The organism is Curtobacterium sp. MCPF17_051 (assembly GCF_003234595.1).
Classification (GTDB): Bacteria; Actinomycetota; Actinomycetes; order Actinomycetales; family Microbacteriaceae; genus Curtobacterium; species Curtobacterium flaccumfaciens.
On record NZ_QKSE01000006.1, the window covers coordinates 1 to 56,507 of the forward strand.

Sequence of the window (56,507 nt, forward strand, 5' to 3'; positions counted from 1 at the left end):
CAAAAGGAATTGCTTCATGACCCGATCGGCAAACCGACCAGGCACGAGGTCAATCAATAAATTGGCATTGACAATGTGCACGCTGTTGAGTTCTCAAGGACCAGACGCACTTGCTCCTCGGCTCGAGTTCGAGCTTCAGCCACAAGGCTTGTGTTCTTGGCTTGCCACCGGTTGTTCGTCGGACCCGGAGGTCCAGTGGCTCATCCCGAGGGGAGAGAACCGGTGGGCTTGTCATCCTAGGCGTCGAAGCGATCCGGCGCAAGGCCCGATCTGAACTTCAGTGGAGGATGGTCCCGCTTGAGGGCCGACGTGCTCTGGGCTTTCGCTCCAGCCGCTCCGCCGCACCTTTGGGGTGACGAGTAAGAACTATACGCAGCCCTGAGCGAGTGCGCCAAGCCAGCTCCCATCCCGGGCGTGTCGCTTTGTACAACACACGTCGCCCGGACGCAGCGATGCCCGGTTCCACAGGGGAACCGGGCATCGCAGGGGGTCAGGCAACGGGGTCAGGCGAGCGTCACGCCGGCGAGGGTCTTCTTGCCACGACGCAGCACGAGCACTCCCCCGGGCAGGGCGAGGTCGGACAGCGGGGCGGCCGGGTCTTCGGCCCGGACGTTGTTCACGTAGACACCGCCCTGGTCGATCGCGCGGCGGGCTTCACCGAGGGACTTCACGAGCTCGGTCTCCACCAGTGCACGCGCGACGTCCGCTCCGCGCTCGAGTGTCACGGATCCGGGCAGCTCGGCGATCGCCGATCGCAGGGTCTCCGCGTCCAGGGCACCGAGGTCACCGTTGCCGAACAGCGCCGCTGCGGCGTCGATCGCTGCCCGTGTCGCCGCCACCCCGTGCACGAGCGAGGTGACCTCGAACGCCAGGGTCCGCTGGGCCTCTCGCCGGAAGGGTTCGTCGGCGACGGCCTGCGCGAGCCGCTCGATCTCGGCCCGCGTCAGGAACGTGAACTCCCGCAGTCGGGCGATCACGTCGGCGTCCGCCGTGTTGAGCCAGAACTGGTACAGCGCGTAGGGCGAGGTCATCTCGGCATCGAGCCAGATCGCGTTGCCCTCGCTCTTGCCGAACTTCGTGCCGTCGGAGTTCGTGATGAGCGGGGTCCCGAGGGCGTGCACCGTGGCACCTTCGGCACGACGGATGAGCTCCGTACCGGAGGTCAGGTTGCCCCACTGGTCCGAGCCGCCGGTCTGCAGCGTGCACCCGTACTGCCGCCAGAGTTCGCGGTAGTCGAGCCCCTGCAGGATCTGGTAGCTGAACTCGGTGTAGCTGATCCCCGCATCGGAGTTCAGCCGCGCGGCCACAGCGTCCTTCTTGAGCATCGAGTTGACCCGGAAGTACTTGCCGACGTCTCGCAGGAAGTCGATCGCGGACAACGGGGCGGTCCAGTCGAGGTTGTTCACCAGGCGGACGCCGTTGTCGCCGTCCGGACTGAGGAACCGGGACACCTGTGCCTGCAGCCGGGACACCCACTCCGCCACGGTCTCCGGCGTGTTCAGTGTTCGCTCGGCCGTGGGACGGGGATCGCCGATCAGACCGGTCGACCCACCCACCAACGCGAGCGGCTTGTGCCCGGCGAGCTGCAGCCGCCGCATGGTCAGGAGCTGCAGGAGGTTGCCGCAGTGCAGCGACGGCGCCGTCGGGTCGAAGCCGCAGTAGTACGTGATCGGCTCACCGTCGAGGGCCTCTTTCAGCGCGGTCTCGTCGGTCGAGACCTGCACCAGACCGCGCCACTGCAGTTCGTCCCACACCGAGTCGAAGGCCGGGTCGTTCTGCTGGCGCGTCAGGACGTCTTGAGCGGTATCACTGGACACCCCGCCATCGTAGCGGCGACGGACGTCCGGCAGGCGCGGCAGCCGGGAGGCCCGTGGCCGGGTTCACGAGTCCAGCGCGCCCTTGTGCCGTCGGTACGTCGAGACCGTGGGGTCGCCCGTCAGCCAGAAGCGCCAGGGGTACCGCACCCCGCCGGCGATGCCGCCGACGCCGGTGCGCGGGCCTCGGGAGATCCGTGGGACCGCAGCGCCCGCGGGCGGACCGGCCAGGGTCTCGGACAGGAGCTCGTCGATCACGTGGGCCGGTCCGGCGGAGGCGAGCCGGGCCTCCAGGCCGGCGGCCAGGGTGAGCACGAACGGACCGGACCCGTCGAGGAGTGACGTGCCGTCGTCCTGCCCGAGGACCGCTCCGAGCGCACCACCGAGGTTGCCGGGCCCGCGTGCCAACGCGACGTCCGCGACCTTCGAACCGCGACGCGCTCGCGCGACGTCCAGGCCCTCGACGACCTGCGCACCGCGCAGCAGGGAGCCCGACGAGGTGCCGGTCGGCCCGCTCACCACGTTGACGCAGGTGTGGATGCCGTACGAGCGGTAGGCGTACAGCGTGCCGGGCGGACCGAAGAGGTGGCGGTTGCGCTCCGTCATCCCCCGGTGACCGTGGGATCCGGGGTCGGTGGGGCCGGAGTAGGCCTCGACCTCGGTGATGCGGAGCGCCACGCCACGCCCTGCGATCGTCGCACCGAGCAGGGCCGGCGCGATGATCGGGGCGGGCTCGGCGAGCAGCGCGGCGATCCCACGGCTCATCGCGAGAAGGGCGCGCCCTCGGCCAGGTCGCGGACGCGGCGGGTGACGGACGCGAGCTGCTCGGCGACCCGGTCGGGTGCGGTGCCACCGACTCCGGACCGCGATGCGACGCTGCCCTCGATGGTCAGGACGGAACGGACGTCGGGCGTGAGGTGCTCGGACACCGACCGGTACTCGTCGTCGGTCGGCTCGTCGAGTTCGATGCCGCGCTCCTCGCAGTACCGGACGAGCGCGCCGGAGACCTCGTGCGCATCCCGGAACGGGACGCCCTGACGAACCAGCCACTCGGCGACGTCCGTCGCGAGCGAGAAGCCCTGCGGCGCGAGCTCGGCCATCCGGTCGGTGTCGAAGGTCAGGGTCGCGATCATGCCGGTGAACGCGGGCAACAGGACCTCGAGCGTGGCGACGGAGTCGAAGACCGGCTCCTTGTCCTCCTGCAGGTCGCGGTTGTACGCCAGCGGCAGTCCCTTGAGGGTCGCGAGGAGCCCGGTCAGGTTGCCGATCAGGCGCCCCGACTTGCCTCGTGCGAGCTCGGCGATGTCCGGGTTCTTCTTCTGCGGCATGATGCTCGAGCCGGTCGAGAACGCGTCGTGGAGCCGGACGAAGCCGAACTCCTTCGTGTTCCAGAGGATGATCTCCTCGGACAGGCGCGAGACGTCGATGCCGATCTGCGCGAGGACGAACGCGAACTCGGCGACGACGTCACGAGCTGCCGTGGCGTCGATCGAGTTGTCCGCCGGACGGTCGAAGCCGAGCTCCGCGGCGATCGCGGCGGGGTCGAGGCCGAGGGAACTGCCCGCCAGCGCACCGGCACCGTACGGGCTGACGCTCGCGCGGCCGGCCCAGTCGCGGAGGCGCTCGAGGTCGCGGACGAGCGGCCAGGCGTGCGCGAGCAGGTGGTGGGCCAGGAGCACGGGCTGTGCGTGCTGCAGGTGCGTGCGCCCCGGCATGATCGCGGCCGGGTGCTCGGTGGCCTGCTGGGTGATCGCGTCGACGAGGTCGATCACGAGCCGGCCGATGCGCCGCCCGTGGTCGAGCATGTGCATGCGACCGAGGGTGGCGATCTGGTCGTTGCGGCTGCGACCCGCGCGGAGCTTGCCGCCGAGCTCGGGACCGAGGTCGGCGATGAGCAGGCGTTCGAGAGCGCCGTGCACGTCCTCGTCGGAGTCGTCGGGCTGCAGTGCGCCGTCGGCGTGCGCCGCTTCGAGCCGGTCGAGGCCGGCGAGCATGCGTTCGAGCTCGTCGGCGGTCAGGTAGCCCGCGGTGTGCAGCGCTCGGGCATGAGCACGTGACCCCGCGATGTCGTAGGGCGCGAGCTGCCAGTCGAAGTGCGTCGACTTCGAGAGCGCGGCGAGGGCCGCACTCGGGCCGTCGGCGAAGCGGCCGCCCCAGAGGGCGCCGGTGTTGGTGGCGTCGGTCTTCTCGTCGGTCATGTCGTCCTGCGTCGTTTCGTCGGTACTGGGCGGGCCGGGGGCTGGGGCCGCGGGCCGTTGGTCGGTGCGCTGCGGCTGTCGGTCAGTTCGCCGCGTCGCGGCGGGCGGAGATCTTGCTGGGCAGTGACCAGAGCTCGATGAACCCCCTGGACACGGACTGGTCGAACGCGTCACCGGTGTCCGACGTCGCCAGGTCGAAGTCGTAGAGGCTCTGCTCCGACCGGCGGCCCGTCACGGTGGCACGCCCGCCCTGCAGCCGCAACCGGACGTCGCCGGAGACGTGCTGCTGGGTGTGCTCGACGAAGGCGTCGAGGCTGCGCTTGAGTCCGCCGAACCACAGTCCGTCGTAGACCAGGTCGGCCCACTCGGACTCGACGCCACGTTTGAACCGGGCGACGTCGCGCTCGAGGGTGAGGCTCTCGAGCTCCTCGTGCGCGGCGATGAGCGCGATCGCTGCCGGCGCCTCGTAGACCTCGCGCGACTTGATGCCGACGACCCGGTCCTCGACGACGTCGATGCGCCCGACCCCGTGCTTGCCGGCGACGGCGTTGAGCTCCTGCACCATGCGCAGCACGCTGAACCGCTGCCCGTCGAGGGCGACCGGGACACCGCGGTCGAAGGTGATCGTGACCTCGTCGGCCTGCTGCGGGAGCGCCGGGTCCTGCGTGGCCGCGTAGAGGTCGGCGGCGGGGGCGTTCCACGGGTCCTCGAGGAGCCCGGTCTCGACGGCTCGGCCCCAGACGTTCTGGTCGACCGACCACGGCTCCCGTTCCGATTGCTGGATCGGCAGCCGGTGCTCCTGCGCGTACGCGATGGCGCGGTCGCGGGTCAGCGCGAGGTCCCGCACCGGGGCGACGGTCCGCAGGTCCGGTGCGATCGCCGCGACTGCTGCCTCGAAGCGGACCTGGTCGTTGCCCTTGCCGGTGGAGCCGTGCGCAACACTGTCGGCACCGAGTTGCTTCGCCGTCAGCGCGAGGTGCTTCGCGATGAGCGGGCGGCTCAGTGCCGAGACGAGCGGGTACCGCTTCTGGTAGAGCGCGTTGGCCCGGAGCGCCGGCACGATGTACTCGTCGGCGAACTCGTCCTTGGCGTCGACGACGAGTGACTCGACGGCGCCGCAGTCGAGCGCACGCTGCCGGACCGCCTCGAGGTCCTCTCCGCCCTGGCCGACGTCGACCACGAGTGCGACGACGTCCTTGCCGGTGGCGTCGCGCAGCCAGCCGATCCCGACGGAGGTGTCGAGACCGCCGGAGTACGCGAGGACGACGCGGTCAGCCACTGGTGTTTGGTCCGTCGGCTAGTCGTTGGCGAGCAGCCAGGCCAGCAGCGCCTTCTGGGCGTGCAGACGGTTCTCCGCCTCGTCCCAGATGATGCTGCGCGGGCCGTCGATGACGTCAGCGGTCACTTCGAACCCACGGTCGGCCGGCAGGCAGTGCATGAAGACGGCGTCGTCGGCGGCGTGCGCCATGAGCGCGTCGTCGACGCGGTACCCCGCGAAGGTGTCGAGACGCGACTGCTTCTCGGACTCCTTGCCCATCGACACCCAGGTGTCGGTGACGACCACGTCGGCACCCGCGACCGCGGCCACCGGGTCGGTCACCACGAGGACGGATCCGCCCGTCACGGCGGCGCGTTCCTCGGCGTCGGTGACGACCTGCGCCGAAGGGGAGAACTCGGCAGGGGCGGCGACGCGGACGTGCATGCCCGCCGTCGCCCCCGCGAGCAGGTACGACTGCGCCATGTTGCTCGCGCCGTCGCCGATGAACGCCACGGTCTGCCCGGCGAGGGCACCGCGGTGCTCACGGATGGTGAGCAGGTCGGCGAGGAGCTGGCAGGGGTGGAAGTCGTCGGACAGCGCGTTGACGACGGGGACCGTCGTGCCGGCGGCCATCTCCTCGAGCCCGGCCTGACCGTAGGTGCGCCACACGATCGCCGACACCATGCGCTCGAGCACACGGGCGGTGTCCGACGGGGTCTCCTTGCCGCCGAGCTGGCTGTTGGCCGTCGAGATGATCAGCGGGCTACCGCCGAGGTCGGAGATGCCGACGTGGAAGGACACCCGGGTACGGGTCGACGACTTGTCGAAGATCACCGCGACGCTCTGCGGACCGGCCAGCGGCTTCTCCGCCCAGCGGTCGGCCTTCATGCGGTCGGCGATGTCGAGGATCGCGGACTGCTCGACCTGGCTCAGGTCGTCGTCGCGGAGGAAGTGGCGGGTCATGCGGTGGGCTCCTGCGCTGCGGCGACGGCCGCGAGGCTCTGGGCGAGGATCGACAGGAACTCGTCGATCTCGGCGTCGGACACGATGAGCGGCGGCGCGATGCGCAGGCTCGACTCGTTGGGGGCGTTGATGATGAGGCCACGCTCGAGGGCGGCTGCGTTGACGGCCGGACCGATCGGACCGGTCAGACCGACGCCGATGAGCAGGCCGGTGCCACGGACCTCTTCCACCAGCGGGGAACCGATGGCGCGGATGCCGTCACGGATCCGCTCGCCCTTGACCACTGCGCCGGCGACGAGGTCGGCGCGCTCGATCTCCTCGAGCACCGCGTTGGCGACGCGGGTGCCGAGCGGGTTGCCGCCGAAGGTCGAACCGTGCTGCCCGGCCGAGAACAGGTCGGACGCCCAGCCGAACGTGACGAGGGCGCCGATGGGGAAACCACCGGCGATGCCCTTGGCGACGGTGATGGCGTCCGGCGTCACACCGTGGCCCTGGAACGCGAACCAGTTGCCCGTCCGGCCGACACCCGTCTGGATCTCGTCGAGGATCAGCAGTGCGCCGTGCTCCGCGGTCAGTCGGCGTGCCGCCAGCAGGAAGCCCTCTGGCAGGTCGACCACGCCGGCCTCGCCCTTGATGGGTTCGAGGATCAGGGCGGCGACGGAGTCGTCGATCGACGCTTCGAGCGCCTCGATCGAGGTGTCGATGTGCTCGACACCCGGGATCATCGGCAGGAAGTCCTGCTGCAGCGCGGGTTTGCCGGTGAGCGCGAGCGCGCCCATGGTGCGGCCGTGGAAGCCCTGCTTGAGCGCGAGGATCCGGGTCTTGGTGCCGTCTGCACCCTTGTTGAGGCGGGCCAGCTTGAACGCGGCCTCGTTCGCTTCGGCGCCGGAGTTGCCGAAGTACACGCGGCCCGCGTCGCCCGCGCCGGTGATGCGCTTGAGGCGCTCGGCGAGTTCGAGCTGCGGCGGGGTGGCGAAGTAGTTCGACACGTGCACGAGCTTCGCGGCCTGGTCGGCGATGGCCTCGACGAGGGCGGGGTGCGCGTGGCCGAGCGAGTTCACCGCGATGCCGGCGAGGAAGTCGAGGTACTCGTTGCCCTCGACGTCCCAGACGCGGCATCCCTGGCCACGCTCGAGCATGATCTTCGGCGGGGTCAGGGATCGCATGAGCGACGCCCCGAACCGGTCGTTCCAGGTCTCGGTCTGCGTCTCGGTGCTCACTGCTGGTGTCCCTTCTCGTCCGTACCCGCCACGTGCTGGCCGGTACTGCTGTCGATCGACGGCGACGCCACGCGACGGCCGATCTCGGCGTGGGTCATCTGGTTCTCGGTTCGTCGGCTCGGGTCCGGGATCACCTCGGTGCCCGCACCCCGCAGGGTGAAGACCTCGAGCAGGATCGAGTGCGGGATCCGGCCGTCGATGATCGTCGCACCGCCGACCCCGCCGACCACGGCGTCGAGGCACGCGGTCATCTTGGGGATCATCCCCGACTCGAGGCTCGGCAGGAGCTCGCGGAGCTCGTCGACCGCGATGAGGTCGACGATCGAGTCACGGTCGGGCCAGTTGCGGTACAGCCCGGGGACGTCGGTGAGCATCATGAGCTTCGAGGCCCGGAGCGCGATCGCCAGGGCACCCGCCGCAGCGTCCGCGTTCACGTTGAGTGCCTGGTCGGGGTGCGCGTCGTCGATCGCGATGCTCGAGACGACCGGGATCCGGCCGGCCTCGATCGCGGCGAGCACGCCGGACGGGTCGACGTGGGTGATGTCCCCGACGTGGCCGAGGTCGTACTCCTGCCCGTCGACGACGACGCCCTTCTTCTCGCCGGTGAACAACGAGCCGCCGTCGCCGAACACGCCGACGGCCAGGCCCTCGCCGTGTTCGTTCACCAGGTCGACGATCTCGCGGTTGACCTCGCCGGCCAGGACGTCGCGGACGACCGTGATCGCCTCGGTCGTCGTGACGCGGTAGCCGCCGCGGAACTCGGACTCGATGCCCTGTTCCTTGAGGGCGGCGGAGATCTGCGGACCCCCGCCGTGCACGACGACCGGGTGCAGGCCGGCGTAGCGCAGGTAGACCATGTCCTCGGCGAAGGCGCGCTTCAGGTCCTCGTTCACCATGGCGTTGCCGCCGAACTTGACCACGACGACCTTGCCCGAGAAGCGCTTGAGCCAGGGCAGCGACTCGATGAGCGTCGCGGCCTTCACCGCGGCGAACTCGTGTTCTTCTTCCTTCGTGAGGGGCGTGCCGGCCCCGTTCGTGTCGGCCGCCATCAGCTGGAGTACGCGCTGTTCTCGTGCACGTAGTCGTGCGTGAGGTCGTTGGTCAGGATCGTGGCCGAGTGCGCGCCGACACCGAGGTCGATGCGCACGTGGGTGTCACGCGGGGTCAGGTCGACGGAGTCGCTCGGCTCGTCGGGTGCGCCCGCATGGCAGACCCGGACGCCGTTCATGCTGACGTCCACCGCGTACGGGTCGAACTCGGCGTCGGTGGTGCCGATCGCTGCGAGCACCCGTCCCCAGTTCGGGTCGTTGCCGAAGACGGCCGCCTTGAACAGGTTGTTCCTGGCGACGCTCCGACCGACGGTCACGGCGTCCTCCTCGGTCGCGGCGTGCACGACCTCGATCGCGATGTCGTGGCTCGCGCCCTCGGCGTCCTGCTGCAGCTGGCGGGCCAGGTCGGCACAGACCGCGGTCAGGGCCTCCTGGAAGTCACCGACCTCGGGCGTCACGCCGCTCGCACCCGACGACAGCAGGACGACGGTGTCGTTCGTGGACATGCACCCGTCGGAGTCGACCCGGTCGAACGTGATGCGGGTGGCGGCGCGGAGCGCCTGGTCGAGCTGGTCCGGCGTCTGCACGGCGTCGGTCGTGATGACGACGAGCATCGTCGCGAGACCCGGGGCGAGCATCCCAGCGCCCTTGGCCATGCCGCCGACGGTCCAACCGTCCTCGGTCACGACGGACTGCTTGGCCTTCGTGTCCGTCGTCATGATCGCGGTCGCCGCATCGGGACCGCCGTCGTCGCTGAGTGCCGCACTCGCCAGGTCGACGCCACGGAGCACGTTGTCGCGGAAGCTCTGGTCGCCCACACCGATGAGCCCGGTGGAGCAGACGACGACGTCGCCGGCTCCGATCCCGAGGGCGTCGCCCACGGCTTCGGCCGTCAGGTGCGTCGTCTGGAAGCCGAACGGGCCGGTGAAGCAGTTCGCGCCGCCGGAGTTCAGGACGACGGCACGGGCGACGCCGTCACCGACGACCTGGCGGGACCAGATGACGGGGTGGGCCTGGGCTCGGTTGCTGGTGAAGACGGCGGCCACGGCCGCGTCGGGGCCGTCGTTGACGACGAGGGCCACGTCCGGCTTGCCGCTCGTCTTCAGGCCGGCGGTGACACCGGCGGCGCGGAAGCCCGCTGCCGCGGTGACGCCCTGGAGGCCCGGCTCGGTCTGGGTGGTCGTGCCTGCGTCGGTCACGGTGCGACTCCGTCCACGCTGAGGCCCGTGGTCTCGGGGAGACCGAGGGCGATGTTCGCCGACTGGACGGCGGCGCCCGCCGTGCCCTTGGCGAGGTTGTCGAGCGCGGTCACCGCGACGACGCGGCCGGCGGCCTCGTCGACGGCGATGCCGACGAGCGCGGTGTTCGCACCGATCGTGTCCGCGACCCGGGGGAACTCGCCCTCGGGCAGCAGGTGGACGAAGGGCTCGTCGGCGTACGCCTGTTCCCAGGCGAGCCGGACGTCGCGTGCGCTGACGCCTGGCGAGAGCTTCGCGGTGGTGGTCGCCAGGATCCCCCGCGACATCGGGACCAGGACCGGCGTGAACGAGATCGTCACGTCGGAGGCTCCCGCGACCTGCAGGTTCTGCTGGATCTCGGGGACGTGCCGGTGCGAACCGCCGACGGCGTACGCGCTGGCGGACCCCATGATCTCGGAGGCCAGGTAGGTGGTGCTGAGCTTCTTGCCTGCACCGCTCGGGCCGACGCTGAGCACCGCGACGAGGTCGTCGGACTCGACGAGGCCGGCCTGGATGCCCGGCTGGATGCCGAGCGTCACCGCGGTGACGTTGCAGCCGGGTACCGCGATGCGCTTCGTGCCGACCAGGGCGGAACGCTGCTTGCCCTGCGACGCGATGTCGTCGACCTCGCGCCATTCATCGGCCGAACCCGGGGCGGGTGCCGCGAGCAGGAGCTCGGGCAGACCGTAGGTCCACGCGCCGAAGTAGTCACCGCCGTAGAACCGCTCCCACGCCGCCGGGTCCGTCAGACGGTGGTCCGCGCCGCAGTCGATGACGAGCGCGTCGTCGCCGAGTTCCGCGGTGATCGCACCCGACTGCCCGTGCGGCAGCGCCAGGAACACCACGTCGTGCCCGCGCAGCGTCTCGGCCGTCGTCTCCGCCAGGGTCAGGTGCGACAGCGAACGGAGGTGCGGCTGGGTCGCGATCAGGGGCTGTCCGGCGTTCGAGAACGCCGTCACCGTCCTGACCTCGAACTCGGGGTGGGCGGAGAGCACGCGCAGGAGCTCACCACCCGCGTAGCCGGAGGCTCCCGCCACGGCGACGGATACGGACATGGGATTCCACCTTTGGTCGGACTGGTCGTCGAGAGAGTCGGAGGCGGCGACCCCGGGCGGTGCTGATCCCGTGTGGGTCAGTCGCGCAGGGTCGCCCCGAATCGCTCGCCGGCACGTCGGACAGCGCCGTCACGGGCCTCGGTGGCCTCGGCAGCGGTCAGCGTGCGGTCCGTGGCACGGAAGCGCAGGGCGAACGTCAGGGACTTCTGTCCCTCGTCCACGCCGGAGCCCCGGTAGTCATCCACGAGCCGAGCATACTCCAACAGGTCCCCGGCGCCAGAGCGCACCGCATCCAGCACGTCACCGGCCGGCACGCCGACGTCGACGACGAGCGAGAGGTCCTGCGTGGCTGCCGGGTACGAGACGATCGGCGCGACCGCGACGAGTTCCGGGGCCGCGGCGACCAGCGCGTCGAGGTCGAGCTCGACGACCGCCACCACGCGGGGCAGGACGGCGGCCTCGGCCAGTTCGGGCAGGAGCTCTCCGGCGACGCCCACGACCGTGCCGTCGACGAGCAGCGACGCGGCACGGCCCGGGTGCAGTGACGGGTGGGTCGTCTGCGCGACGGTGAGTTCGACACCGACGGCCCAGGCGACCTGGCGGGCCGCGTCGATCGCGTCGGCGATGCCGAACGGTTCTGCCGTGGCGCCGGGCTGCTTGACGACCCGGTGGCCGGTGAGCAGTGCGGCGACGTGGAAGGGCTGGGCGGGCAGCGAGGCGTCCAACGCCTCGAGCGTTGCACGGCCGGGCCGGGCGGCGCCCGCCGGGACCTCGTCGGTGCCGAGCGTCACGCCCGTCACCGGCAGGAACACCCGGGACGTCTCGTAGAGCGCGACGTCGACGAGCCCACGCGACACGTTGCGACGGGCGGCGTCGACCAGGGCCGGCACGCCACTGCGGCGCAGGAGGTTCTGCTCGCTGTCCAGGGCGTTGGCGAGCACGACGCTCGGTCCGCCCTGCGGGTCGATCCCCGGGTAGGCGTCCTGCGTGGCCGCCGACACGAACGGTGCCGTGACGACCTCGGTCAGGCCCGCCGCGGCCAGCGCCGAGGCGACCCGGCGACGAGCCTGCTGGTGCCGGGTCAGGCCCCGACCGGGCGGAGCGACCGGCAGCACGCTCGGGATCCGGTCGTAGCCGACGATGCGCGCGACCTCTTCGACGAGGGTGGTGTCGTCGGTCAGGTCGGGACGCCAGGTGGGCGGGGTGACCGCGAGCTGCTCGCCGTCGGCCTCGACCGTGGCGCCGACCGCACGGAGCGTGTCGATGACCTCGGCGTCGGTGTACTCGACACCGACGAGCTCGGCCGGACGCGAGAGCCGCATCGTCACGGTCGCCCGCGGCTCGCTGTCGACGAGCGTCGACCCGAGGGCGTCCGCGGTGCCGCCGGCGAGCTCGACGAGGAGCTCGACGGCACGGTTCGCCGCAGCCTCGGCCACCTGCGGGTCGACCCCACGCTCGAAACGCCGGGATGCCTCGCTGGGGAGCTTGTGGCGACGAGCGGTGCGGGCGATGGAGACCTGGTCGAACCCGGCGGCCTCGATCAGGACGTCGGTCGTGCTCGCCGAGATCTCGGTGCGGGCTCCGCCCATGACGCCGGCGAGGCCGACGGGACCGTCATCGTCGGTGATGACGAGGTCTTCGGGGTCGAGCTTCCGGACGGTGCCGTCGAGGGTCTCGAGCGTCTCGCCGGCGGTCGCGCGGCGTACGCCGAGGCCGCCCGCGATGGTCTGCAGGTCGTAGCCGTGCAGCGGCTGACCGAGCTCGAACATGACGTAGTTCGTGATGTCGACGGGGAGTGAGATGGAGCGCACGCCAGCCAGGGAGAGGCGCGACACCATCCAGGACGGTGTCTTCGCGGCGAGGTCGATCCCGCGGACGACACGGGTGACGAACGTCGACGCTCCGACACGACCCCGGATCGGGCCCTGGTCGTCGATCGTGACCCGGAAACCCTCGGCCGAACGCGGTGCGACGCGGTCGACGGGGTCGTGGAAGCTGGCTCCGGTGGCGTGCGCGTACTCACGGGCGACCCCGCGCATGCTGAGCACGTAGCCGCGGTCCGGCGTGACGTTGATCTCGACCGCGGCGTCGTCGAGGCCGAGGAGCGCGATGGCGTCGGCGCCGACGGTGGGATCCATGCCGAGGTCGGCGAAGCGCAGGATGCCGTCGTGCTCGTCGCCCAGCCCGAGCTCGCGGGCCGAGGCGATCATGCCGTCGGACACGTGCCCGTAGGTCTTGCGGGCGGCGATCGGGAACGGCCCGGGCAGGACTGCGCCGGGCAGCGTGACCACGACGAGGTCGCCGACGTCGAAGTTGTGGGCGCCGCAGACGATGCCTCGGGGCTCGGCCTCGCCGACGTCCACCTGGCACCAGTTGATGGTCTTGCCGTTCTTCTGCGGCTCGGGGACGCGCTCGAGGACCCGACCGACCACGATGGGTCCGGTCAGGTCGAAGGTGTGGACGTCCTCTTCCTCGAAGCCGACCGACACGAGCGCCGCGTGGACGTGCTCGAGGGTGACGTCCTCGGGGAGGTCGACGGACTCACCGAGCCAACGGAGTGGGACGCGCATCAGACCACCGTTCCGAACTGCTGCGAGAAGCGGATGTCGCCCTCGAGGAAGTCACGCATGTCGTTCAGGCCGTTGCGGAACTGCAGTGTCCGCTCGATGCCCATGCCGAACGCGAAGCCCTGGTACTCGTCCGGGTCGATGCCGGCGGCACGCAGGACGTTGGGGTTCACCATGCCGCAGCCACCCCACTCGACCCACCGCGCGCCACCCTTGGCGTTCGGCTGCCAGACGTCCATCTCGGCGCTGGGCTCGGTGAACGGGAAGTAGTTCGGGCGGAGCCGGATCTGCGCCTCGGCGCCGAACATCTGCCGGGCGAAGTGCTCGAGCGTGCCGCGCAGGTGCGCCATCGTCAGGCCCTTGTCGATCGCGATGCCCTCGACCTGGGTGAAGACCGGCAGGTGCGTGGCGTCGAGCTCGTCGGCCCGGTAGACGCGACCCGGCGCGATGACGTACAGCGGGAGGTCACGCGACAGCAGCGACCGCACCTGCACCGGCGAGGTGTGGGTGCGCATGACCAGGTGCCGGTCGACCGGCTCGACGAAGATCGTGTCCGCCATGGCCCGGGCCGGGTGGTCCTGGTCGAAGTTCAGCGCGTCGAAGTTGAACCACTCGTGCTCGAGCTCGGGGCCTTCTGCCACCTCCCACCCCATGCCGACGAAGATGTCGGCGACGGCTTCGTTCAGCAGCGAGAGCGGGTGGCGGGAGCCGGTGGCTCGGTGGACCGGCAACGCGGTGACGTCGACGCGCTCGGCTTCGAGCCGTGCGCGCTCCTCGGCCACCGCGAGGACGGATTCCTGCTCGGCGATCGCCGCGTTCACCCGCCCGCGGGCCTGCCCGACGAGCTTGCCCGCCGCGGCCTTCTGCTCCGGCGGCACACTGCGCATCGATGCGTTCATCCGCGCCAACGGTGACTGCTCACCGATGTGCTCGGCCCTGGCCTGCTTCAGTTCGGCGACCGTCGTCGTGGCACGGACGGCAGCGAGGGCCGCGTCCACCGCGTCGGCGACGGCCGATTCGCTGATCTCGAGAGGTTCTGACACGAGACCCAAGCCTACCGGCCGTCGGGATACCACCCGCCTGCACCGAGCGGACGGTGGATGGCCGACGCCGGCTACCGGCCTGTGGAGGGAGGAGCGTCAGCTCCGGAGCGCGAAGGCCGACTCGTACAGGCACACCGACGCGGCCGTGGCGAGGTTCATCGACTCCGCCTGCCCGTAGATCGGCACCTTGACGGCCCGGTCGACGAGGGCCAGGTCATCGGCGGTGAGTCCGCGGGCCTCGTTGCCGAAGACCCACGCGGTCGGACCGTCGAGCATCCCCTCGGCGCGGACCACCGGCAGGTCGTCGCCGGAGACGTCCGCCGCGAGCACCGTGTACCCGAGGGCCTTCGCACGCTCGATCGTGTCCGCCAGGGTCACGCCGACGGACACCGGCACGTGGAACAGCGACCCGGTCGTCGACCGGACGACCTTCGGGTTGTACGGGTCGACCGAGCGTCCGGTCAGCACCACCGCGTCGGCGCCGGCCGCGTCGGCGGCCCGGATGATCGTGCCGGCGTTCCCCGGGTCCCGCACCTCTTCGAGGATGGCGACCAGTCCGGGCAGCGCGGCCTGGTCGTCGGACGCACCACGGGCCTCCGGGTCGGCGGCGGCCGCAGCACGGTCCGGGAAGACGTCCTTCACCGACGTCGGGAACTGCTGGCACACCGCCACCACGCCCTGCGGGGTGACCGTGTCGGCCATCGCGTCGAGCACCTGCTCGGTCACGAACCAGGTGTCCACCGGCGCGTCGTCGAGCCCGTGGCGGGCAGCGGCGGACGGGGTCACGTAGAGCTCGCGCAGGAGCTCCGGGGCGTACTCCAGCGCTTCACGGACCGCTTGGGGCCCTTCCAGCAGGAACAGGCCGGTCTCGGCCCGGACGTCCTTCTTGGCCAGGGCCGCAACGGCCTTCACGCGTCCGGCACGGGGGTTCTCGAGGAGATCGCTCACGACCCAAGTCTAGGAACGACGAAACCCCCGCCGTGCGGCGGGGGTTTCGCGAGCAGAAGAACTGACTACGCAGCCTTCGGAGCCGAGGTGTCGGCCGGGAGGGCCTTCTTCGCGGTCTCGACGAGCGCGGTGAAGGTCTCGGGGTTGTTCACCGCGAGGTCGGCGAGGATGCGACGGTCGACCTCGACGCCGGCCAGGTTGAGGCCCTGGATGAGGCGGTTGTAGGTCAGGCCGTTCGCACGGGACGCAGCGTTGATGCGCTGGATCCAGAGGCGACGGAACTCGCCCTTCTTCGCGTGACGGTCGCGGTACGCGTAGACGAGGGAGTGGGTGACCTGCTCCTTGGCCTTGCGGTACAGGCGCGAACGCTGGCCGCGGTAGCCCTCGGCGCGTTCGAGGATGACGCGGCGCTTCTTGGCGGCGTTGACCGCTCTCTTTACTCGTGCCATTGCACTATTCCTTTACGATCTGCGGGGCTCAGTGGCCGAGGAGCTTCTTGACGTTCTTCGCGTCACCCTTGGAGAGGACCTGGTCCTCGTTCAGGCGGGCCTTGCGCTTGGAGCTCTTGACCTCGAGGTTGTGACGCATACCGGCCTGCTGCTTCATGATCTTGCCGGTACCGGTGACCTTGAAGCGCTTCTTCGACCCGGAGTGGGTCTTCTGCTTGGGCATGGTGGTGCCTTTCCGTGGGATGGGTGGGGGGCCGCGTCGTTGCGGGGTCGGTCCGGGGACCTATTCGGCCGCGGCGTCCGTGGATTCCGCAGCTGCCTCGGACGTGGAACCGGCCTCGGCCTCGTCCTTGCCCTTCGCGGCGTGCTCGGTGGCACGACGCTCGGCCTTCTGTGCAGCACGCTTGGCGTTCTGCTCGCCCTTGACGTCGGACTTGTTCTTGAGCGGGGCGATGATCATCGTCATGTTGCGGCCGTCCTGGGTCGGACGCGACTCGACGACGCCGAACTCGGCGATCTCTTCCGCGAACTTCTGGAGGAGACGGACACCCTGCTCCGGACGCGACTGCTCGCGGCCACGGAAGAGGATCATCGCCTTCACCTTGTCGCCGCCGAGGAGGAACCCCTCGGCGCGCTTGCGCTTCGTCTCGTAGTCGTGCACGTCGATCTTCAGGCGGAAACGGACCTCTTTCAGGTCCGTGTTCACCTGGTTGCGACGAGCTTCCTTGGCCTTCTGAGCGGCCTCGTACTTGAACTTGCCGTAGTCCATGATCTTGGCCACGGGCGGCTTCGAGTTCGGCGCGACCTCGACCAGATCCAGTTCGGCTTCCTGCGCGAGACGCAGTGCCATGGCGATCGGGACAACGCCGACCTGCTCACCCTGCGGACCGACGAGTCGGACTTCGGGAACGCGGATTCGGTCGTTGGTACGGGGATCGGTGATGCGGAGCTCCTTCAATCAGGTGGTGGCCGTCCGGGGCGTTTGCCCTGGACGACAGCACGAGAGAGGAGATCTGACGCACGGGATGTCGACCCGTTCGGCAGCCGCCCTGCATCGGATCCGTGGGATCCGACCGACGAGCACAGCACGTGCACTCGCGGAGCGGTGGTGACCCGGTAGCCTGGTGGAACGCGGCCGCGGGTGGGAGAGACTCCTCTTTCGTGACACCGTCCGGGTGTTGTCGAGGATCTTGACGTCAGGAGAACTGATGTCGAGGGAACTGACGGCACACGGACAGCATCTGCCGCGAGCAAGCCTAGCAGAGGAGCACCGTGAGCGACACCCCGATCGACGACACCGGCATCGACGCCGCCAGGGACATCGCGGAGGTGCCGGCGGTCGAACTCATCAACACCGTTGCGGTGCACCTGCTCAGTGCCGCGGCCGTGAAGGTTGGCCTGGCCGACGACCCGCAGGAACAGACCGACCTGGACGAGGCGCGGAAGCTCATCACCGCGCTGGCCGGCCTGGTCACCGCCGCCGCGACCGAGATCGGCGACCACCACGCCCGCCCGCTCCGCGACGGACTGCGGTCACTGCAGCTCGCCTTCCGCGAGGCGTCGGCGATACCGGACGCGATCGGTGCCGGACCGGGCGAGAAGTACACGGGTCCCGTCAACTAGACGACGTCACCCGATGCCGGACGGGAGGCCCGTGGCGGTGTCGCCACGGGCCTCCCGTCCGTTCGTGGGTCGCGCTCAGGACCCGCTGTCACCGACCAGGCGCGCGACGGCCGCGAGCGGGATCCCGACCCAGTCGGGTCGGTTGCGGGTCTCGTAGACGACCTCGTAGACCGCCTTGTCGAGCTCGAAGGCGTCGAGCAGTGCGCTGTGGGCGGCGAGGTCCGCGCCGGTTCCCTGCTGGTAGCCCTCGAGGAAGCGTGCGCGCGCCTCGGCTGCCCAGGAGGCGGCGTCGACCGGCTCGGCATCGTGCGCCAGCGCACCCGCGACGTAGTCGAACGAGCGCAGCATGCCCGCGACGTCGCGAAGGGTGACGTCCGGCAGCGAGCGTTCGTCGAGGGGGCGGAGCGGTTCGCCCTCGAAGTCGAGGAAGACCCACCCGCGGGGTTCCGGTGCCGACAGGACCTGTCCGAGGTGCAGGTCACCGTGGACGCGCTGCAGGTCCGGCCACGCGGCGTCAGCGGCACGGGCGTAGACGGCGCGGATGGCGTCGGCGTGCTCGGCGACGGCCGGGGCCTCGCGGGCGGCGGTGTCGAGTCGGGCGTGCATCGTCGCGACGGCGACGTCCCGTCGGGACGCGTCCGCCGGTTCCGTCGGCAGCGCTCCCGCCAGGGTGCGGTGCACGTCGGCGAGCGCGGTGCCGAGCTGCTCCGCGCGGTCACCGAACGGGGTGCCGGCCTGCGCCTCCTGCAGGGCGACGCGCCAGGCGTCGTCGAGCCCGGGCAGGAACTCCTGGGCGAAGGCGAGGTGACCCGTCGCCGTGCCGTCCGGGCGTCCGACGTCGGGCCAGTCGGCGCGGAGGGCACCGTAGACCCGCGGCACGCGCGTGCTGCCCGCCGCCGTGAGGGCGAGCTGCGTGGTCACGTCCGGGTTGTCGCCGTGGTGCAGCACGCGGAAGACCTTGATGATGACGCGGTCGCCCGACTCGGTGTCGCAGATGACCGAGGTGTTGGACTGCTCACCCGTCAGGACCCGGGCCGCGGTGACCCGGCCGATCGGGCTGAGGCTGTCCGGTGCCGCGTCGATGCGTGCGGCGAGCGCCGAGACCCATGCGAGGTCGGTGGTGGCGTCGACGATCGCGCCGTCGGGGCCGCTGGTGATCGGCGACTGGTAGAGGACGGGGACCGCGGGGGCCTCGTCGAGCACCAGCCGGGTCCCGTCGTCGGTGGAGATCGTCCGGAGGCGTGGCACGGACCCCTTCGAGGCGTACCAGCGGCGGTCGGCGATCCAGGACTCGAGGTCGCGGTCGCTCGGCGTGCTGGTGTCGGGGGCCGTGGTGCCGGGGGCGCTGGGTGCTCCGTCGCTCATGCAGCGGAACCTACGCGCCGGGGCCTGGCGAGGTGCCGAGTCCTCCACAGGACGCGCTGGCGAGCGCTCCGTCCACGGAAGCCCGCTGCCCCGGTCTGACACGGGCGCGTCGGACGACACTTGCGGCATGCCCCGATCCGCTGCCGCTCCTCCCCCCGCCGCTGACGCTGCACGTGCGCTCCCCGATCCCCGCCGGACCTGGCGGATCCTCGACGACCGCAGGCTCCCCGCACTCGAGCCGTTCGCCGCCGACGTGCGCCGTCACGATGCGGTGACGGTGCGCGAGACGGTGTGGGACTCCGACGACCGGGTGCTCGCCGCCGAGGGTGTCGTGCTCACACGGTTGCCGGACGGCGCCTGGACGATCGACCGGGGTGGGGACGGGATCGACCCGGAACCGCTCGGGAGCGCGTCCGACGATCCCCCACGGGACGCCGTCGAGGTGTTCCTGCGTGGTCGTCCCCTGCGGGTGGTCCTGGTCCGTGACACCGCCACGACGCTCGTGACCCTCCGCGGCGGCGACGGCCGGGTGCGGGCCGAGGTCGCCGACGTGCGCGTGGACGACGGCGACCCGGACACCACCGTGCTGCGGTCGTCGCGGTGGTGGGCCCTGACGGACGACGGACGCGACGGCGCCACGGCACGAGCGGCCGAACGAGCCCTGCACGACGCGGCGACCGATCCGGTGGACGTCGCGTCGGTTCCGCTCCCCCGAGGCCCGGGGCCCACCCCGGAGCGACGACGCGGCCGAGCGAAGCGCCCCCGGCCGGACACCGCCGCCGGGTTCGTCCTGCGGGTGCTCGATGCCCTGCGGCGTGACCTCGTCGCGGCGGACCCCCGTGTGCGAGCCGACGAGCCCGAGGCCGTGCACGACCTGCGGAAGGTGCTGCGTCGCCTGCGGAGTGTGCTCGCGGCGTTCCGCGGCGCGCTCGACCGTCAGGCGACGGAGGAGCTCCGTGCCGCCCTGGCCCAGACCGGGCGGATCGCCGGGACCGCTCGCGACGCCGAGGTGCTGCACGCCGGCCTGTCGCGGTCCGCGGCACGAGCCCCCGTCGGGTACGTGGACGCCGCGACCCTGGACCGCATCGGTTCGGAGACCGCGGGACGTCGCAGCGTCGCTGCGGCCGAACTCCGGCGAGCGCTGCGCTCCGACGCCTGGTTCCGGACACTCGACGCCCTCGACGACCTGCTGCTGCGGGCACCGGCCGGGCCGCACGCGGACGACGACGCAGCCGCGTTCGTCACCAGGCGCATCCGGCACGAGCGGGCCCGCGTCGGTCGGCTGCTGGGTGATCCCAGCGATGACCTCGACACCCTGCACGAGGTCCGGAAGGCCGCGCGCCGGTTGCGCTACGCACTGCAGGCGGCCGGTGACCTGCCCGACGTGGGGAAGCGGCGACTCGGACGGCTGCGACGGGTGCAGGAGACCCTGGGCGAGACGCTCGACGCCGCACACGCAGCCGATGCGTACCGACGACTGGCCGCTGTGGCAGCGCAGCACGGCGAGGACACGTTCGGGTACGGCGTCCTGGCGACGACCGAGCAGGCGGCCGGCACGCAGGGCCTGCACCGATCGCGGAAGCTGCTCGCCCGGCTCTGACCGGATGCGAGAATCGGGCCGTGCCGCACTACTTCGAGGACCTCGCTGCCGGACAGACCTTCACCACGCCGGGGCGCACCATCACCGAGGCGGACGTCGTGTCGTTCGCCTCGTGGACGAACGACAACAACCAGGTGCACACGGACGTCGAGTTCGCGGGGAAGACCCGGTACGGGCAGCGGATCGTGCACGGGTTGCTCGGCACCTCGCTGTGCCTCGGGCTCATCGCGCGCACGGGCGTGTTCGAGGGGTCCGCGGTGGCACTGCTCGGGATCGACCAGTGGCGCTTCACCGAGCCGGTGTTCATCGGGGACACCGTGACCTGCACCGTCGAGGTCCTGGGCACCCGGCTGACGAGTTCGGGCAGGACCGGGATCGTCGAGCGAGCGGTGGCACTGCGGAACCAGCACGGCGTGGTCGTCCAGCGGGGACGGATGGACGTCATGGTGCTCACCCGCGACGCCGCGATCGACTGAGCGACCGCTCGACGAGAGCCCCGCAGAACCTGCTCCGCGCAATCCTGACTCCCTCTTTACAACGATGTACCAGCACGGGAGCATGGACGCATGAGCACGCTCGACGGCACCGTGGCCGCACCTGAATCCGCTTCCGCCCCCGGCCTCCCCCTCGCTTCGCGGCAGGACGGCACGTACCCCCGGCCGCAGATGCTCCGCACCGCGTGGGCCGACCTCGACGGCACGTGGTCGTTCCGGAACGACGGCGACGACCCCGCCTGGCACACCGGCTTCACCGACGCACGGGACATCGTCGTCCCGTTCCCGCCCGAGTCCCCGGCCTCGGGCATCGACGAGCCCGGCTTCCACCCCGTGGTCTGGTACTCCCGTGCGATCACCCGCTCCGAGCTCGACGCCGCCGGGTTCGGCGACGGCGCCCCTCGACTCGTCCTGCACTTCGGCGCCGTCGACCACCGCGCCCGCGTCTGGATCGACGGGCAGTTCATCGGCGGACACGAGGGCGGCCACACTCCGTTCTCCTTCGACGTCACCGAAGCGCTGGCCACCGACCCCGACGCCGTGCACACCCTGGTGGTCCGCGCCGAGGACGACCCGCACGACCTGACCCAGCCGCGCGGCAAGCAGGACTGGCACGAGGACCCGCACGCGATCTGGTACCGCCGGACCACCGGGATCTGGCAGACGGTCTGGCTCGAGGCCGTGCCGACCGCCTCGATCGCGTCCCTGCGCTGGACGAACGTCGACCACGCGACCATGCGGCTGACGGTCCGGCTCGACGGTCACCGCACCGGCGGCGAGCGCCTGCGCGTCGAGGCCCGCTGGGACGACCGCGACGAGCACCTCGCCACGATCGAGACCACCGTCGGCGAGACCGGCGACGAGTTCGACGTGGTCGTGCCGATCGCGCGGCAGACGAACGGGCAGGCCGAGGACGAGCTGCACTGGACGCCGGACACGCCCCGGCTGATCGACGCCACGGTCGCGCTGCTGCCGCGCTCCGGCAACGGCACGACAGCGAGCACGGGCGCGCTCGACGCCGTCGCCAGCTACTTCGGGATCCGGACGGTCGGGGTCGACGGCGGCGCGTTCCTGCTCAACGGCCGACGCCACGACGTCCGCAGCGTCCTGAACCAGGGCTACTGGCCCGAGTCGCACATCGCCGCTCCGTCCCGCCAGGCACTCCGCCGCGAGGTCGAACTCATCAAGGAGCTCGGCTTCAACGCTGCCCGCAACCACCAGAAGATCGAGGACCCGCGGTTCCTGTACTGGGCCGACCGACTCGGGCTCATGGTGTGGGGTGAGGCCCCCGGCGCCTACGCGTTCTCTCCCCGCGCCGTGCAGCGTCTGGTGCGCGAGTGGATGGACGCCGTCGAGCGTGACGCCTCGCACCCGTCGATCGTCACGTGGGTGCCCGCCAACGAGAGCTGGGGCGTGCAGCACATCGCCACCGACCCGGCCCAGCAGGCCTACGCACGGGCCCTCGCCGACGTCACGCGGGCATTGGACCCGACGCGTCCGGTGATCTCGAACGACGGCTGGGAGCACACGAACTCCGACATCGTCACGATCCACGACTACGAGGGCGACGGACCCCGGCTCGCGGGGACCTACGCGGACGAGACCGCACGTGCCCGACTCCTCGGTGGCATCGGCCCGGCGGATCGCCGCATCCTGGTCGGCGGCGCCGAGGACCTCGGCCAGCCGGTCATGCTCACCGAGTTCGGGGGCGTGAACTACCAGCCGGGCGTGCAGCGCGAGGACGGCTGGGGCTACACGTCGGCCAGTGACGGCGACGACTGGGTCGCCCGCATCACCGCCCTGTACGACGCGATCCGTGCGAGCTCGTTCCTCGCCGGGTCCTGCTACACGCAGCTCACCGACACCATGCAGGAGACGAACGGCCTGCTCAACGCAGACCGGTCCCCGAAGGTGCCGATCGAGCAGATCCGTCGCGCGGTCACGGGGCGCTAGCCGGGAGGCCCGCACTTCGGGAGCAGCAATGGTCGGGTCCGGCAGACGGATCCGACCATTGCTGCTCCCGAAGCACGCAGGTCACGTCGCGGCGGACGCGTGACGGCCCGCGATGCGGGGCGCGGCCCGCGGTCTGGGAGGATCGGGCGGGTGACGAACGTGGCGGAAGCGAGCCGGGCCTCCAGGCGGGGGTTCCGCAGCCTGCTGACCGGTCGACGCAGCGCCTGGACCGCACCGCTGCTGATCTGGGCGGCCTCGCGGGTGGTCAGCACCGTGCTGCTGGCGACCGTGTACCTGCTGGCGACCGCGAACGGCTGGCCGTTCGCCTCGTACCGGCAGGATCCCTCGTTCTTCACGTTCTCGGGCTCGTGGGACGCCTCGTTCTACCGGATCATCGCCGAGCACGGGTACCCGGCGACGCTGCCGACCGATGACTCCGGGCACGTCCTGCCGAACGCGTGGGCGTTCCTGCCCGTGTTCCCCGCGGTGGTGCGGGTCGTGATGACGCTGACCGGAGCGTCGTTCTGGGTCGCCGGGGTCGTGGTGGCGTCGATCGCCGGGGCGGGCGCCTGCGTGCTGCTGTACCGGCTGGTGCTCGCCGTCGCGTGCTCGCACCGTGCCCGCTGGGCGACGGCCCTGTTCGCGTTCGCACCGACGGGGTTCCTGCTGCAGGTCGCCTACGCGGAGAGCCTGCTGCTCGTGCTGCTGTTCGGCGCCCTGCTCGCGCTGGTCCGCCGACGGTACTGGCTGATCGCCCCGCTCGGTGTCGTGGCGGCGTTCACGAAGCCCGGGGTCCTCGCGCTGGCGCTGGCACTGGCCGTGCACCTGGTCCTGCGGTGGATGGCGTGGCGCCGACAGCAGGACCCGTTCCCGTGGCGCGACCGGATCGCGATCGTGGTGACCGGCCTGGTCGTCGCGGCTGCGGGACTGGCGTGGCCCGTCATCGCGACGGCCGTGACGGGGCGACCGAACGCGTACCTGGACACCGAGTTGTCGTGGTGGGTGGGGTTCGTCGGCCGCCGGCACTTCGCGCCGCTGACGCCGTGGTTCACGATGGCGTCGACGTGGCTCGGGCCGCTCGGCATCGGAGTCGTCGTGGTGGTGCTCGCCGGCGCGGTGTGGTTCTTCTCGCGCAGGAGCACCAGGGCCCTGGGCACCGACGTGCTCGCGTTCACGGCGTCCTACGGGCTGTACCTGGTGGCGGTGTTCCTGCCGCAGCAGTCGTTGCCGCGGTTGCTCATGCCGACGGCGCCGTTGCTCGGGTCGGACGTGTTCGTGGGGACGCGGCGGCGGGCGGTGACGTGGCTGGTCGTCGGGGTGTGCCTGCAGCCGGTCGCGATCGTGCTGCTGTGGTTCCTCGGGTACCCGTGAGCGGTACTGGTCGTCGGCTCTGCAAGACACCGGTGTTCGCCGGTTGAACACGCGCAGACCGCGGTGCGACGCGCGAACACCGGTGCTTTGCGGGCCGCGACAGCGCTACGCGTCGAACGTGTGGAACCAGGCCGATCCGCCGGGGTGCTGCACCGTGATCATCTCGTCAAGGTCGCGGTAGGGGCCGTCCTGGTTGTGGCTCGCCGACTTGATGCGGATGGTGCCGTCGGGCTCGGTGAAGACCTCGGACACGATGGTGGTGTGGTCCGGTGAGCCGTTGGCGTTCCAGTCGAAGAACACGATGTCACCGACCTTCACCTTGTCGCGCTCGTCCGATGAACGCCGGGTGAGCCCGAACTCGCCCGCGTTGTCCGCGAGCCAGGGGTCCATCGTCGGGCAGTAGGTCCACGTCGCGCTGTGCTCGGCACCGGCCGCCCGGTTGTACCAGTCCGACCGCTGCTCCCACCCACGGGCGATGAGCGTCTGGCTGACGTAGTTCGCGCAGTCGCCGCCGATGGGGTTCATCGTGCCGTACTCGGCGAGGTTGTAGTCCTTCCAGTACCGCATCGCGTAGGCGAGCTGCCGGTCGACGTCGGTCAGTGCGGCGTAGGCGAGGGTGGTCGAGGCGACAGCGCTGCCCGCAGCGGGCGTCGCGGCGGCGGTCGGCCTCGGCGATGCGGTCGCGGTGTCCTGGGTGGCGCCGCTCTGCCCGTCGTTCGCGGCGCTGCCGTTGCCGTCCGAGGACTGGTTCGCCGACGGGGTGGGTTCGATCGCGGACGTGAAGAGTGCGACGTCGGCGTCGCCGGCGGTGTACATCGCCTGGTGCGGGGCCGTGAAGTTCACCTTCGACGCGGTGGCCTGCACGTCACGCGCCGCGACACCGCCGACGGTGACGCCCTTGACGGCGGCGAGTCCGGTCCCCGTCACGGTGACCGTGACGCCACCGGCGAGCGGGACCTGTGCCGGAGCGAGGGCCTTCGCGACGGGCCTCGCCGTCGTCGTCGACGTGTCGTCCCCACCACGGGAGCTCCCGCGCCCGCCGCCCGACCCGTTGCCCGAGTCGCCGCCCTTGTCACTGCCGGAGGAGCACGCCGCGACGGCGAGCCCGATCCCGGCGACGCCGGCGAGGGACAGGAGTGCGCGGCGGTTCATCGAGGCAGTCATGACACGACCAGCGTAAGCGACACCTCCGTCGTTCCGACACGGCATGATCGTCTTCGGGGGCGAGCGTCCTCCGTGTCCCAGCGGACCCGTTCGGAAGGAACACACACATGCCCGAGAGCCACGACTTCTTCGTCGCGACCGACCCCGAGACCGCCCGTGCACAGGTGCGCGAGGCCCTGTCCCGCGAGGGCTACACCGTCGACGACGCCGAGCAGGGTGCACTCCGTGCGACCCGCGGCAGCCTCGGCCTGACGCTGCTCATCGGCGGCATGGCGAACGACCGCACCTTCCACACCCGCCTGGACGTCCAGATCATGATCGCCCCGGACGGCCGCACCGTCGCCCGACTGCTGCGCGGCTCCGGCAAGTCCGCGATCAAGGGCGGAGCGCTCGGCATCTCGCGTGGCAACCGCGCCTTCGAGCAGGCCGCGAACGCGATCCACACCACCTTCGCGCAGTCCGGCGTGCTGACGGAGAGCATCGCGGGCTGACGCTCGGGGCGTCGCTGCTCCTGTCGGCGCGCTGACGGACGGGGGCCCCGTGCCAGCCGTCGTCGGGCCCCTCGTCCTTCAGGAGGTCACGTCAGCACACCCGACGGACAGCCCGACGACGGCAGAACGGCCCGGAACCTATGGGTTCCGGGCCGTTCGTGTTGCTACCTGGTGGAGCTAAGGGGATTCGAACCCCTGACCTTCTCATTGCGAACGAGACGCGCTACCAACTGCGCCATAGCCCCAAGTGCTCGATCACATTAGCACCCTCGGTCGGCCCAGCCGAAATCGCCGGTGGCCCGTCGGGCGTGCCGCGGGTCAGACCGCGCGGCGCCGCCGCATGATCGCGTCGAGGTCGGCCTGCTGGTAGGCGTCGTCGTCGAGGACTCCCATGCCGGCCCACTTGCTCGGCGGACCGCCGGGAGCAGCGGGTTCGTCGGCGGCGGGAGCAGCGGTCACAGAACCAGCGGCAGCAGCGGGCGCCCGCAGCCCGAGCCGCTCGGCCAGACGACCCTGGTCGTGCGCGGACAGCGATGCCGCAGCTTCCTCGAGCTCGGGTCGCATCCGCGAAACCCGCGCCAGCGAGGGGTCGGACTCCCCCGCGCGGATCGCCGCCGCTTCGGCCTCGGCTTCCGCCTTGGCCGCGGCGACGCGCTCCTTCAACCGGGCAGCGAGTTCCGCCGACGACTCGGGCGATGCAGCCGGTGCTGTCGGCCGCTCCACGTAGAGGGGCTTGGGCACGTGGTTCGGGGTCCACGAGCGATCCGCAGCGGGCGCGGCGGGCTGCTCGGTCGACAGGGGCGGGGCCGGGTCCGTCCAGGCGGTGGACGGCCGGGAGGCGCGGGTCGCGCCCGTCTCGCCGGCCGCGAGACGCTGCTTCCGCGCCGTCGCCACCTGGTGCAGCTGGGCAAGGACCGCTGCGGACCCACCGGCGGCGACGAGTCCGGCGACACCGACGAGCCAGAGCGACGGTGCCGCGACGAAGACCACGAGGGCCACGACGATGCCGAGCGTGCCGAACAGGGTCGCCCCGAGCCGGGAACGGCGCATGCGCATCGCGGTCAGGGCCGGCACGGCGGACGCCCGCTCGAGCACCGGGGCCTGCTCGGCCAGGCGGCGGGTGATCTCACGCTGCCGCGCTGCCTCGTGGGCTCGGACGATGGCGGTGCGCTTGGCCTCTTCGGACCGGGCGACGCGCTGCGCCTGGGCGAGGGACTTCGCGTTCATCTCGATGCGGACCTCGTCCGGCAGCTCGGCGGTCTGCGCCAGGATCCGGAGGGTCTGCTGCAGCCGGATGGCGTTCCGCTCGGTGGCCAGGTACTGGCGGCGGGCGGCCCACGACGGCATCAGGTAGACGAGCCAGAGGACGGCCGCGACGAGCAGGACGATGCCGCCACCCCACGAGCCGATTCCTGCCATGCGAACACGGTAGGGGCGGCGGTTCCCGCGCCGCGTCATTGCCGGACGCGTGTTGCGCGTGTCGGGGCGGAATCTGCGGAAGGCGAGCCGCGCCTCCAGGCCGTCAGAGGCGGCCCGTCAGATGCGGGGCGTCGTGTCCAGCGGCATCGCCGCCTCGTCGCGTGCGGCGAGCGGCACGGTGCCCACCCCGTGAGGAACCTGCCCCTGGACCCAGCGCTCGAGGACGCCGCCGCGAACCTCTTCCGCCACCAGCGCGAAGCAGAAGTGGTCGCGCCAGTCCCCGTTGATGTGGATGTACCGGCGACGGAGTCCCTCGTACCGGAAGCCGAGCTTCTCTACGACGCGCAGGCTCGGAGCGTTCTCCGGCCGGATGCAGATCTCGATCCGGTGCACGCCGAGCGACCGGAAGCAGTGGTCGACGGCGAGGGCGACCGAGATCGGCGTCACGTTGTGGCCGGCTGCGTCCTCGACGACCCAGTAGCCGATGGAGGCACTCGCCAGCGAGCCGTAGGAGATGCCGGAGACGTTGAGCTGACCGACGAAGCGGCCGTCGAGCTCCATCGCGAACGGGAGTCCGAGTCCCGCGCGGGCGTTGGCCTGGAGCGCGCGGATGCTGCCCCGGACGTCGGTCGAGACGTGTCCGGAGGGGTTCGTGGCCTCCCAGGTACGGAGCCACGAGCGGTTCGTCGCGAGTGCCGCGTCGAGGTCGCGGGTGTCGCGGAGCCGGAGGGGCCGGATGGTGACCCGCCCGTGGGACAGGGTCGGGATCGTCGTCATCGCTGGGTTCCTCCGGGGTCCCGCCGCTGTGCGGGACGGGGTGTCCCGCCCGGGTCCGTGATCTGACGGACCCGAGCGGGATGGCCGACTATTCGCCCGCGTTGAACTCCTTCAGCCACGACTTGAGGTCGGGGCCGAGGTCATCGCGGTCCGAGGCGAGCTGCACGATCGCCTTGATGTAGTCGAGTTTGTCACCGGTGTCGTACCGGCGTCCACGGAACACGACGCCGTACACGCCGCCGGTCCACTCTTCGGCGCTCGCCATCTTCATGAGCGCGTCGGTCAGCTGGATCTCGCCGCCCTTGCCCGGCTCCTGCTTCTCGAGGACGTCGAAGACCTCGGGACGGATGACGTAGCGGCCGATGATGGCCAGGTTCGAGGGCGCCTCGCCCTGCGGGGGCTTCTCGACGAGCCCGGTGATCTTCACCACGTCGTCGGTGTCGGTCGGCTCGACCGTGGCGATGCCGTACAGGTGGGTCTGTGACTCGGGGACCTCGAGCAGGGCCACGATGGTGGCGTTCTTCTCGCCCTGGACCTCGATCATGCGCTGGAGCAGCGGGTCGCGGGCGTCGATGATGTCGTCACCGAGGAGCACGGCGAACGGCTCGCGGCCGACGTGCATCTTCGCGCGGAGCACGGCGTGGCCGAGGCCGAGCGGGTCGCCCTGCCGCACGTAGTGCATGTCGGCGAGGTCCGTCGACTGGTTCACCTTCTGCAGCTTCTCGTGGTCGCCCTTCTTGCGGAGGGTCTCCTCGAGCTCCGACACGTGGTCGAAGTGGTTCTCGAGCGCGTTCTTGTTGCGCCCGGTGATCATCAGCACGTCGGTCAGCCCGGCACCGACAGCCTCTTCCACCACGTACTGGATGGCCGGCTTGTCGACGACCGGGAGCATCTCCTTCGGCATCGCCTTGGTCGCGGGGAGGAAGCGGGTACCCAGCCCTGCGGCCGGGATCACCGCCTTCGAAATCTGGAAGCCCATGGTCAGACCGTATCCGATCCCCCTTTCGAGGGCATGTCGTCGCTCCGGGGGACACGGGACCCCGCGTGTTCCCGGCGGGAAGCCGCAACCGTACCCCCTCGGTAGACTCCTGCGCATGATCGCCGATCTCGGGAACGAGAAGCGCGCCCTGCGAGCCGAGCTCCGGCAGCGGCGGCGCACCCGGACCACGACCGAACGCGACGCGGACACCCAGACCCTGACCGCGACCCTGCAGCGCTTCGTCGAGGAACGCCAGGTGACGTCCCTCGCCCTGTACCTGTCCGCACCGGACGAGCCGAACGTCCGCCCGTTCCTGAACTGGGCGTTCGGGCAGGGCATCCGCGTGCTGCTGCCCGTCACCCGCGAGGACGGGCTGCTCGACTGGGCCGTGGGCGACGGCGAGAGCGAGACCGAGAGCCTGCTCGGCCTGCCCGAGGTGGTCGGCGAGGTCCTGTCCCCGCTCGCGATCAACGACGTCGACGCGATCCTCGCCCCGGCGGCGGCGGTCGGGCACGACGGCGTCCGCATGGGCTGGGGACGCGGCTACTACGACAAGACCCTCGGGTCCATGGCGAACCGTCCGCCCGTCTATGCTGTGATCTTCGACGCGGAGTACCTCGACGAGGTCCCGCGCGAACCCCACGACGAACCCGTTGACGGCATCATCACGCCGTCGCGCATCATCACGTTCCGGAGCTGACGTGCCCACCTACTCGTACCGTTGCACCGAGTGCGACAACGCGTTCGACATCAAGCAGTCCTTCTCCGACGCCACCCTGACGGAGTGCCCGGTCTGCGGCGGCGTCCTGCGGAAGGTGTTCTCTCCCGTCGGCGTGACCTTCAACGGTGGCGGCTTCTACCGCACCGACTCGCGCCCGGCCCCGAAGTCCGAGGGCTCGTCGAGCACCCCCGCGAAGTCCGAGCCGAAGAAGTCCGAGCCGGCGGGGAAGACCGAGTCGAAGCCCAGCAGCTCGAAGCCCGCCGCGTCCTGACGGGGTCTGCGCTCTCCGGATAGCTTGGGGCGCGTCGCCACTCGGCGGCCGTCCTCGACCCGGAAGGAGACCCTCGCATGAAGGGCTTCAAGGAGTTCCTGCTCCGCGGCAACGTCATCGACCTGGCCGTCGCAGTCGTCATCGGTGCGGCGTTCACCGCGATCGTCACCACGATCGTCAACGCCCTGATCAACCCGCTCATCGGTGCGGTGTTCAACGCGTCGAGCCTCGACGAGGCGCTGGTCGTCGCGATCCCCACGTTCTCCGGCGATGACGCAGAACTGAAGTTCGGCGCGATCATCGGCGCCGTCCTGAACTTCGTCATCATCGCCGCGGTCGTGTACTTCGCGCTCGTCGTGCCCGTCAACCACCTGAAGAAGGCGGCATTCGAGCGCGTCAAGAACGACGAGCAGCAGACTCCGCAGGACGTGCCCCCGACCGACGTCGAGGTGCTGCTCGAGATCCGCGACCTCCTCCGCCCGCAGACCGGCGGCTCCGCGAGCACGGGGGCGCACATCGCCCCGTCGAACGCTCCCGAGGGGCCCGGCATCGGCGGCTCGACGAAGCTCTAGCCCCGGGGCCGCCGCAGGACACCGGTGTTCGTGCGCCGCACACCCGCAAACCGCGGTGCGCAGCGCGAACACCGGTGTCTCGCGGAGACGGGCGCCCGCGTCAGGCGGCGGGGACCGCGCGGCGCTTCGCGAACATCGCGACGGCGTACTGGGCACCGGCGAGCACGTGGCCCGCGGTGCCGAGGTACACGAACACCAGGGCCACGACCCGGACCCAGGGTGCGTTCTCGTCGACGGTGTGCACCGCGGAGAACAGCAGCACCGGCAGCCCGACGAACAGCAGGGCCGAGCGGATCTTGCCCGTCCACGTGACGTCGAGGTCCGGGTTGCCGTGGAACAGCACGCTCGACAGGACGACGAGCACCAGGTCGACGAGCACGACGACGGCCACCACCCACCAGGGCAGCAGGCCGACGAGCACCAGGGACAGCACGATCGCGATGATCGCCAGGCGGTCGGCGACGGGGTCGATCGCCTTGCCGAGCTTGGACCCCTGGTCGAACTTCCGGGCGATGAAGCCGTCGGTCCAGTCGCTCACGCCGATCACGACGAGGGTGACGAGCGCCCACCCGGGGTGCCCGGCGACGACGAGGCCGATGAACACCGGGATCAGCACGAGGCGGAACAGCGTGATCAGGTTCGGCCAGGTCTGCCAGTCGGGGCGCTGCCGCGCGGTCTCAGTCATCACGGGCCAGGCTACCGGTTACCAATGTGGGGGGACGTCGCGCCGGAGCTGGTCGTCGTTCTCACCGTCGCGGTGCCGCGCCGGTTTCGGCGGTGGCGCCGGGTCGTAGCCCGCCACCGGCTGGGTGGTGACTCGTCTGCGGCGCCGCACCGGGCCTCCCGACAGGTCGTCCGTCTCGCCTCCGTCGGCGGGCCGGATGGGAGGCGCGGCTGACGACGCGTCGTCGATCCGCGTCCACGTGCCCACCAGCTGGTCCGTCTCCGGCGTCACCGGACCGGCGGGCCGCGAGGCCCGGCGGCTCGGCCGAGACGTCATCGTCGGGCGGGGATCGGCGGGATCGAGATCTCCTGCGTGGCGCCGCGGTCGACCCCGAGCACGGCGGCGACGGTGTCGGCGACGCGGTCCGGGTCGGAGAACAGCTGGAACGCGTGCACGCGCACGTAGTGCCAGCCCAGTCGGCGGAGCACCTCGGGACGCAGGCGCAGGGACTCGCGCAGCGATCCCTTGACCAGCGACGCGTCGGTCTCGATCGTGACGCACACCCCGCCGTGCGCGGCGACGAGGCCGAGCTTGCCGCGGTGTCCGAGCGCCACCGGGATGCCACGCATCTCGAGGCGCCGGGCCAGGTCGACGAGCAGCGGGTCGGAGTCGTCCGGCACGTACTCGGCGGTGGTCCGGGCACGCACCTCGGCCAGGATCTCGGCGAGGGCGACGGTGCCGTGTCCCATGCGCTCGGCCTCGATGTCCGACGGCTGGAAGCAGGTGACGATGACCATCGAGCGACGCGCGCGGGTCATGGCGACGGCCAACAGCCGCTCGCCACCGGGCTTGCCGAGCGGACCGAAGTCGCGCAGCACGCGGCCGTGCGGGGTGCGGCCGTAGCCGATGGAGAACACGACGCGGTCGCGGCTCTGCGCCACCGACTGCTCGAGCGTCGCCACGATGAACGGCTCGGCACGGTCGCCGATGACGAACTCGGTCAGGTCCTTGTGGCCCTGGGCGGCGGTCAGCACGGCCTGCTCGACCCGCACGGCGTGCTTCGCCGACGCGGTGATGACCATGAGCGACTCGGTCGGACGGGTGCGGGCGTGGTCGATGACGAGCCGGACCACGCGGTCCACCTCGGCGTCGACGCTCTCGACGGCACCAGACTCGGGGTCCGGGACGGCCTTGCCGTCGCTGACGTAGTCGAGCGCGATCGAGCCGTGGCCGAGGAACGAGCCGGCCCACGGCAGGGACTCGATCTTGCCGCCGTAGAAGCGACGGTTCACGAGCTCGGCGAGGTCCTCGCCGCCGGCGCGGTACGACCGCGACAGCGACAGGGTCGGCAGCAGGGTGGACAGCTTCGCCAGGGCGGAGTCGGCGTGGAACGCGTCGAGCGTGCCCTCGTCGACCTGCAGTGCCCGGTGCTCGGGGTCCACGGCGGTGCGGAACGGCGACGGCGTCTGGGTGACCGGGTCGCCGAACACGACGGTCTGCCAGGCACGACGGACGGCTCCGACGGTCTCGGCGATCGTCACGGCGCCGGCGTCGACCAGGATCACCGTGTCGAAGGGCATCGTGTCGGCGATCTGCGGCACCTCGTACGGGCTGGCGAGCCAGACTGGTGCGATCGACCGGGACAGGTGCGGTGCGGAGTCCTGCAGCAGGCGCGACGTGATCGCGCCGTCGCGGAGCTGGGTCTTGAGCGCCGTCGCTTCTTCGGGCCAGTCGACGAGACCGACCTTCCAGTTCTCGGCGAGCTGCCACGCCAGGCCCTGGGAGACCCCGGCTGCGTGGGCGTCGTCCACCAGACGGAAGTCGGCCTCGACCCGGTCGAGCATGTCGGTGTTCGCGCCGAGCAGGGCCCGGTCGGACTCGAGCATGGTCTCGAGGGCGGACTGCCACCAGGCGAGCTCGAGCTCGGCCGGCACCTGCACGTCCGGCACGTGCCGGTTCGCCAGGTCGGTGATGAGCGGCTCGAGCTGCAGGTCGCGCAGGGTCTGCATGAGCTCGGTGCGCTCCTGCAGGTTGTGCAGGACGTCGGACTCGGCGGCGAGCTCGGCGATGGTCGGGACGAGCTGGTCGACCGGGGTGTTCGCCAGCTGGCGGTCACGCTCGGTGCGGCCCAGCGGCTCGTCGAGGCGCGCGAGGTCCTCGGCGACGTTCGAGAACAGCACCTGGACGTCGGCGATGCCCGTGGGCACCTCGGGGTTCACGCCGGCGGCGACGTAGCGCTGCCAGAGCACGCGCTGCTGCTGGACGCGGGTCAGGGCCTCGTGCAGGTCGGACACGTGCACGCCCGGACGGACGTACTCGCGGGCGAGCTTCTTGAGCCGGCGACGGTTCGTCGACGACATCGGAGCGCCCTCGCCGCGGGGGGCGGTGGCGGCCACGAGCTCGGACACCGATCGGTCGAAGACCACCGGCAGGAAGCGGTCGAGCGTGTCGCGGATCTCGGTGAGCAGGCGCAGGTAGATGCCGAGCTCGTTGATCGTCGTGAACTGGCGCATGTGCGTCGAGCTCACCAGGTCGTGGGCGCGGCGGAGCAGGGTCGGCAGGCCGTCGGCGTCGAGGTCCTTCGCGATGCGGTGCGCACGCTGGGCACCGTCGCTCGAACCGAACTTCGCGCCGTACCAGGGCGAGTCGTCGGGGCCGTAGCGGAACTCACCGAGGTTCGCGGCGCTGACCATCGTCTCGGCGACGCGCGAGCGGCCGTCGACCATCGAGGCGACGGACTGCTTCGACAGGCGCGCGGTGGTCGACGGGGCGACGGGCAGCAGCGACAGGCGCGACAGCTCCACCAGGCAGTCGAGCACCGAGACGCCGAAGTCGGGGTCCTTGCGGGTGAGCGATCCGCGGTAGTCCTTCAGCACCTTGCGCAGGCGGACCAGCGCGTCGTCGACCTCGCGGAGGTTCGGACGCGCGGCCTTCTCGTTCCGGGCGATGGCACGGACGACGTCGCGGCGCAGGGTCGACGGCGTGACCGCGACCCCGGGCAGCTGGACCTCACCGAAGCGGGCGGCGATGCCCCGCAGGGTGGCGCGGCGCGGGCTCACGACGAGCACGCGCTTGTTCGCGGCGACCAGGCCGCCCAGGGCGTTCACGATGGTCTGGGTACCACCGGTGCCGGGCAGGGTCTTCACGACGATGGAGTTGCCGGCCGTGATCTGCGCGATCACGTTCTCCTGCTCGTCGTCGGCGTCGAGCAGGAGCGTGTCGGTCTCCGGGCTGCGCTCGTCCGACGGGGTCTGCTCGACCGGGTGGTAGGACTGCTCGACCTGCCACTTCGCGCTCGGGTTGCCCGCCAGGGCGTCGAGCACGGGGTGCGACAGGTCGCCGGTGTCCTCGACCATGCCGGTCGCGACCTCGGCGAAGGTGGACACCACGAGTCGGGCGTGCACCGAGAAGCCGGGGATGTGCGCGGTCAGACCACGCAGGCGGTCGATGACGGGGTTCGGCGTGAAGGAGCCGTCCTGCTGCGCGAGGGCCACGAAGGACTGCGCGTCGAGGATGACTCCGAACTGCTCGTGCAGCGCGTCGGCGAGGCCCGGGTTGAGCACCGGCTCGCCGAGCAGGCGCACCTCGAAGTCGCGTCCGTGCCGGCGGATCGCCAGGGGGCGCAGGAGCACCGGACCACGGAACTGCTCGTCGCCGTGCTTCCAGTCGGCCATGCCGATGCCGAGCTTCACGGCGTCGATGCCGCGCACGGTGGCCAGCTCGGTGCCCTTCGCCTCGACGTGTCCGGCGGCCACGCGGGCGGCACGGAGCGCCACCTCGTCGCGGATCAGGCTGGACAGCAGGGTCGTCTTGCCGGTGATGAACTGCGCGAGACCGCCCGGGTGGGTGGTCGAGAGCTCGATGCGGGCGCGCGGGTGGTCGCTGAAGTGCGTGAGCGGGCTCGTGCCACCGACGCCGGTCAGCTGGGTGCGCCAGCCGTCCCACGTCGGTTCGGCCGCGTTGCCGGCCTGCAGCCGCGGGTCCCCCAGGCTGATCGCCTGCGGGCTCGTCATCTGCAGCTCCGGGCGGAGCGTGCGGTCCGGCTCGTCGTCGGTCCGTTCCTGGTCCACGTCCTGCTGCTCGTCTCGATCGTCGTCGGGGCGCGCGCGGGCACCCTCGACGGGGACGTCGTCGTTCACGTCGTCCTCACCGTCGGTCACCCTGTCCGCTCGCCACACATCCGACACTGTAGGCGGAACCGGACGGCCTCTCTGGCAATGAACCGAGGTTTCGGGGTTTCCGCACGGACGCGACCGTCGTCCGACCCGACGTGCGGCGCGTCCGACCCGGCGTGCGGCGCGTCCGATCCGACGGCGGCCCCGTCCGGTGTGGTACCAACGGGGCATGGCCATCGACGACCGCACCACTCCGTCCGCCCCCACGCCGAACCGGCGTCGATCGGTCCCCGCCGAGATCTCACGGTCGTGGCTGCTGGTCTCCGGCACCGCCACCGACCGGTTCGACAAGTCCCAGCGCTCCCGCGCCGACCAGATCATCCTGGACATCGAGGACGCGGTCGACCCCGCCGCGAAGCCCTCGGCCCGGCAGGGCGTCGCCGCCTGGCTCGCCGGCGGCGGCGAGGCCTGGGTGCGCATCAACGACGTCACGACGGACTTCTGGGCGGACGACGTCGAGGAGCTCCGCGGCCTGCCCGGTCTGCAGGGCGTCATGCTCGCCAAGACCGAGTCTCCCGCCCAGGTCACCGACACCTGGCACCGGCTCGGCGGCCAGACGCCGGTGATCGCCCTGGTCGAGTCGGCCCTGGGCATCGAGGAGTCCGTGTCGATCGCCAAGGCGCAGGGCGCGTTCCGCCTGGCCTTCGGTTCCGGCGACTACCGCCGCGACACCGGGACCAGCGCCGACACGCTGGCGATGGCGTACCCGCGGTCGAAGCTGGTCGTCGCCTCGCGCATCGGCGACCTGCCGGGTCCGATCGACGGCCCCACGGTCGGGTCGTCGCACCCGATCCTCCGCGAGCAGTCGCAGGTGGCCGTGTCGCTCGGCCTCACCGGCAAGCTCTGCCTGGACACCGAGCAGCTCCCCGTCATCAACGAGGTCATCTCCCCCACCCCGACCGACGTCGCCTGGGCGCAGGACTTCCTCGACGACTTCGAGGCCCGCGGCCGGGTCATCCGCGACGGTTCCGACCTGCCGCGGCTCGGTCGGGCGCAGAAGATCCAGCGGCTCGCACAGGCGTTCGGGGTCGAGGCGCGGTAGGACTGCACGCATGACCTGGTCCAACGTCCCCGGCCCTCCGCCGCAGTCCTCCTCCGGCCCCACGGACGCGCAGCGCGCGGCGTGGGAGCGCGGTGGCACCACGCTGTTCCCGCCGGCGAAGCTCGCCGACCGGATCTCGACGGTGCTGCTCCTGGTGTTCGGTGCCGTCATGACCGCGATCACGGCGGTCGTCGGCATCATCGCGGTCGCCTCGGCCACGACGACCTGCGACGCCTCGGCCGGGTGCACACCCGGTGGGTACTTCGGGGGCGCGGCCATCGCGGTCGGTGGCGCCTTCGTCATCGGGGTCGCCACGATCGTGCTGTCGATCGGCGCGTGGATCCGACGGAAGCCGTCGTGGTGGATCGCGGCGATCGGCTTCGTGCTCGCGATCGTGGTCATCGCCTGGGGCGGGGTCGTCTTCGCGAACGCCGTCGACAGCGGTTCCGGATCGTCGTCGGTGTCCGCCAGCGCCTGACCGGCGCGCAGCGACACCACCCATCCGACCGGACACCGGTCGTCCGACGCGTGTCGGGTCGGAGAACGCGTGGGGGTTCCGGCCTGGAGGCGCGGGTCGCGGCCGCCACGCGCCTCCGGTCCGTACCGGGGTAGCGTCCCGGGCATGGTGACGGTGTCGCGGACAACGGTCGCGGTGGTCGGTGGCGGCCCCGCAGGGGTCGTCCTCGGGCTGCTGCTCGCCCGCGCCGGCGTCGACGTGCGCGTGCTCGAGCGGCACGACGACTTCAACCGGGACTTCCGGGGCGACACGGTGCACGCCTCGACCATCCGTCTGCTCGACGAACTCGGACTCGGCGCACCGTTCCGGGCGTTGCCGCAGTCACGCCTCGACGACTTCTCGCTGCCGATGCCCGACGGCTCCCGGCTGCTGCTCGGTGACTTCTCGCGTCTCGCGCCCCCGTACGACCACGTGGCGATGGTGCCGCAGTGGGACCTGCTCGACCTGCTCGTGACCGCCGCCCGTGAGGAACCGTCGTTCCGCATCTCGATGGGCGGGGCGGCGACCGGACTCATCGAGGAGAACGGGGTCGTGACCGGGGTCCACCTGCGGCCGAGGGACGGGACCGACGAACCCGGGGAACTCCGCGCCGACGTCGTGATCGCCTGCGACGGGCGGAACTCGGTGCTGCGTCGCGCCGCCGGGCTCGTGCCGCGAGCGTTCCGGGTGCCGTTCGACACCTGGTGGTTCCGGTTGCCCCGGCACCCCGGGGACGCGGCGAGCGCCCTCACCCCCGCGTTCTCGGACCGGGACGTGCTGCTGAGCTTCCCGCGGCCGGAGTACCACCAGGTCGCGTACTTCGCGCCGAAGGGTTCGGACACGGCCCTGCGCGCTGCAGGGGTGGCGGCCTTCCGTGCCCGGGTGGCGCGGCTCCGGCCGGACTTCGCGGACCGGGTCGACGCGATCGCCTCGATGGACGAGGTGCACGTGCTCGACGTCCGGATGGACCGCCTGCGCCGGTGGTGGCGCCCGGGTCTGCTCTGCATCGGGGACGCCGCGCACGCGATGTCGCCCGCCGGCGGGGTCGGCATCAACCTCGCGGTGCAGGACGCGGTGGCGACCGCGACGATCCTGGTGCCGGCGCTCCGACGCGGGCTCCGTGGTGGCGGCCTCGACCGGGCGCTCGCAGCCGTCCAGCGTCGTCGGACCCCGCCCGCCGCCCTGGTGCAGGCCGCGCAGGCCGTGCTGCACCGGGTCGTGTTCGAACGGGCCTTCGCCGGGCACCTGCAGGACGGTCCGCCGCTGCTCCCGGTGCTGCTCGCGCGCTGGGTCCCGCCGGTCCGGGGCCTCTACGCCCGCGGCATCGCGTTCGGCCCGCTGCCGGAACACGCGCCGGCGTGGGCTCGTCGGTGACGGGCGGGGAGGCTCGACGGTGCGGGCGCCTCGTCGGTGCGGGAACTGGGCGTCGCCCTCGTGGCCGGGCGCATGCTGGGCCGATGAAGCAACGAGTCATCGGAGACGTGTCCGTCAGTGCCATCGGTCTGGGCGGGATGCCCATGTCGATCGAGGGCCGGCCGGACGAGCGTCAGTCCATCGCCACGATCCACGCAGCGCTCGAGAACGGTGTCACGCTCATCGACACCGCCGACGCGTACCACCTGGGCGGCCACGACGAGGTGGGGCACAACGAGGAGCTCATCGCGCGGGCCGTCCGGGAGTTCCACGACGACACCTCGGACGTGCTCATCGCGACGAAGGGCGGCCACCTGCGTCCCGAAACCGGCAACTGGGCGCAGAACGGGCACCCGGAGTACCTGAAGGAGGCGGCGAAGGCCTCGGCGAAGCGTCTCGGTGTCGAGTCCATCGGGCTCTACCAGTTCCACCGCCCCGACCCGGCGGTGCCGTACGCGGACTCGATCGGGGCGCTCGCCGACCTGCTCGACGAGGGTGTCATCCGGATGGCGGGCATCTCGAACGCCGACCCGGACCAGATCCGCATCGCGAACGAGGTGCTCGGCGGACGCCTGGCGTCGGTGCAGAACCAGTACTCGCCGAAGTTCCGGTCGAGTGAGCCGGAGCTCGAACTGTGCGACGAGCTCGGCATCGCGTTCCTGCCGTGGAGCCCCCTCGGCGGCATCGGGAGCGCGGCGGACCTCGGCACGGCGTTCGAGGACTTCGCGTACATCGCCCGCGACCGAGGGGTCACCCCGCAGGTCATCGCCCTGGCGTGGGAGCTGCAGAAGAGCGACGTCGTCGTACCGATCCCCGGTGCGTCGCGGCCGCAGTCGATCCTGAACTCGATCACGGCGCCGACCGTGCGGCTGCGGCCGGAGGACGTCGCACGCCTCGACGCCTCGCAGCCCGCGGCCGTCTGACGCCCGTCCCCCCGACGGGGGAAGCACGGCGCCCCGCCGCTCCTGTGACCGGAGTGGCGGGGCGTCGTGGTGCGTGGGGCGGGGCGTGAGCCCGCTCAGCTCTTGGCGGGGCAGACCGCCGAGACCTGGTCGAGCGTGGTCTGTACGTCGGACTGGGCCTTCTCGACCTCGGCGGAGTCCTCGGCCGCGCCGGAACGGATGGCGGAGCTGTAGCCCTTCGCCGCGCCGGAGAAGTCCTCGAACGTGTCGTGCACCTGCTCGTTCGAGACCTTCGTCAGTGCCGAGTCGATGCGCTGGACGAACTCGTCGACGAGTGCCGCACGGGCCTTCGGCTCGGCCGGGGCAGAGCTCGAACCCTGCTCCTTGAGGAACGACGCGAGTTCGTTCTCGAGCAGGGAGCAGGCTTCTTCCTTGGTCTGGGCGGGTGCTGCGGCGGCGGTCTTCGAGGCCGACGGTGCGCTGGACGAGCCCGAGTCGCCACCGGACGAACCGCCGTCGCCGCCCGAGCAACCGGCGAGCAGCGTGAGTGCGAGGCTGGCGGTGGCCAGCGCGATGAGCTTCTTGGGCATGGTGGAGAGTCCCCCTCGATCTGTCCGCACTCCCCCGGATGAGGTGCAGATCCGTCGTCGAGCGTACAGGGAACCTCCACAGGGAGACCGGCGGCGGTTGTGCGCGACCGGCAGCCGGCCGGAGGCATGCGGCGCGTACCGTCGAGGGCATGCGAGCCATCACGTTCGACGACGCTTCCATGTCCGTCACCGACCTGCCCGACCCCGAACCCGGCACGGACGAGGTCCTGATCGAGGTCGCCGCGGCCGGCGTCAACAACGCCGACCTGCAGCAGCGCGCCGGGAACTACCCGCCGCCGCCCGGGGCGTCGGAGATCCTCGGGCTCGAGGTCTCCGGCACGGTACGGGCCGTCGGTGCGGGCGTCACGACCGTGGCGGTGGGCGACCGGGTGTGCGCGTTGCTCTCCGGCGGCGGGTACGCGGCACTCGTGGTCGCGCCGGTCACCCAGGTGCTGCCGGTCCCCGAGGGCGTCGACCTGGTCGAGGCGGCCGGTCTACCCGAGGCCGCCTGCACGGTCTACTCCAACATCGGCATGCTCGCCGGGCTCCGCCCCGGGCAGACCCTCCTGGTGCACGGCGGAACGGGCGGCATGGGGTCGCACGCGGTGCTGTGGGCGAAGGCCCTCGGTGCGACGGTGATCGCGACGAGCGGCGGCGACCGCAAGGTCGCCGCGTCCCGTGACCTCGGCGCCGATCTGGTCATCGACCACCGCACGGAGGACTTCGTGGAACGCGTCCTGGCGTTCACCGACGGTGTCGGCGTCGACGTGGTGCTCGACGTCGTCGGACCGTCCTACCTGGAGCGGAACCTGCAGGCCCTCGCCCCGAACGGGCACATCGCGGTCATCGCCTCGGGCAGCGGCCGCACCGCCGAGCTCGACTTCGGTGTGCTGATGCGGAAGCGCGCGACGATCAGCGGCACGACCCTGCGCGCACGGCCGCTCGCCGAGAAAGCCGACATCGTCGAGGCGGTCCGCTACAACGTGTGGCCGCTGGTCGCCGACGGCCGGGTGCGCCCGGTCATCGACTCGGTGCTGCCCCTGGCCGAGGTCGAGGAGGCCCACCGCCGCGTGCGCGACGGCGAGGTGATCGGCAAGGTGCTGCTGACGCCCTAGGCGTGCACGCGGGCGAGGAACTCGACGAGCGCCGGGTGCTGCGGGCGGTCGAGGACGTCGGCGGGGGAGCCCTGCTCGACGACCTCGCCGCGGTGCAGGAACACGATCCGGTCGGCGACGTTCCGCGCGAAGTGCATCTCGTGCGTCGTCATCAGGATCGTCGAACCCTGTCGCTTCAGCTCGGTGACCAGGTCGAGCACCTCGCCGACGAGCTGCGGGTCGAGGGCGCTCGTGACCTCGTCGAGCAGCAGGAGTTCCGGGTCCGACGCGATCGCCCGGACGATGGCGACGCGCTGCTGCTGCCCGCCGGACAGGCGGTCGGGGTACGCATCGGCGAACGAAGCGAGGCCGATCCGGTCGAGCAGGCGGCGCGCAGTGTCCTCGGCCTGGGCTCGTCCGATGCCGTGCACCTGGCGGGAGGCGAGCGTGACGTTGTCGAGCACGCTCATGTGCGGGAACAGGTTGAACTGCTGGAACACCACGCCGATGCGCGCCCGCACGGCGTCGACGGCGATGCGCGGGTCGGCGATGTCCGTGCCCTGCAGCAGGATCTCGCCGTCGTCGATGCCCTCGAGCAGGTTGACCGTCTTGAGCAGCGTCGACTTGCCGGAGCCCGAGGCCCCGATGACGCAGATGACCTGGTGGCGGTGGACCGTCAGGTCGATCCCGCGCAGGACCTCGTGCTCGCCGAAGGCCTTGCGCAACCCGCGCAGTTCGAGGACCGCGGCGTCCTCACCGGACGCACCACGGGCCTCCAGGCCGGCCTCGCTCATACGGTCCCTCCGATCTGCTCGCGCCGCTGCTGGCGACGCGCAATCGCGTCCGTGACGCGGATCAGCGGCAGGCTGATCACCACGAACAGCAGTCCGGCGACGAAGTACGGCGTGAAGTTGTAGGTCTCGGCCTGCGCGATCTGGGCGGAGCGGACCGCATCGACGGCACCGAGGATCGACACCAGACCGACGTCCTTCTGCATCGACACGAAGTCGTTCATCAGCGCCGGCGTGACCTTGCGGATCGCCTGCGGCAGCACCACGAGCCGCAGGGTCTTGGCGTGCGACAGTCCGAGCGACCGGGCGGCCAGACGCTGGGAGGGGTGCACGGCCTCCATGCCGGCCCGGAGCACCTCGGCGATGTAGGACGAGTAGGTCAGGGTGATCGCGATCGTGCCCCAGACCTCGGCGGGGAGCCGCGGGAACACCCCGAGTCCGGGGATGCCGTAGCCGACCAGGTAGAGCACGATGATGAGCGGCAGACCGCGGAACAGGTCCGTGTAGCCGGTCGCTAGCATCCGCAGCGGGAAGAACACCGGGTTGCGCAGACCGCGGACGACCGCGAGCAACGTGCCGAAGACGGCGACGCCGATGGCGCTGAAGAACAGGATCCGGACGTTCAGCCAGAGGCCCAGCAAGATGTCCGGGAACGTGTCGACCGCGGTCTCCGGGTCGAAGAACGACTGCTGCACCGCCGCCCACCCGGGGGTGTTCACGACGCCGAAGTACACGACGGCGAGCACGACCAGGGTGGAGACGACCGACACCACGACGGAGCGACGGCCACGCTGGCGACGGTAGAGCCGACGCTCGAGCTCGACCTGGCTCGGCGCGGGTGCGGCGACCGGGGTGCCGGCCCCTGCTGGCAGGGTCATCCGGTTACTTCAGGACCGGCGTACCGGTCTCCGACGACAGCCACTTGGTCTGCAGGTCCTGCAGGGTGCCGTCGTCGTCGAGGGTCTTCAGGGCCTTGTCGACCTTGCTCGTGAGCTCCGAGTCCTTCGGCAGGACGAAGCCGAACTCGTCGCCCTTGCCGTCGGACGGGAACTGCGCGGACACGGTGCCGTCGTCGACCTGCGCCGAGGCCATGTAGAAGGCCGTCGGCAGGTCGGTGACGATCGCGTCGATCTGCCCGGACTTGAGCGCGAGCACGGCGTCGTCGTTGGAGTTGAACACCTTCGGCGTGACCCCGAGGACGTCCTTGACGCTCGCGATGCTCGTCGAACCGGTCGCGACGCCGATGGCGTCCTGCTTGAGCGCGGCGATGGTGGTGTCGTCGGCGGCCTTCGACCCGGACGTCGTCACGACCGCCTGGGTCGTCGTGTAGTACGCGCTCGACATGTCGACGGCCTTCTTGCGCTTCGCGTCGATCGAGAACTGCTGGACGTTGAGGTCCCAGTCCTTCGGGCCCGGGGCGATGGCGCTGTCGAAGGTGCTGCGCTTCCACACGACGTCCGACTTGCCGTAGCCCATCTCCTTCGCGACGGCGTACGCCACGGCGGACTCGAAGCCCTTGCCGGACTCGGGCTTGTTGTCCTCGATCCAGGGCGAGTACGCCGGGTCGCCGGTGGCGATCGTGAGCTTGCCGTCGGTCACGGTGCCGTCGGCGTTGCCGCTGCCCCCGGCGGAGCAGGCCGACAGGGCGAGGGCGGCGACCGCCGCGGTGGCGACGGCGAGGGTGAAGCGGAGGTGACGGGTCACGGTCGGGCCTTCGTGCGAGGGGGGGGTGGGGGCAGGTCGAAGTGTACTTCGCGGTGGGATACCAACGCGAAACGGTGTCACGGTGCTACTCGGCGGCAGGGTCCCCGTCGTCGGCCATCGTGAAGTCGTCGAACGAGAAGCCCGGCGACACCAGGCAGCTCAGCAGCACCTCGCCGTCGCCCGGGATCGTCCGCTGCCACACGCCGCCGCGCACGAACGCCTGTGCGTCGTTCACCCGGTCGCGTCCGGCGTCCGGGCCGAGGGTAATCGTCGCGCCGGGCTCGGGGACGTCACCGTCGCCCCCAAGTTGCAGGTCGACGGTGTCCGGGCCGTGCCACATCCAGATCTCGTCGCTCGTGACCCGGTGCCAGGCGGAGGCCTCGCCCGGGGGCAGCAGGAAGTGGATCAGGGTGGCGGCGGGACGTTCCCCCGCGGGGGTGGTGACCGTCGCCGGCGAGGTCCAGGTGCGGACGTACCAGCCGCCCTCGGGGTGCGGTTCCATGCCGAGGGCGATCGCGCGCTTCGGCACGTCGAGCCACTCGATCAGCTCACCGGTGACGGTTCGGCGTGCGGCCATGCCGGGGTGGGGTGCGGACTCGGTCATCGTTCCTCCTGGTGCGGTGCGGCGGTGTCCATGTGCGGTGAAGCCGGTTCGGTGACGACGCCCGCCGCCGCGCGGACGACCCCACGGATCACGGTGGCGGCCGCCCGCCCGGCGCCGTCCTCGACGAGCTCGGCGAGCGCGTCCGGCACCGTGCGGGCGTCGACGTCGAAGACCGCCAGGTCGGCGCGCGCCCCGACGGCGAGGTGCCCGATGCGGTCCGGCCCGACGGCGAGCCCCATCGCGTGCGCACCACCGAGGGTCGCCGCTGCGAGCAGCCGCTCGTGCAGGTCGCGGTGCCCGTAGCCCTGGGCGCGGGCGATCCGGTGCAGTGCGGTGACGTCGGCCATCAGGTCGAGGGACGGTGACGACGACAGGGAGTCGGTGCCGATCGCGATCGGGCTGCCCTCGCGCAGGTAGTCGGCGACGGGCGGCGGGTCGAGGCCGATGACGGCGTTGGAGCGGGGGCACAGCGCCACCGCGGTGCCCCGGGCCCGCAGGAGCGCCCGGTCGGCAGCCGTCATGTACACGCCGTGGGCGATGTGGCAGTCCGGCCCGAGCACACCGAGCCGATCGACGAACGCGGTCGCGCTCGCACCGAAGCCCAGGGCTCGCAGCGCCCGGAACGACGGCACGTTCGCCAGGTGCCAGTCGTTCCCGTGGCCGACGCCGTCGACCCCGTCGAGTCCGGGGACCGGACCGAGGGCGATGCGCTCCCCCTCGAACGCCGCCTCGCCGAGGTGCAGGTGCAGCCGCAGGCCGCGCTGCCGCACGATGTCGGGGAGTTCGAGCAGTGGAGCGACCTCGAGGGAGTACGGCGCGTGCGGCGACAGGCCCGCACCGGGTGTCGTGGGGATCCGGTCGAGTTCGTCGAGCACCTGGTCGCGACCGTGCGACTGCCAGGCGTCGTTCTCCCAGTCCATCACCTCCCAGTACGCGATGCCGCCGAGCCCGGCGTCCTGCAGCGCGGTCGAGGCCTCGATGTCGGTGACGATGTCCGCGATGCTCGTGACGCCGGCCAGGATCGACGACCGCGCACCGTCCGCGGCTTCGGCCCGCCAGTCGTGCGGTTCGGCGTAGTCGACGTTGAACGCTGCGGCCCAGTCCTCGAACCCGATGTACTGGCGCTGGCCGACACTGGCCATGCCGGTGTACTGGAGGTGCGAGTGCGCGTTCACGAGTCCGGGCAGGAGCGCGCCACGCCACTGCCGCTCGGTGAAGGTCGCGCCGGACCCGGAGAGCTGGTCGATGACCCACGACCGGTCGCCGACGTGCAGGATGCGGCCGTCCTGCACGGCCACCGCGCCGTCGGCGATCGGCGGCGCGGTCATCGGGACGACGACGCGCGCCGAGTGCACGGTGACCGGGTGCGGACGGGCGCTCATGCCGGGTCTCCGAAACGGTGGGTCCGGACGTCCGGCTCGCGGTCCGCCGGGTGCTCAGCGGGGAGGCCGGGAGGCACGGGTCGGCTCCCGAAGGCGGCGAGCGCCGCGCGGGCGGTCACGTCGTCGACCGCGGGGTCGATCGGCACGACGGCACGCTCCAGCTCGTCGCCGCGTTCCAGGAGCATCCGGACGGCGCCGAGCTGCACGGCGAACGACAGGTCCATGATCTCGACCGGGTTGCCCTCGGCCGCGGTGATGTTGATGCAGCCGCCGTCGTCGAGCACGATCGGTCCGCCGTCGGCCCCGGGGAACACGAACCGCTCGGCCTTCGGCCCCACGCTCTGACGCTGCGCCCCGGCGGTGAGGGCGCCGTCGATGGCGATCTCCTGGTCGACCCCTCCGGCGACGGCCAGGACCACGCCGTCCGCGCAGGCGCGGAGCACGTCGAGGTCGATGGTGTCCGGCACCCCGGTGGCGCTCATCACGAGGTCGGCGTCGCGCACCGCCTCGGCGAGCGGGGCCACGGCGTACCCGGCGAACCGCGCCTGCAGGGCGCGGACCGGATCGGTCTCGGCGACCGTCACCCGGAACCCGAGGGCGGTGAGCACCAGGGCGACCCCCTCACCGACGTGTCCGAAACCGGCGACGACCCCCGTGCCTCCCGTAACGACGCGGTGTGTGCCGGGCGCGAGTCCGTCGACCAGGTCGAGCACCGCGAAGACCGTCGACTGCCCGGTGCCGTAGCGGTTGTCGAAGAACGTCTTGGTGCGGGCGTCGTTCACCGCGACCACCGGGATGCCGAGTTCGCCGCGTGCTGCCAGTACACGCAGGGGACGGAGGCCGCTCGTGGTCTCCTCGGCGGCTCCGAGCATCGTCGGAAGCAGGTCGGGGCGTTCCTGGTGGGCGAGCCGGATGACGTGCGAGCCGTCGTCGAGCAGGATGTGCGGCGCGGTGTCGAGCATCGCGAGGGCCAGCTGCTTCTGCTCGGCCGGCGTCGCCGTGCTGCTGGCGAACACCGTCAGGCCGGCGGACCGCAGCGCTTCGGCGACGGCGTCGTCGGTCTCGTCGGCGTGGGCGTAGACGACGACCTCGGCACCAGCGTCACGGAGCAGCAGGCTGAGCACGGCCGTCTTGGGCTCGAGGAACATCGCGACGCCGATGCGTGTGCCGCGCAGGAGCCCACCGTCGCGGAGTTCCGCGGCGACCGAGCGGGCGACCGGCATCGACCGTCGTGCCCAGCGCAGGCGGGCGTGGGCCGCGGGGTCGTCCTCAGGGTCGCGGCCGGTGGACACCAGGAAGACGTCGTCGGACAGCATCGGGACGGCGAGCACGCCGGGGCGGGCGGGTGCGACGGGGCCGAAGGCGTCCTCGTCGACGGCGGGCAGGTACCGGCCGGCGTCGATGACGACCAGGGTGGTGCCGCGCGGGCGGTCGGCGGCTTCTTCGACGGCGAGGGTCGATTCGTCGGGCATGCCGAGGCACCAGAGCTGGTCGACGAGGTCGGACGGCTGCCGCTGGTTCGACTGCTGCTGCGGCTCGGCTTCGCGCGCGCCGAGTGCGGTCAGCAGGTGCCGGAGTGCGTTGGCGTCACGGGGGTCGCCGCCGACGATGCGGAACCGGCGTGCGGCGACGATCAGGTTGGTCGCTGCGGCGAAGCGCCGGACGGCCGCCGAGGCCCAGGCCAGCGTCTCGGCGTCGGGTGCTGGCGGCATGTGCCAATCGTAGGGCGACCGGCGGCGGCGATCGGGCTCAGCGCAGGTGGCCGGGTCCTGGCGTCGTGTCCCAGCCGTCGGGTGTCGGCTCGGCCGGGGTTCGCCCGCGGTGGTGGCGGAGCACACCGACGAGCACGGCCACCCCGATCAGGCTCACGATCGCGAGCCCGATCACGTAGACGGTCGTCACGATCCCGCCGACCGCCGCGGGGACCATGCCGTACTGCGCGGCCGAGAACGGGACCCCGGACACGACGAACGCGATCAACGTGGCAATGGTGCCGTTCGCGTCCCACAGCCCGTGCAGCACCGAGACCACCACGTACGCGACGATCGGCGGCCACGACCAGTGGAAGCGGGCACGCCCGGTGGCCGCACCGAAGAGCACCGCACCGAGGATCGCGGTCCAGAGCACGTGCCCGACCGGCGCCAGCACCGCGCGGACCACCTCGGTCTGCAGGAGCGACGCCAGGTCGATCCCCCGGGCCGTGATCGCCGCGTTGAAGGCGTAGCCGGCGGACTCGAACGCGGCGAACCCGGCCCCGATCGTCGCGCCGAGCAGCGCACCCTGCCTCGCCGTCTTCGGGCGGACGCGCCACCCCACGACGACGAGCAGGACGCCCTTCACGAACTCCTCGACGAACCCGACGACCAGGTACAGCCCGGCTCCCTGCTCCAGGTCGGCCTCGAGCAGCGACGCCCCGAGCACCCCGAGGATCCCGCCCACGAAGAACGCCGTGACGAGCTGCATGGTGCTGACCGTGCCGGTGACCCGTTCGATCACGAACAGCACGACGGTGAACGGCACGAGGAAGCTGCCGAGCAGGATGATCGTCGGCACGAGGTTCGTGTTCTGCGTCGACACCGTGACGATGATCGTGACGACCCACAGCACGAAGCCGACGAGCAGGGTCTTCCACCACCAGCCGTGGCGGTGGTGGGGGTGTGCGACGGGCGTGTCCCAGGGCAGGCTCATGGGCACATCGTGCTCCGGGCAGGGCGAGGGGCGTCACGGGAATGCCCGGCGGTGCTCCGACGTACTCTCTGCACATGAGCGATGCGACGACTGCCCCCGACCGCGTGACCATGTTCGGCGCCGACTGGTGCCGCGACTGCCGTCGGTCCAAGGCGCTGCTCGACACCCTCGGCGTGGACTACGAGTACGTCGACGTGGAGCAGGACCTGTCCGCCGCCGACCGTGCCGAGGCGATCAGCGGCCGGAAGAACATCCCCGTCGTGGTGCTGCCCAACGGCAAGCACTTCGTCGAGCCGTCCGACGCCGAGCTGCGGGCCGAACTCGAGGCCTCGGGCGTCGTCTGATCGGCGCTCGCCGCTGCGACTCCACGCGCTCAGCGACACCTCACGCGCCGCGGCGTCCGTGAGGTGTCGTTGAGCGCGAAAGGTCGCCGCATCGGCGGCACCGGCGGCACCGGCCGCACCGGGCGGACATCGGATGAATCGGGCATCATGATCGCGTGATCATCGACGCTCACCACCACCTCTGGGATCCCGCCGACCGGTCGTACCCCTGGATGGACGACTCGGTCGCTCCGATCCGCCGCCTGTTCGACGTGGACGACCTGATCGCCGCCGCCCGGGGCACCGACGTCACCCGGACGATCGTCGTGCAGGCCGTGCACGACCCCGGCGAGACCGCGTGGCTCCTCGAGCAGCCCGAGCCGGTCGCCGGCGTCGTCGGCTGGGTGGACCTGACCGCCCCCGACGTCGCCGACCGGATCGCCGCCGTCGTCGCGCGACCCGGTGGCGACCGGCTGGTCGGCAACCGCCTGGTCGGCATCCGGCACCAGGCGCAGGACGAACCGGACCCGGACTGGCTCGCCCGGCCCGAGGTCGTCCGCGGGGTCCGCGCCGTGGCCGCCGCCGGCCTGGTGTTCGACGTGCTCGTCCGCGCGCGGGAGCACCGCGCAGCCCTCACGCTGCTCGACGCCGTGCCCGAGGGCTCGTTCGTCCTCGACCACGCCGGCAAACCCGACATCGCGGGCGGGGACCCCGGGTGGCCGGGCCGGATCGACGACTTCGCCGCGCGTCCGAACGTGGCCTGCAAGGTGTCCGGACTGTTCACCGAGGCCGGCCCGGAGTGGCGACGGCAGCCCGTCGACCGGTACGCCCGGCAGGTGATCGAGTGCTTCGGCCCGGAGCGGTCGCTGTTCGGGTCCGACTGGCCGGTCTCGACGCTTGCCACGACGTACGACGACGTCGTGTTGCGGACCACCGAAGCGCTGGGCGACCTGTCCCCGGACGAACGGCAGGCGGTCCTCGGCGGGACGGCGGAGCGCACCTACCTGCACGGCAGGACCCTCAGCACCCGGAACCTTGTCGGAGCCCCGGACCAGACATAGGATGTCTCTGGTTGCGCCGGTGCAGCCGGAGAGCGAGGAACGATGCAGTTCGCACGACTCGGCCCCGCGGGCGGCGAGATCCCCGTCGCGGTCGACTCCGACGGCGAGGTCCTCGACCTCCGCCCGATCACGACCGACATCAGCGGGGCGTTCCTGGCGTCCGACCCGGTCACCCGCGTCCGGCACGCGCGGAGCGCCGGCGACGTCCGAGCGCTCCCCGACGCCGAGGGCCTCCGCCGCGGCGCACCCGTGGCACGCCCCGGCAAGGTCGTCTGCATCGGCCTGAACTACCGCGACCACGCCGCCGAGACCGGTGCCGAGATCCCGACCGAGCCGATCGTGTTCATGAAGGACCCGATGACGGTGATCGGCCCGGACGACGAGGTCCTGATCCCCCGCGGCAGCGAGAAGACCGACTGGGAGATCGAGCTCGCCGTCGTCATCGGGCGGACCGCCCGCTACTGCGACTCCGACGAGGCCGCGAGCGCCTGCATCGCCGGGTACGCCATCGCGAACGACGTCTCCGAACGGGCCTTCCAGCTCGAGCGGGGCGGGCAGTGGGACAAGGGGAAGTCCTGCGAGACGTTCAACCCCCTCGGCCCGTGGCTGGTCACCCCCGACCAGGTCGACCCGGCGGCGCTCGCGCTCCGGCTCACCGTCAACGGAGTGGTCCGCCAGGACGGCACCACGGCCGACATGATCTTCCGACCCGTCGAGATCGTCCGGTACCTGTCGCAGTTCATGGTGCTGTACCCGGGCGACGTCATCAGCACCGGCACCCCGGCCGGGGTCGCCCTCGCCGGGCACGCGCCGTACCTGCGGCCCGGCGACGTGGTCGAGCTCACCGCCGACGGGCTGGGTTCGCAGCGCCAGACGGTGGGAGCAGCCTGATGGCCGACACGACCGCCCAGACCAGCACGACCGGAAGGCTCGGCAGCCACGCGGGTCTCCGCGCGATCGTCACCGGCGGCGCCTCCGGCATCGGCGCGGCCATCGCGGTCGCACTGCAGGAACGCGGCGCAGCGGTCGCGGTGCTCGACCTGCAACCGTCCACCGCCGAGGGGCTCGTCTCCGTCACCTGCGACGTGTCGTCCGACGAGTCCGTCCGTGCAGCCGTCGCCTCGGCGGTCGACCAGCTCGGGGGTCTCGACCTGCTCGTGAACAACGCCGGCATCGGCGCCCAGGGGACGGTGGAGGACAACACCGACGACGAATGGCGACGCGTGTACGAGGTCAACGTGCTCGGCGCCGTGCGCCTGTCCCGCGCCGCACTCCCCCACCTCCGAGCGTCGGACAGCGCGAGCATCGTCAACACGTGCTCCGTCGCGGCCACCGCCGGGCTGCCCCAGCGGGCGCTCTACTCCGCCACGAAGGGGGCGATCTCCGCACTCACCCGTGCGATGGCCGCCGACCACGTCCGCGAGGGCATCCGGGTCAACGCCGTCAACCCCGGTACCGCGGACACCCCGTGGGTTGCACGACTCCTGTCATCCGCGGACGACCCGGCCGCCGAACGCGCCGCGCTCGAGGCACGTCAGCCGCACGGACGCCTGGTGCAGGCGGCGGAGGTCGCCGAGGCGGTCGCCTACCTGACGAGCCCGCTCGCCCGGTCGACGACGGGCGTCGAGCTGGCGGTCGACGGCGGGATGCAGGCGCTCCGGCTGCGGCCGGCCTGATGGTCGCCCCGCGGCTCCGCCGCACCGGCCTGGAGGCCCGTCCCGGGTATCGTCGGGACGTCCCGTCGCGCACGCGGCCGGGTCCACAGGAGGTGGTGACGTGGCGTCGTTGACCGATGATGCGATCGCACGCATCCAGCAGATGATCGTGAGCGGCGAGCTCCAACCCGGCCAGCGTCTCCCGCCCGAGAAGGAACTGAGCGAGTCGCTCGGACTGTCCCGCAACAGTCTCCGCGAAGCGGTGAAGGCGCTCGAGCTCATCCGGGTGCTCGACGTCCGACGCGGCGACGGCACCTACGTGACGTCGCTTGAACCGGGCGTCCTGCTCGAGGCGGTGTCGTTCGTCGTCGACATGCACCACGACCGGTCGCTCGTCGACCTGCTCGAGGTGCGCCGCATCCTGGAACCGGCGTCCGCCGTCCTGGCGACGGCCCGCGCCACGGAGCAGCAGATCGACGAGCTCGCGACCCTGATGCAGTCCGTCGGCGAGGACACCGGCGTCGAGGACCTCGTCGCCCACGACCTGCTGTTCCACTCGACCATCGCGGGCATCGGTGGCAACCAGTACCTGTCCGGGCTGCTCGACGCGCTGTCGAGCAAGACGGTGCGGGTGCGGGTGTGGCGCGGACTGACGCAGAACGGGTCGGTGCAGCGGACGCTCGACGAGCACGCGGCCATCGTCGACGCCATCCGGCGCCGGGATCCGCAGCTCGTGCAGGCCCTCGTCGTGTCGCACGTGGAAGGTGTCGAGCGCTGGTTGCGACGCTCACTCGACTGAACCCGACAGTCCTCCCAGGAACCTCGGAGTTGTGTCAGTCCTCGGCCCTGACTCCGGCAACCATGCCGCGGCAACCGCACCCACGAGGAGGACACCGTGCTCGGTCTCATCATCAGCTTGATCATCATCGGACTCATCGCCGGCGCTCTCGCCCGGCTCATCATCCCCGGCAAGCAGAACATCGGCATCCTCATGACGATCGTCCTGGGCATCGTCGGTTCGTTCGTCGGCGGGTTCCTCGGGTTCCTGATCTTCCAGCACGACCCGATGGACGGCTTCTTCCAGCCGGCCGGCATCATCGGCTCGATCATCGGCGCCATCATCGTGCTGTTCATCTACACGCGGGTCGCCGGCCGCGGTTCGCGTCGCTAGGCACCACGCTGCCGGTCCGACCGGCGCACCACCGAAGGCACCCCGAACCACGCAACCGCGTGGTTCTGGGTGCCTTTCCTCGTGCGCGGGTCAGACCGCCAGCAGCCCGCCCGCGCGCAGGTCGTCCCACAGCGCCTCCGGCACGTGGGCGGCGGACCGGGCGACGTTCGAGCGCACCTGGTCGGCGGACTGCGCTCCGAGGGCGATCGCCGCGACCGCCGGGGCCCGGCGTGGGAACGCCAGCGCAGCCTCGGGCAACGTGACCGCGTGGCGCTCGCACACGTCGGCGATGGCGTTCGCCCGGTCGATGAGCGCCGTCGGCGCCTCGGCGTAGTCGTAGGTCGACCCCACCGCGGGTCGCTCCTGCCCGAGCAACCCCGAGTTGTAGACACCGACCGCCACCACGGCGACGCCGAGCGCAGCGCACCGCGCCACCAACGCCGCCCCGGGCTGCTCGAGCAGGGTGTACCGACCGGCGAGCATGACGACGTCGCAGAGCCCGGTGTCGACGGCCGCCGACAACGCCTCGACCGAGTTCGACCCGACCCCGACCGCCCGCACCACGCCCTCGTCGCGCAGCTCGGCGAGCGTCGGGAGCGCCTGGGTCAGGCCGTCGGTGAGCGAGTAGACGTCCGGGTCGTGCAGGTAGGCGACGTCGACGTGGTCGAGCCCGAGCCGTCCGAGCGACTCGTCGAGCGACCGCCGCACGCCCGACGGCGACGGATCCCACTGCCGCACGGTGTCGTCCGGCACCGCGAAGCCGCCGGAGGCCAGGTCGTCGCCGTCGCCGCGGCCCGGCACGAGCAGCCGTCCGACCTTGGTCGACACGAGGAAGTCCTGCCGGGGGCGTCCGGCGAGCGCCACCCCGAGTCGTCGTTCGGACAGGCCGAGGCCGTAGTGCGGCGCGGTGTCGAACCCGCGCACCCCGGCGTCCCAGGCAGCGTCGACCGTAGCGCGGGCGTCGTCGTCGGACACCGGGCGGAGCAGGTTGCCGATCCCGGCGCCGCCCAGCCAGAACGGTCCACGGTCGAGCTCCTGGGCTGGTTGCGTCATGCCTGTCCTTCCAGGGTCCAGACGAGCGGGATCCCGTCGTCGTCGCCCGAGTAGTCGTCGTCCGCCTCGAGCAGGGGGTTGATGACCGCCTGCCAGGCCGCGTTCACCGGGTCGTCCGCCAGTGCGCGGCGCATCGCACGGTAGTCCTCGACCTCGATCAGGTGCACCAGGTCCTGTCCGTCGCGCCAGATGCTCCAGTTCGACACCCCGGCGGACCGCAGCCGGTCGGCCAGTGCGGGCGGGATCGCCGCGTGCGCCTGCTCGTAGTCGGACTCCCGTCCGGGCCGCAGCCGGGTGCGCGAGAGGATCCGCTGCATCAGTCGCGCAGGAACAGCTCGACGACCGGCACGGCGACGTCGGGTCGCACGATCGGCAGCGTCAGGGTGAGCGTGCCTGCGGGCTGGCCGCCGAGACCGGTGTTCTGCGCCCGGGTGCCCGGTGGGATCTCGCGGAAGTGGATCTCCGACGCGTCGTTGAGCAGCTGCGCGTACGCCACCTTGCCGGCGAGGTCCGGCAGGTGCACGTGCTCGAACGGCCACGCGAACAGGTGCAGGTACAGGCGGTTGCCGTTCTGCGTGTAGACGGTGTTCCGCGGGGCGACGAACCGCGAGGGCCCGGCGCCGTACACCGAGCGGGCGTGCTGTCGCATCCACGTCCCGATGCCGTCGAGCGTCTGCCGCGAGACCCCGTCGAACTCGCCGCGACCGGTCGGTCCGATGTTGAGCAGCATGTTCCCGTTGTTCGAGACGCCGTCGACGAGCATGCGGACGAGCAGGTCGACCGGCTTCAGGTTCGTGTTGTCACGGTCGTAGCCCCACGAACCGTTCAGCGTCTGGCAGGCCTCCCACGGCACCGGGCCGCCGTCGACCTCCATCGGCTTGTCGGGCTGGTACTGCTCCGGGGTGACCAGGTCGCCGGGGATGTCGAGCCGGTCGTTCACGATGATGCCGGGCTGCAGGCGCTTCGTCAGCGCCATGAGCTCCTCGGATCCCCACTCGTCCCGGCCCTTGCCGCCCCAGATGTCCTCGTGGTCGTTGTCCCGGTACGAGAAGTCGTAGAACAGGTAGTCGATCTGCCCGTAGTCCGTCAGGAGTTCCTCGATCTGCCCGTGCAGGTACTCCCGGTACCGGGTCATGTCGCGCCCCTCGTTCAGCGCCGTGATCGCCTGCTCGCCGTCGTCCCGCCGCGGGTGCACGCCGTCGACGGTGAAGTCCGGGTGGTGCCAGTCGATCAGCGAGTGGTAGAAACCGACGCGCAGCCCCTCGGCACGGACGGCGTCGACGAACTCCCGGACGATGTCCCGGCCGAAGGGGGTGTTCGTGGACTTGTAGTCGGTGAGCGCGGTGTCCCACAGGCAGAAGCCCTCGTGGTGCTTCGTCGTGAGGACGACGTACTTCATCCCCGCCTGTCGTGCCCGACGCGCCCAGTCCGCTGCGTCGAACAGGTCCGGGTCGAAGTGGTCGAAGTACTTCTGGTAGTCCTCGTCGGTGATCCGTTCGCGGTTCTTCACCCACTCGTGCCGTGCCGGCAGGGCGTACAGCCCCCAGTGGATGAACATGCCGAACCGGTCGTGGGAGAACCACGCGGGGAACCCCGCGGCGTCGGTCGCGGTCTGCGGCTCTGCAGGTGCGGTGATGGTCATGTGGCCAGTGTTCCTTTCAGGGGAGGACGAGGGGAGACGCCACGGCAGCGCTACCGGCCGCCGAGGCCGCTGGTGACGATGCCCTTGACGAGGTGCTTCTGGAGCAGGATCAGCAGGATCACGGTGGGCAGCATCGAGATCACCGACGCCGCCATCACGAGATTCCACTCGGAGCCCTGCTGCCCGAAGAACTGCTGCAGGCCGAGCGGGATGGTGCCGCGGGCCTCGACGTCGTTGACGATGACGAGCGGCCAGAGGAACGAGTTCCAGTACGCGATGAACGAGAACACGGCGAGGACCGCCATCGTGGGTCGGGCGAGCGGGAGCATCACCGAGAAGAACGTCCGGATCGCTCCGGCACCGTCCACCCGTGCAGCGTCGTCGAGCTCCTGCGGCACGGTGAGGAAGAACTGCCGCACCAGGAACGCGCCGAGGGCCGTGAACGCCCACGGGATGATGAGCGCCTGGAAGGTGTCGACCCACCCGAAGCCCTGCATCATCACGTACATCGGGATCACGAGCACGTCCTGCGGGATCATCAGCGTCGCGAGGAACAGGATGAACACCGTGTTCCGGCCGCGCCACCGCAGTCGCGAGAACGCGTAGCCGGACAGCACCGCGACGGCGACGTTGATCGCCGTGCCCGCCGCGGCGACGAAGACGCCGTTCAGGATGAACCGGGCGAACGGCAGGTACGTGAACGCCTGCGCGTAGTTGCCCCACTCGATGGACGAGCCCCACAGCGTCGGCGGTGTGGTGAACACGTCGGCCGACGGCTTCAGGCTCGTCGCCACCATGTAGATGAGCGGCGAGACGAACAGCAGGGCCACCAGGCACAGCAGCACGTAGCCCACAGCGTGGCGCACCCGGCCGGACTGCCGGTGCGTGCGGGGCAGCGCCCGCGGGTTGATCGTCCGGTTGGACGAGGTCAGCTCAGTCATAGTGCACCCACCGCTTTTGTCCGAGGAACTGGATGGCCGTGATGCCGAGGATGATGACGAACAGCACCCACGCCCCGGCCGACGCGAGCCCGAGCTGCTGGGTCTGGAACCCGGTGTTGTAGATGTACTGCACCAGGGTCTCGGTGGCGGTGCCCGGGCCGCCCTTCGTCAGGACGAACGGCTGGACGAACACCTGGAACGAGGTGATCAGGGTCATCATCGTGGCGAAGAAGATCGACGGCGAGATGAGCGGGAACTTGATCCGCCAGAACATCTGCCACGCGTTCGCCCCGTCGAGCGCTGCGGCCTCGATCTGGTTCTCCGGCACCGAGTCGAGCGCTGCCGAGAAGATCAGCATGTTGTAGCCGAACCCCTGCCAGACACTCATCGCGACGACGGCGAGCATGGCCCAGTTGTCGTCGGCCAGGAAGTTCGGCGCGTTCACGCCGACGGTCGACTGCAGCGTCGCGTCGATGGCACCGCCCGGCTGGTACAGCATCCGCCAGACGACGAC

55 protein-coding genes and 1 tRNA gene (1 of these 56 running past the window's edge) are annotated in these 56,507 nt (G+C 71.3%); 20 read left to right on the top strand and 36 right to left on the bottom strand.

Annotated elements, in window-relative coordinates:
- Positions 1-503 precede the first annotated feature (503 nt).
- The 15 genes from tyrS to infC form a co-directional block, all read right to left on the bottom strand.
- Entirely contained in the window at positions 504-1,817 is a 1,314-nt protein-coding gene (gene tyrS, locus DEJ35_RS05750; RefSeq protein WP_258369964.1) for a tyrosine--tRNA ligase, read from the bottom strand.
- 63 nt (positions 1,818-1,880) lie between these two features.
- On the bottom strand, positions 1,881-2,579 hold the full coding sequence (locus tag DEJ35_RS05755; protein ID WP_111192256.1) for a DNA-3-methyladenine glycosylase: 699 nt from the start codon (positions 2,577-2,579) through the stop codon (positions 1,881-1,883).
- Positions 2,576-4,012 carry an argininosuccinate lyase gene (gene argH / locus DEJ35_RS05760; RefSeq protein ID WP_110862352.1) on the bottom strand — a complete coding sequence of 479 codons (1,437 nt, stop codon included), beginning with the start codon at positions 4,010-4,012 and terminating at the stop codon, positions 2,576-2,578. Before argH ends, DEJ35_RS05755 begins: the two co-directional genes overlap by 4 nt.
- A gap of 82 nt (positions 4,013-4,094) precedes the next feature.
- Positions 4,095-5,291 carry an argininosuccinate synthase gene (locus DEJ35_RS05765; protein ID WP_111192257.1) on the bottom strand — a complete coding sequence of 399 codons (1,197 nt, stop codon included), beginning with the start codon at positions 5,289-5,291 and terminating at the stop codon, positions 4,095-4,097.
- Between the two features lie 18 nt (positions 5,292-5,309).
- Positions 5,310-6,233 (bottom strand): ornithine carbamoyltransferase, encoded by a 924-nt coding sequence (gene argF, locus DEJ35_RS05770; RefSeq protein ID WP_110862354.1) that lies wholly within the window; start codon positions 6,231-6,233, stop codon positions 5,310-5,312.
- A complete protein-coding gene (locus DEJ35_RS05775) occupies positions 6,230-7,453 on the bottom strand; it encodes an acetylornithine transaminase (RefSeq protein ID WP_027466545.1) in 1,224 nt (407 codons plus the stop codon). The genes argF and DEJ35_RS05775 overlap by 4 nt, the downstream gene beginning before the upstream one ends.
- The gene (gene argB, locus DEJ35_RS05780) at positions 7,450-8,502 is read right to left on the bottom strand and encodes an acetylglutamate kinase (protein WP_071405141.1); all 1,053 of its coding nucleotides are present in this window, start codon (positions 8,500-8,502) and stop codon (positions 7,450-7,452) included. The genes DEJ35_RS05775 and argB overlap by 4 nt, the downstream gene beginning before the upstream one ends.
- Entirely contained in the window at positions 8,502-9,701 is a 1,200-nt protein-coding gene (argJ, locus tag DEJ35_RS05785) for a bifunctional glutamate N-acetyltransferase/amino-acid acetyltransferase ArgJ (protein ID WP_111192258.1), read from the bottom strand. Before argJ ends, argB begins: the two co-directional genes overlap by 1 nt.
- Complete coding sequence (locus DEJ35_RS05790; protein WP_110862356.1) at positions 9,698-10,795, bottom strand: N-acetyl-gamma-glutamyl-phosphate reductase; 1,098 nt, start codon at positions 10,793-10,795, stop codon at positions 9,698-9,700. Before DEJ35_RS05790 ends, argJ begins: the two co-directional genes overlap by 4 nt.
- A 77-nt stretch (positions 10,796-10,872) precedes the next feature.
- On the bottom strand, positions 10,873-13,365 hold the full coding sequence (gene pheT, locus DEJ35_RS05795; RefSeq protein WP_111192259.1) for a phenylalanine--tRNA ligase subunit beta: 2,493 nt from the start codon (positions 13,363-13,365) through the stop codon (positions 10,873-10,875).
- A complete protein-coding gene (gene pheS, locus DEJ35_RS05800) occupies positions 13,365-14,405 on the bottom strand; it encodes a phenylalanine--tRNA ligase subunit alpha (protein WP_111091314.1) in 1,041 nt (346 codons plus the stop codon). Before pheS ends, pheT begins: the two co-directional genes overlap by 1 nt.
- A 96-nt stretch (positions 14,406-14,501) precedes the next feature.
- On the bottom strand, positions 14,502-15,353 hold the full coding sequence (locus DEJ35_RS05805) for an RNA methyltransferase (protein WP_111192260.1): 852 nt from the start codon (positions 15,351-15,353) through the stop codon (positions 14,502-14,504).
- 65 nt (positions 15,354-15,418) lie between these two features.
- On the bottom strand, positions 15,419-15,802 hold the full coding sequence (gene rplT / locus DEJ35_RS05810) for a 50S ribosomal protein L20 (RefSeq protein ID WP_017887975.1): 384 nt from the start codon (positions 15,800-15,802) through the stop codon (positions 15,419-15,421).
- 28 nt (positions 15,803-15,830) lie between these two features.
- Positions 15,831-16,025: a 50S ribosomal protein L35 gene (gene rpmI / locus DEJ35_RS05815; RefSeq protein WP_017887976.1), complete on the bottom strand. Its 195-nt coding sequence runs from the start codon at positions 16,023-16,025 to the stop codon at positions 15,831-15,833.
- 60 nt (positions 16,026-16,085) lie between these two features.
- Complete coding sequence (gene infC / locus DEJ35_RS05820) at positions 16,086-16,760, bottom strand: translation initiation factor IF-3 (protein WP_081827403.1); 675 nt, start codon at positions 16,758-16,760, stop codon at positions 16,086-16,088.
- 314 nt (positions 16,761-17,074) lie between these two features.
- Between infC and DEJ35_RS05825 the strand changes: the two genes are divergently transcribed.
- Positions 17,075-17,425, top strand: a complete 351-nt coding sequence (locus DEJ35_RS05825) for a DUF1844 domain-containing protein (RefSeq protein WP_110862360.1) — start codon at positions 17,075-17,077, stop codon at positions 17,423-17,425.
- 75 nt (positions 17,426-17,500) lie between these two features.
- On the opposite strand, the gene DEJ35_RS05830 is transcribed toward DEJ35_RS05825, so the two are convergent.
- A complete protein-coding gene (locus tag DEJ35_RS05830; RefSeq protein WP_111192261.1) occupies positions 17,501-18,790 on the bottom strand; it encodes a phosphotransferase in 1,290 nt (429 codons plus the stop codon).
- A 127-nt stretch (positions 18,791-18,917) separates the two neighbouring features.
- Between DEJ35_RS05830 and DEJ35_RS05835 the strand changes: the two genes are divergently transcribed.
- The 4 genes from DEJ35_RS05835 to DEJ35_RS05850 all read left to right on the top strand — a co-directional run bounded on the left by DEJ35_RS05835 (position 18,918) and on the right by DEJ35_RS05850 (position 24,208).
- Positions 18,918-20,390, top strand: coding sequence for a CHAD domain-containing protein (locus DEJ35_RS05835; RefSeq protein WP_181435528.1), 1,473 nt, complete (start codon positions 18,918-18,920; stop codon positions 20,388-20,390).
- Positions 20,391-20,410: 20 nt separating this feature from the next.
- Positions 20,411-20,866 (top strand): MaoC/PaaZ C-terminal domain-containing protein, encoded by a 456-nt coding sequence (locus tag DEJ35_RS05840; protein ID WP_111091310.1) that lies wholly within the window; start codon positions 20,411-20,413, stop codon positions 20,864-20,866.
- A gap of 90 nt (positions 20,867-20,956) precedes the next feature.
- A complete protein-coding gene (locus tag DEJ35_RS05845; protein WP_111124042.1) occupies positions 20,957-22,837 on the top strand; it encodes a glycoside hydrolase family 2 protein in 1,881 nt (626 codons plus the stop codon).
- 150 nt (positions 22,838-22,987) lie between these two features.
- Positions 22,988-24,208, top strand: a complete 1,221-nt coding sequence (locus DEJ35_RS05850) for a hypothetical protein (RefSeq protein ID WP_181435529.1) — start codon at positions 22,988-22,990, stop codon at positions 24,206-24,208.
- A 105-nt stretch (positions 24,209-24,313) separates the two neighbouring features.
- Here the strand turns inward: DEJ35_RS05850 and DEJ35_RS16990 are convergent, their stop codons facing one another.
- Positions 24,314-25,372 (bottom strand): amidase domain-containing protein, encoded by a 1,059-nt coding sequence (locus tag DEJ35_RS16990; protein ID WP_181435530.1) that lies wholly within the window; start codon positions 25,370-25,372, stop codon positions 24,314-24,316.
- Positions 25,373-25,479: 107 nt separating this feature from the next.
- Between DEJ35_RS16990 and DEJ35_RS05860 the strand changes: the two genes are divergently transcribed.
- On the top strand, positions 25,480-25,863 hold the full coding sequence (locus tag DEJ35_RS05860) for a hypothetical protein (RefSeq protein ID WP_071405149.1): 384 nt from the start codon (positions 25,480-25,482) through the stop codon (positions 25,861-25,863).
- 169 nt (positions 25,864-26,032) lie between these two features.
- Here the strand turns inward: DEJ35_RS05860 and DEJ35_RS05865 are convergent.
- The 4 genes from DEJ35_RS05865 to galU form a co-directional block, all read right to left on the bottom strand.
- Positions 26,033-26,108 (bottom strand) — tRNA-Ala (locus DEJ35_RS05865).
- Positions 26,109-26,181: 73 nt separating this feature from the next.
- Positions 26,182-27,282, bottom strand: a complete 1,101-nt coding sequence (locus DEJ35_RS05870; protein ID WP_111124040.1) for a hypothetical protein — start codon at positions 27,280-27,282, stop codon at positions 26,182-26,184.
- 117 nt (positions 27,283-27,399) lie between these two features.
- A complete protein-coding gene (locus DEJ35_RS05875) occupies positions 27,400-28,059 on the bottom strand; it encodes a GNAT family N-acetyltransferase (RefSeq protein WP_111091306.1) in 660 nt (219 codons plus the stop codon).
- Positions 28,060-28,147: 88 nt separating this feature from the next.
- The gene (gene galU, locus DEJ35_RS05880) at positions 28,148-29,038 is read right to left on the bottom strand and encodes a UTP--glucose-1-phosphate uridylyltransferase GalU (RefSeq protein WP_027466560.1); all 891 of its coding nucleotides are present in this window, start codon (positions 29,036-29,038) and stop codon (positions 28,148-28,150) included.
- Positions 29,039-29,153: 115 nt separating this feature from the next.
- On the opposite strand from galU, the gene DEJ35_RS05885 reads away from it, so the two are divergent.
- The 3 genes from DEJ35_RS05885 (at position 29,154) to mscL (ending at position 30,602) form a co-directional block, all read left to right on the top strand.
- Positions 29,154-29,738, top strand: coding sequence for a 5-formyltetrahydrofolate cyclo-ligase (locus DEJ35_RS05885; RefSeq protein WP_071244110.1), 585 nt, complete (start codon positions 29,154-29,156; stop codon positions 29,736-29,738).
- A gap of 1 nt (position 29,739) precedes the next feature.
- Positions 29,740-30,030, top strand: coding sequence for an FmdB family zinc ribbon protein (locus DEJ35_RS05890; protein ID WP_110862366.1), 291 nt, complete (start codon positions 29,740-29,742; stop codon positions 30,028-30,030).
- A gap of 77 nt (positions 30,031-30,107) precedes the next feature.
- Positions 30,108-30,602, top strand: coding sequence for a large conductance mechanosensitive channel protein MscL (gene mscL, locus DEJ35_RS05895; RefSeq protein WP_111124039.1), 495 nt, complete (start codon positions 30,108-30,110; stop codon positions 30,600-30,602).
- Between the two features lie 100 nt (positions 30,603-30,702).
- On the opposite strand, the gene DEJ35_RS05900 is transcribed toward mscL, so the two are convergent.
- Entirely contained in the window at positions 30,703-31,287 is a 585-nt protein-coding gene (locus tag DEJ35_RS05900) for a CDP-alcohol phosphatidyltransferase family protein (RefSeq protein WP_111192263.1), read from the bottom strand.
- A 311-nt stretch (positions 31,288-31,598) separates the two neighbouring features.
- Positions 31,599-35,426 carry an ATP-binding protein gene (locus DEJ35_RS05905; RefSeq protein ID WP_111192264.1) on the bottom strand — a complete coding sequence of 1,276 codons (3,828 nt, stop codon included), beginning with the start codon at positions 35,424-35,426 and terminating at the stop codon, positions 31,599-31,601.
- Positions 35,427-35,610: 184 nt separating this feature from the next.
- Here DEJ35_RS05905 and DEJ35_RS05910 point away from each other — a divergent pair, with 184 nt between their 5' ends.
- The 4 genes from DEJ35_RS05910 to DEJ35_RS05925 all read left to right on the top strand — a co-directional run bounded on the left by DEJ35_RS05910 (position 35,611) and on the right by DEJ35_RS05925 (position 39,315).
- Positions 35,611-36,483 carry a CoA ester lyase gene (locus DEJ35_RS05910; protein ID WP_111192265.1) on the top strand — a complete coding sequence of 291 codons (873 nt, stop codon included), beginning with the start codon at positions 35,611-35,613 and terminating at the stop codon, positions 36,481-36,483.
- 10 nt (positions 36,484-36,493) lie between these two features.
- Positions 36,494-36,961 (top strand): DUF6264 family protein, encoded by a 468-nt coding sequence (locus tag DEJ35_RS05915; protein ID WP_111124036.1) that lies wholly within the window; start codon positions 36,494-36,496, stop codon positions 36,959-36,961.
- 144 nt (positions 36,962-37,105) lie between these two features.
- On the top strand, positions 37,106-38,353 hold the full coding sequence (locus DEJ35_RS05920) for an FAD-dependent oxidoreductase (protein WP_110862370.1): 1,248 nt from the start codon (positions 37,106-37,108) through the stop codon (positions 38,351-38,353).
- A gap of 83 nt (positions 38,354-38,436) precedes the next feature.
- On the top strand, positions 38,437-39,315 hold the full coding sequence (locus DEJ35_RS05925; protein WP_111192266.1) for an aldo/keto reductase: 879 nt from the start codon (positions 38,437-38,439) through the stop codon (positions 39,313-39,315).
- Between the two features lie 95 nt (positions 39,316-39,410).
- Here the strand turns inward: DEJ35_RS05925 and DEJ35_RS05930 are convergent, their stop codons facing one another.
- On the bottom strand, positions 39,411-39,884 hold the full coding sequence (locus tag DEJ35_RS05930) for a hypothetical protein (RefSeq protein ID WP_111091303.1): 474 nt from the start codon (positions 39,882-39,884) through the stop codon (positions 39,411-39,413).
- Between the two features lie 149 nt (positions 39,885-40,033).
- On the opposite strand from DEJ35_RS05930, the gene DEJ35_RS05935 reads away from it, so the two are divergent.
- Positions 40,034-40,999: an NAD(P)H-quinone oxidoreductase gene (locus tag DEJ35_RS05935; RefSeq protein ID WP_111124033.1), complete on the top strand. Its 966-nt coding sequence runs from the start codon at positions 40,034-40,036 to the stop codon at positions 40,997-40,999.
- Here DEJ35_RS05935 and DEJ35_RS05940 read toward each other — a convergent pair.
- From DEJ35_RS05940 to DEJ35_RS05970, 7 genes are all read right to left on the bottom strand, one after another.
- Entirely contained in the window at positions 40,996-41,772 is a 777-nt protein-coding gene (locus DEJ35_RS05940) for an amino acid ABC transporter ATP-binding protein (RefSeq protein WP_110862373.1), read from the bottom strand. The genes DEJ35_RS05935 and DEJ35_RS05940 overlap by 4 nt on opposite strands.
- On the bottom strand, positions 41,769-42,647 hold the full coding sequence (locus DEJ35_RS05945) for an amino acid ABC transporter permease (RefSeq protein ID WP_110862374.1): 879 nt from the start codon (positions 42,645-42,647) through the stop codon (positions 41,769-41,771). Before DEJ35_RS05945 ends, DEJ35_RS05940 begins: the two co-directional genes overlap by 4 nt.
- A gap of 4 nt (positions 42,648-42,651) precedes the next feature.
- Positions 42,652-43,473, bottom strand: a complete 822-nt coding sequence (locus tag DEJ35_RS05950) for an ABC transporter substrate-binding protein (RefSeq protein WP_111192267.1) — start codon at positions 43,471-43,473, stop codon at positions 42,652-42,654.
- 85 nt (positions 43,474-43,558) lie between these two features.
- Positions 43,559-44,077, bottom strand: a complete 519-nt coding sequence (locus DEJ35_RS05955) for a cupin domain-containing protein (protein ID WP_250895887.1) — start codon at positions 44,075-44,077, stop codon at positions 43,559-43,561.
- Complete coding sequence (locus tag DEJ35_RS05960) at positions 44,074-45,459, bottom strand: amidohydrolase family protein (RefSeq protein WP_111192268.1); 1,386 nt, start codon at positions 45,457-45,459, stop codon at positions 44,074-44,076. Before DEJ35_RS05960 ends, DEJ35_RS05955 begins: the two co-directional genes overlap by 4 nt.
- The gene (locus tag DEJ35_RS05965; protein WP_111192269.1) at positions 45,456-47,171 is read right to left on the bottom strand and encodes an adenosylhomocysteinase; all 1,716 of its coding nucleotides are present in this window, start codon (positions 47,169-47,171) and stop codon (positions 45,456-45,458) included. Before DEJ35_RS05965 ends, DEJ35_RS05960 begins: the two co-directional genes overlap by 4 nt.
- Before the next feature lie 37 nt (positions 47,172-47,208).
- Positions 47,209-48,147, bottom strand: coding sequence for a PrsW family intramembrane metalloprotease (locus DEJ35_RS05970; protein WP_110862378.1), 939 nt, complete (start codon positions 48,145-48,147; stop codon positions 47,209-47,211).
- A 74-nt stretch (positions 48,148-48,221) separates the two neighbouring features.
- Here DEJ35_RS05970 and DEJ35_RS05975 point away from each other — a divergent pair, with 74 nt between their 5' ends.
- From DEJ35_RS05975 to DEJ35_RS06000, 6 genes are all read left to right on the top strand, one after another.
- On the top strand, positions 48,222-48,491 hold the full coding sequence (locus DEJ35_RS05975; protein WP_017888006.1) for a glutaredoxin family protein: 270 nt from the start codon (positions 48,222-48,224) through the stop codon (positions 48,489-48,491).
- Between the two features lie 155 nt (positions 48,492-48,646).
- The gene (locus DEJ35_RS05980; RefSeq protein ID WP_111192270.1) at positions 48,647-49,531 is read left to right on the top strand and encodes an amidohydrolase; all 885 of its coding nucleotides are present in this window, start codon (positions 48,647-48,649) and stop codon (positions 49,529-49,531) included.
- A 42-nt stretch (positions 49,532-49,573) separates the two neighbouring features.
- Positions 49,574-50,422: a fumarylacetoacetate hydrolase family protein gene (locus DEJ35_RS05985; RefSeq protein WP_111192271.1), complete on the top strand. Its 849-nt coding sequence runs from the start codon at positions 49,574-49,576 to the stop codon at positions 50,420-50,422.
- Entirely contained in the window at positions 50,422-51,207 is a 786-nt protein-coding gene (locus tag DEJ35_RS05990; protein WP_111192272.1) for an SDR family NAD(P)-dependent oxidoreductase, read from the top strand. The genes DEJ35_RS05985 and DEJ35_RS05990 overlap by 1 nt, the downstream gene beginning before the upstream one ends.
- A gap of 100 nt (positions 51,208-51,307) precedes the next feature.
- A complete protein-coding gene (locus tag DEJ35_RS05995) occupies positions 51,308-51,985 on the top strand; it encodes a FadR/GntR family transcriptional regulator (RefSeq protein ID WP_110862381.1) in 678 nt (225 codons plus the stop codon).
- Positions 51,986-52,081: 96 nt separating this feature from the next.
- Positions 52,082-52,357, top strand: coding sequence for a GlsB/YeaQ/YmgE family stress response membrane protein (locus tag DEJ35_RS06000; protein WP_027466577.1), 276 nt, complete (start codon positions 52,082-52,084; stop codon positions 52,355-52,357).
- 90 nt (positions 52,358-52,447) lie between these two features.
- On the opposite strand, the gene DEJ35_RS06005 is transcribed toward DEJ35_RS06000, so the two are convergent.
- The 5 genes in view from DEJ35_RS06005 to DEJ35_RS06025 are tightly spaced (at most 50 nt apart) and all read right to left on the bottom strand, a layout consistent with a single transcriptional unit that may run on beyond the window.
- Positions 52,448-53,410: an aldo/keto reductase gene (locus DEJ35_RS06005; RefSeq protein ID WP_111192273.1), complete on the bottom strand. Its 963-nt coding sequence runs from the start codon at positions 53,408-53,410 to the stop codon at positions 52,448-52,450.
- Positions 53,407-53,727 (bottom strand): L-rhamnose mutarotase, encoded by a 321-nt coding sequence (locus DEJ35_RS06010; protein WP_110862383.1) that lies wholly within the window; start codon positions 53,725-53,727, stop codon positions 53,407-53,409. Before DEJ35_RS06010 ends, DEJ35_RS06005 begins: the two co-directional genes overlap by 4 nt.
- Positions 53,727-55,052 (bottom strand): alpha-L-fucosidase, encoded by a 1,326-nt coding sequence (locus DEJ35_RS06015; RefSeq protein WP_111192274.1) that lies wholly within the window; start codon positions 55,050-55,052, stop codon positions 53,727-53,729. The genes DEJ35_RS06010 and DEJ35_RS06015 overlap by 1 nt, the downstream gene beginning before the upstream one ends.
- 50 nt (positions 55,053-55,102) lie before the next feature.
- On the bottom strand, positions 55,103-55,993 hold the full coding sequence (locus tag DEJ35_RS06020; protein WP_110862385.1) for a carbohydrate ABC transporter permease: 891 nt from the start codon (positions 55,991-55,993) through the stop codon (positions 55,103-55,105).
- Positions 55,986-56,507, bottom strand: partial view of a carbohydrate ABC transporter permease gene (locus DEJ35_RS06025; RefSeq protein ID WP_111192275.1) — the 3' portion only. It continues 453 nt past the right edge of the window; 522 of the gene's 975 nt are visible here — the last part of the coding sequence; its start codon lies off the right edge, out of view; its stop codon occupies positions 55,986-55,988. Before DEJ35_RS06025 ends, DEJ35_RS06020 begins: the two co-directional genes overlap by 8 nt.

Bases quoted from the DNA above. Each gene is read 5' to 3' on its own strand.
- DEJ35_RS05975 (WP_017888006.1), top strand. From the start codon at position 48,222: ATGAGCGATGCGACGACTGCCCCCGACCGCGTGACCATGTTCGGCGCC.
- DEJ35_RS05960 (WP_111192268.1), bottom strand. From the start codon at position 45,459: ATGAGCGCCCGTCCGCACCCGGTCACCGTGCACTCGGCGCGCGTCGTC.
- DEJ35_RS06010 (WP_110862383.1), bottom strand. From the start codon at position 53,727: ATGCAGCGGATCCTCTCGCGCACCCGGCTGCGGCCCGGACGGGAGTCC.
- galU (WP_027466560.1), bottom strand. From the start codon at position 29,038: ATGGGCTTCCAGATTTCGAAGGCGGTGATCCCGGCCGCAGGGCTGGGT.
- DEJ35_RS05945 (WP_110862374.1), bottom strand. From the start codon at position 42,647: ATGACCCTGCCAGCAGGGGCCGGCACCCCGGTCGCCGCACCCGCGCCG.
- DEJ35_RS05970 (WP_110862378.1), bottom strand. From the start codon at position 48,147: ATGAGCCTGCCCTGGGACACGCCCGTCGCACACCCCCACCACCGCCAC.
- DEJ35_RS05885 (WP_071244110.1), top strand. From the start codon at position 29,154: ATGATCGCCGATCTCGGGAACGAGAAGCGCGCCCTGCGAGCCGAGCTC.
- DEJ35_RS05940 (WP_110862373.1), bottom strand. From the start codon at position 41,772: ATGAGCGAGGCCGGCCTGGAGGCCCGTGGTGCGTCCGGTGAGGACGCC.
- argF (WP_110862354.1), bottom strand. From the start codon at position 6,233: ATGACCCGCCACTTCCTCCGCGACGACGACCTGAGCCAGGTCGAGCAG.
- rpmI (WP_017887976.1), bottom strand. From the start codon at position 16,025: ATGCCCAAGCAGAAGACCCACTCCGGGTCGAAGAAGCGCTTCAAGGTC.
- rplT (WP_017887975.1), bottom strand. From the start codon at position 15,802: ATGGCACGAGTAAAGAGAGCGGTCAACGCCGCCAAGAAGCGCCGCGTC.
- DEJ35_RS05835 (WP_181435528.1), top strand. From the start codon at position 18,918: ATGCCCCGATCCGCTGCCGCTCCTCCCCCCGCCGCTGACGCTGCACGT.
- argH (WP_110862352.1), bottom strand. From the start codon at position 4,012: ATGACCGACGAGAAGACCGACGCCACCAACACCGGCGCCCTCTGGGGC.
- DEJ35_RS05790 (WP_110862356.1), bottom strand. From the start codon at position 10,795: ATGTCCGTATCCGTCGCCGTGGCGGGAGCCTCCGGCTACGCGGGTGGT.
- DEJ35_RS16990 (WP_181435530.1), bottom strand. From the start codon at position 25,372: ATGACTGCCTCGATGAACCGCCGCGCACTCCTGTCCCTCGCCGGCGTC.
- DEJ35_RS05870 (WP_111124040.1), bottom strand. From the start codon at position 27,282: ATGGCAGGAATCGGCTCGTGGGGTGGCGGCATCGTCCTGCTCGTCGCG.
- DEJ35_RS05985 (WP_111192271.1), top strand. From the start codon at position 49,574: ATGCAGTTCGCACGACTCGGCCCCGCGGGCGGCGAGATCCCCGTCGCG.
- pheT (WP_111192259.1), bottom strand. From the start codon at position 13,365: ATGCGCGTCCCACTCCGTTGGCTCGGTGAGTCCGTCGACCTCCCCGAG.
- DEJ35_RS05755 (WP_111192256.1), bottom strand. From the start codon at position 2,579: ATGAGCCGTGGGATCGCCGCGCTGCTCGCCGAGCCCGCCCCGATCATC.
- DEJ35_RS06020 (WP_110862385.1), bottom strand. From the start codon at position 55,993: ATGACTGAGCTGACCTCGTCCAACCGGACGATCAACCCGCGGGCGCTG.
- DEJ35_RS06005 (WP_111192273.1), bottom strand. From the start codon at position 53,410: ATGACGCAACCAGCCCAGGAGCTCGACCGTGGACCGTTCTGGCTGGGC.
- DEJ35_RS05875 (WP_111091306.1), bottom strand. From the start codon at position 28,059: ATGACGACGATCCCGACCCTGTCCCACGGGCGGGTCACCATCCGGCCC.
- DEJ35_RS05830 (WP_111192261.1), bottom strand. From the start codon at position 18,790: ATGAGCGACGGAGCACCCAGCGCCCCCGGCACCACGGCCCCCGACACC.
- DEJ35_RS05900 (WP_111192263.1), bottom strand. From the start codon at position 31,287: ATGACTGAGACCGCGCGGCAGCGCCCCGACTGGCAGACCTGGCCGAAC.
- DEJ35_RS05935 (WP_111124033.1), top strand. From the start codon at position 40,034: ATGCGAGCCATCACGTTCGACGACGCTTCCATGTCCGTCACCGACCTG.
- DEJ35_RS05910 (WP_111192265.1), top strand. From the start codon at position 35,611: ATGGCCATCGACGACCGCACCACTCCGTCCGCCCCCACGCCGAACCGG.
- mscL (WP_111124039.1), top strand. From the start codon at position 30,108: ATGAAGGGCTTCAAGGAGTTCCTGCTCCGCGGCAACGTCATCGACCTG.
- DEJ35_RS05965 (WP_111192269.1), bottom strand. From the start codon at position 47,171: ATGCCGCCAGCACCCGACGCCGAGACGCTGGCCTGGGCCTCGGCGGCC.
- argB (WP_071405141.1), bottom strand. From the start codon at position 8,502: ATGGCGGCCGACACGAACGGGGCCGGCACGCCCCTCACGAAGGAAGAA.
- DEJ35_RS05930 (WP_111091303.1), bottom strand. From the start codon at position 39,884: ATGCCCAAGAAGCTCATCGCGCTGGCCACCGCCAGCCTCGCACTCACG.
- DEJ35_RS05860 (WP_071405149.1), top strand. From the start codon at position 25,480: ATGCCCGAGAGCCACGACTTCTTCGTCGCGACCGACCCCGAGACCGCC.
- DEJ35_RS05920 (WP_110862370.1), top strand. From the start codon at position 37,106: ATGGTGACGGTGTCGCGGACAACGGTCGCGGTGGTCGGTGGCGGCCCC.
- DEJ35_RS05925 (WP_111192266.1), top strand. From the start codon at position 38,437: ATGAAGCAACGAGTCATCGGAGACGTGTCCGTCAGTGCCATCGGTCTG.
- DEJ35_RS05915 (WP_111124036.1), top strand. From the start codon at position 36,494: ATGACCTGGTCCAACGTCCCCGGCCCTCCGCCGCAGTCCTCCTCCGGC.
- DEJ35_RS05955 (WP_250895887.1), bottom strand. From the start codon at position 44,077: ATGACCGAGTCCGCACCCCACCCCGGCATGGCCGCACGCCGAACCGTC.
- DEJ35_RS05845 (WP_111124042.1), top strand. From the start codon at position 20,957: ATGAGCACGCTCGACGGCACCGTGGCCGCACCTGAATCCGCTTCCGCC.
- DEJ35_RS05990 (WP_111192272.1), top strand. From the start codon at position 50,422: ATGGCCGACACGACCGCCCAGACCAGCACGACCGGAAGGCTCGGCAGC.
- DEJ35_RS06015 (WP_111192274.1), bottom strand. From the start codon at position 55,052: ATGACCATCACCGCACCTGCAGAGCCGCAGACCGCGACCGACGCCGCG.